51 protein-coding genes and 8 pseudogenes (1 of these 59 cut by a window edge) are annotated in these 54415 nt (G+C 68.0%); 31 read left to right on the forward strand and 28 right to left on the reverse strand.

The genetic code is table 11. The features are described 5' to 3' along the window. Positions 1-81: 81 nt before the first annotated feature. Positions 82-2517 (reverse strand): tetratricopeptide repeat protein, encoded by a 2436-nt coding sequence (locus ACFVWD_RS39360; RefSeq protein ID WP_389602794.1) that lies wholly within the window; start codon positions 2515-2517, stop codon positions 82-84. Positions 2518-2697: 180 nt separating this feature from the next. Here ACFVWD_RS39360 and ACFVWD_RS39365 point away from each other — a divergent pair, with 180 nt between their 5' ends. The 3 genes from ACFVWD_RS39365 to istB all read left to right on the forward strand — a co-directional run bounded on the left by ACFVWD_RS39365 (position 2698) and on the right by istB (position 4354). After that, positions 2698-2820 (forward strand): hypothetical protein, encoded by a 123-nt coding sequence (locus tag ACFVWD_RS39365; protein ID WP_388649259.1) that lies wholly within the window; start codon positions 2698-2700, stop codon positions 2818-2820. A gap of 335 nt (positions 2821-3155) precedes the next feature. After that, entirely contained in the window at positions 3156-3569 is a 414-nt protein-coding gene (locus ACFVWD_RS39370) for a hypothetical protein (protein ID WP_389602795.1), read from the forward strand. Continuing rightward, a complete protein-coding gene (istB, locus tag ACFVWD_RS39375; protein ID WP_389602796.1) occupies positions 3566-4354 on the forward strand; it encodes an IS21-like element helper ATPase IstB in 789 nt (262 codons plus the stop codon). Before ACFVWD_RS39370 ends, istB begins: the two co-directional genes overlap by 4 nt. 62 nt (positions 4355-4416) lie before the next feature. Here istB and ACFVWD_RS39380 read toward each other — a convergent pair whose 3' ends face one another. Continuing rightward, positions 4417-4848 carry a DUF5958 family protein gene (locus tag ACFVWD_RS39380; protein WP_389602797.1) on the reverse strand — a complete coding sequence of 144 codons (432 nt, stop codon included), beginning with the start codon at positions 4846-4848 and terminating at the stop codon, positions 4417-4419. 240 nt (positions 4849-5088) lie between these two features. Here ACFVWD_RS39380 and ACFVWD_RS39385 point away from each other — a divergent pair. Beyond that, a pseudogene (locus ACFVWD_RS39385) lies at positions 5089-5226 on the forward strand (FAD-linked oxidase C-terminal domain-containing protein); the annotation flags it as partial. 38 nt (positions 5227-5264) lie between these two features. On the opposite strand, the gene ACFVWD_RS39390 reads toward ACFVWD_RS39385, so the two are convergent. Next, positions 5265-5660, reverse strand: a complete 396-nt coding sequence (locus tag ACFVWD_RS39390) for a hypothetical protein (protein WP_382021326.1) — start codon at positions 5658-5660, stop codon at positions 5265-5267. Between the two features lie 375 nt (positions 5661-6035). On the opposite strand from ACFVWD_RS39390, the gene ACFVWD_RS39395 reads away from it, so the two are divergent. Then, a complete protein-coding gene (locus ACFVWD_RS39395) occupies positions 6036-6365 on the forward strand; it encodes a hypothetical protein (protein WP_389602798.1) in 330 nt (109 codons plus the stop codon). A 103-nt stretch (positions 6366-6468) separates the two neighbouring features. Then, the gene (locus ACFVWD_RS39400; protein ID WP_389602799.1) at positions 6469-7002 is read left to right on the forward strand and encodes a hypothetical protein; all 534 of its coding nucleotides are present in this window, start codon (positions 6469-6471) and stop codon (positions 7000-7002) included. A 307-nt stretch (positions 7003-7309) separates the two neighbouring features. Here ACFVWD_RS39400 and ACFVWD_RS39405 read toward each other — a convergent pair whose 3' ends face one another. After that, complete coding sequence (locus ACFVWD_RS39405) at positions 7310-8506, reverse strand: tetratricopeptide repeat protein (RefSeq protein WP_389602800.1); 1197 nt, start codon at positions 8504-8506, stop codon at positions 7310-7312. 85 nt (positions 8507-8591) lie between these two features. Here ACFVWD_RS39405 and ACFVWD_RS39410 point away from each other — a divergent pair, with 85 nt between their 5' ends. Continuing rightward, positions 8592-8966, forward strand: a complete 375-nt coding sequence (locus ACFVWD_RS39410) for a hypothetical protein (protein ID WP_389602801.1) — start codon at positions 8592-8594, stop codon at positions 8964-8966. A 298-nt stretch (positions 8967-9264) separates the two neighbouring features. Here the strand turns inward: ACFVWD_RS39410 and ACFVWD_RS39415 are convergent, their stop codons facing one another. The 3 genes from ACFVWD_RS39415 to ACFVWD_RS39425 form a co-directional block, all read right to left on the reverse strand. After that, positions 9265-9648, reverse strand: a complete 384-nt coding sequence (locus tag ACFVWD_RS39415) for a DUF6009 family protein (RefSeq protein ID WP_389602802.1) — start codon at positions 9646-9648, stop codon at positions 9265-9267. 190 nt (positions 9649-9838) lie between these two features. Beyond that, positions 9839-11371, reverse strand: coding sequence for a phage/plasmid primase, P4 family (locus tag ACFVWD_RS39420; RefSeq protein ID WP_389602803.1), 1533 nt, complete (start codon positions 11369-11371; stop codon positions 9839-9841). Further along, positions 11368-12387 carry a bifunctional DNA primase/polymerase gene (locus ACFVWD_RS39425; RefSeq protein ID WP_389602804.1) on the reverse strand — a complete coding sequence of 340 codons (1020 nt, stop codon included), beginning with the start codon at positions 12385-12387 and terminating at the stop codon, positions 11368-11370. The genes ACFVWD_RS39420 and ACFVWD_RS39425 overlap by 4 nt, the downstream gene beginning before the upstream one ends. A gap of 774 nt (positions 12388-13161) precedes the next feature. On the opposite strand from ACFVWD_RS39425, the gene ACFVWD_RS39430 reads away from it, so the two are divergent. Continuing rightward, complete coding sequence (locus ACFVWD_RS39430; RefSeq protein WP_389602805.1) at positions 13162-13608, forward strand: hypothetical protein; 447 nt, start codon at positions 13162-13164, stop codon at positions 13606-13608. A 380-nt stretch (positions 13609-13988) separates the two neighbouring features. Then, positions 13989-14093: pseudogene (locus ACFVWD_RS39435) on the forward strand (IS5/IS1182 family transposase); the annotation flags it as partial. Between the two features lie 613 nt (positions 14094-14706). Here the strand turns inward: ACFVWD_RS39435 and ACFVWD_RS39440 are convergent. After that, complete coding sequence (locus tag ACFVWD_RS39440) at positions 14707-15594, reverse strand: SDR family oxidoreductase (protein WP_054227986.1); 888 nt, start codon at positions 15592-15594, stop codon at positions 14707-14709. A gap of 496 nt (positions 15595-16090) precedes the next feature. Here ACFVWD_RS39440 and ACFVWD_RS39445 point away from each other — a divergent pair, with 496 nt between their 5' ends. The 3 genes and pseudogenes from ACFVWD_RS39445 (at position 16091) to ACFVWD_RS39455 (ending at position 17812) form a co-directional block, all read left to right on the forward strand. After that, a complete protein-coding gene (locus tag ACFVWD_RS39445; RefSeq protein WP_389602806.1) occupies positions 16091-16372 on the forward strand; it encodes a nuclear transport factor 2 family protein in 282 nt (93 codons plus the stop codon). Next, a pseudogene (locus ACFVWD_RS39450) lies at positions 16362-17249 on the forward strand (IS5 family transposase). Before ACFVWD_RS39445 ends, ACFVWD_RS39450 begins: the two are co-directional and overlap by 11 nt. After that, complete coding sequence (locus ACFVWD_RS39455; protein ID WP_389602807.1) at positions 17246-17812, forward strand: SMI1/KNR4 family protein; 567 nt, start codon at positions 17246-17248, stop codon at positions 17810-17812. Before ACFVWD_RS39450 ends, ACFVWD_RS39455 begins: the two are co-directional and overlap by 4 nt. Before the next feature lie 334 nt (positions 17813-18146). Here ACFVWD_RS39455 and ACFVWD_RS39460 read toward each other — a convergent pair whose 3' ends face one another. The 5 genes from ACFVWD_RS39460 to ACFVWD_RS39480 all read right to left on the reverse strand — a co-directional run bounded on the left by ACFVWD_RS39460 (position 18147) and on the right by ACFVWD_RS39480 (position 23244). Then, positions 18147-19088, reverse strand: a complete 942-nt coding sequence (locus tag ACFVWD_RS39460) for an NADP-dependent oxidoreductase (RefSeq protein ID WP_389602808.1) — start codon at positions 19086-19088, stop codon at positions 18147-18149. A 462-nt stretch (positions 19089-19550) separates the two neighbouring features. Beyond that, a complete protein-coding gene (locus ACFVWD_RS39465; protein ID WP_389602809.1) occupies positions 19551-20450 on the reverse strand; it encodes a zinc-binding dehydrogenase in 900 nt (299 codons plus the stop codon). A gap of 449 nt (positions 20451-20899) precedes the next feature. Beyond that, entirely contained in the window at positions 20900-21547 is a 648-nt protein-coding gene (locus ACFVWD_RS39470; RefSeq protein ID WP_054227983.1) for a nitroreductase family protein, read from the reverse strand. Positions 21548-21607: 60 nt separating this feature from the next. Next, positions 21608-22432: an isocitrate lyase/phosphoenolpyruvate mutase family protein gene (locus ACFVWD_RS39475; protein WP_389602810.1), complete on the reverse strand. Its 825-nt coding sequence runs from the start codon at positions 22430-22432 to the stop codon at positions 21608-21610. Positions 22433-22722: 290 nt separating this feature from the next. Continuing rightward, positions 22723-23244, reverse strand: a complete 522-nt coding sequence (locus ACFVWD_RS39480; RefSeq protein ID WP_389602811.1) for a carboxymuconolactone decarboxylase family protein — start codon at positions 23242-23244, stop codon at positions 22723-22725. Positions 23245-23797: 553 nt separating this feature from the next. Between ACFVWD_RS39480 and ACFVWD_RS39485 the strand changes: the two genes are divergently transcribed. Further along, positions 23798-24181, forward strand: a complete 384-nt coding sequence (locus ACFVWD_RS39485; protein ID WP_389602812.1) for a hypothetical protein — start codon at positions 23798-23800, stop codon at positions 24179-24181. A 23-nt stretch (positions 24182-24204) separates the two neighbouring features. Continuing rightward, positions 24205-24822: a TetR/AcrR family transcriptional regulator gene (locus ACFVWD_RS39490; protein WP_389602813.1), complete on the forward strand. Its 618-nt coding sequence runs from the start codon at positions 24205-24207 to the stop codon at positions 24820-24822. A gap of 98 nt (positions 24823-24920) precedes the next feature. On the opposite strand, the gene ACFVWD_RS39495 is transcribed toward ACFVWD_RS39490, so the two are convergent. Both ACFVWD_RS39495 and ACFVWD_RS39500 read right to left on the reverse strand, forming a co-directional pair. After that, positions 24921-25097, reverse strand: coding sequence for a hypothetical protein (locus ACFVWD_RS39495; RefSeq protein WP_389602840.1), 177 nt, complete (start codon positions 25095-25097; stop codon positions 24921-24923). After that, positions 25013-25594: a PAS domain-containing protein gene (locus ACFVWD_RS39500; protein WP_389602814.1), complete on the reverse strand. Its 582-nt coding sequence runs from the start codon at positions 25592-25594 to the stop codon at positions 25013-25015. The genes ACFVWD_RS39495 and ACFVWD_RS39500 overlap by 85 nt, the downstream gene beginning before the upstream one ends. 396 nt (positions 25595-25990) lie before the next feature. On the opposite strand from ACFVWD_RS39500, the gene ACFVWD_RS39505 reads away from it, so the two are divergent. The 3 genes and pseudogenes from ACFVWD_RS39505 to ACFVWD_RS39515 all read left to right on the forward strand — a co-directional run bounded on the left by ACFVWD_RS39505 (position 25991) and on the right by ACFVWD_RS39515 (position 29309). After that, complete coding sequence (locus tag ACFVWD_RS39505; protein ID WP_355315354.1) at positions 25991-26662, forward strand: TetR/AcrR family transcriptional regulator; 672 nt, start codon at positions 25991-25993, stop codon at positions 26660-26662. Positions 26663-27499: 837 nt separating this feature from the next. After that, on the forward strand, positions 27500-27883 hold the full coding sequence (locus ACFVWD_RS39510; protein WP_389602815.1) for an MmcQ/YjbR family DNA-binding protein: 384 nt from the start codon (positions 27500-27502) through the stop codon (positions 27881-27883). Positions 27884-27891: 8 nt separating this feature from the next. Next, positions 27892-29309, forward strand: a pseudogene (locus ACFVWD_RS39515) (PLP-dependent aminotransferase family protein). 356 nt (positions 29310-29665) lie between these two features. Here ACFVWD_RS39515 and ACFVWD_RS39520 read toward each other — a convergent pair. Then, the gene (locus ACFVWD_RS39520; protein ID WP_389602816.1) at positions 29666-30925 is read right to left on the reverse strand and encodes an MFS transporter; all 1260 of its coding nucleotides are present in this window, start codon (positions 30923-30925) and stop codon (positions 29666-29668) included. A gap of 491 nt (positions 30926-31416) precedes the next feature. On the opposite strand from ACFVWD_RS39520, the pseudogene ACFVWD_RS39525 reads away from it, so the two are divergent. Continuing rightward, positions 31417-32327 (forward strand): annotated as a pseudogene (locus ACFVWD_RS39525) (NADP-dependent oxidoreductase). A gap of 45 nt (positions 32328-32372) precedes the next feature. Beyond that, positions 32373-33320, forward strand: a complete 948-nt coding sequence (locus ACFVWD_RS39530; RefSeq protein WP_389602817.1) for a GNAT family N-acetyltransferase — start codon at positions 32373-32375, stop codon at positions 33318-33320. Here the strand turns inward: ACFVWD_RS39530 and ACFVWD_RS39535 are convergent. From ACFVWD_RS39535 to ACFVWD_RS39545, 3 genes are read right to left on the reverse strand one after another with little or no spacing between them, the layout of a single operon-like run. Further along, positions 33251-33784 carry a hypothetical protein gene (locus ACFVWD_RS39535; RefSeq protein WP_389602818.1) on the reverse strand — a complete coding sequence of 178 codons (534 nt, stop codon included), beginning with the start codon at positions 33782-33784 and terminating at the stop codon, positions 33251-33253. The two genes, ACFVWD_RS39530 and ACFVWD_RS39535, sit on opposite strands and share 70 nt — an antisense overlap. A gap of 59 nt (positions 33785-33843) precedes the next feature. Continuing rightward, positions 33844-34416 carry a hypothetical protein gene (locus ACFVWD_RS39540; protein WP_389602819.1) on the reverse strand — a complete coding sequence of 191 codons (573 nt, stop codon included), beginning with the start codon at positions 34414-34416 and terminating at the stop codon, positions 33844-33846. Continuing rightward, positions 34416-36935, reverse strand: coding sequence for a type II toxin-antitoxin system prevent-host-death family antitoxin (locus tag ACFVWD_RS39545; RefSeq protein WP_389602838.1), 2520 nt, complete (start codon positions 36933-36935; stop codon positions 34416-34418). Before ACFVWD_RS39545 ends, ACFVWD_RS39540 begins: the two co-directional genes overlap by 1 nt. A gap of 830 nt (positions 36936-37765) precedes the next feature. Between ACFVWD_RS39545 and ACFVWD_RS39550 the strand changes: the two genes are divergently transcribed. Further along, positions 37766-38002 (forward strand): hypothetical protein, encoded by a 237-nt coding sequence (locus ACFVWD_RS39550; protein ID WP_389602820.1) that lies wholly within the window; start codon positions 37766-37768, stop codon positions 38000-38002. 250 nt (positions 38003-38252) lie between these two features. Here the strand turns inward: ACFVWD_RS39550 and ACFVWD_RS39555 are convergent, their stop codons facing one another. Both ACFVWD_RS39555 and ACFVWD_RS39560 read right to left on the reverse strand, forming a co-directional pair. Beyond that, on the reverse strand, positions 38253-38960 hold the full coding sequence (locus ACFVWD_RS39555; protein WP_389602821.1) for a hypothetical protein: 708 nt from the start codon (positions 38958-38960) through the stop codon (positions 38253-38255). Between the two features lie 67 nt (positions 38961-39027). Continuing rightward, on the reverse strand, positions 39028-39570 hold the full coding sequence (locus tag ACFVWD_RS39560) for a hypothetical protein (protein ID WP_389602822.1): 543 nt from the start codon (positions 39568-39570) through the stop codon (positions 39028-39030). Positions 39571-39683: 113 nt separating this feature from the next. Here ACFVWD_RS39560 and ACFVWD_RS39565 point away from each other — a divergent pair, with 113 nt between their 5' ends. Continuing rightward, the gene (locus tag ACFVWD_RS39565; RefSeq protein ID WP_389602823.1) at positions 39684-40094 is read left to right on the forward strand and encodes a hypothetical protein; all 411 of its coding nucleotides are present in this window, start codon (positions 39684-39686) and stop codon (positions 40092-40094) included. 396 nt (positions 40095-40490) lie between these two features. Here the strand turns inward: ACFVWD_RS39565 and ACFVWD_RS39570 are convergent, their stop codons facing one another. Further along, a complete protein-coding gene (locus tag ACFVWD_RS39570) occupies positions 40491-41159 on the reverse strand; it encodes a winged helix-turn-helix transcriptional regulator (protein ID WP_389602824.1) in 669 nt (222 codons plus the stop codon). Positions 41160-41240: 81 nt separating this feature from the next. Between ACFVWD_RS39570 and ACFVWD_RS39575 the strand changes: the two genes are divergently transcribed. Together ACFVWD_RS39575 and ACFVWD_RS39580 are read left to right on the forward strand one after the other, a co-directional pair. Continuing rightward, positions 41241-42809, forward strand: coding sequence for a DHA2 family efflux MFS transporter permease subunit (locus ACFVWD_RS39575; RefSeq protein WP_389602825.1), 1569 nt, complete (start codon positions 41241-41243; stop codon positions 42807-42809). Positions 42810-42823: 14 nt separating this feature from the next. Further along, entirely contained in the window at positions 42824-43615 is a 792-nt protein-coding gene (locus ACFVWD_RS39580) for a class I SAM-dependent methyltransferase (protein WP_389602826.1), read from the forward strand. A 150-nt stretch (positions 43616-43765) separates the two neighbouring features. Here ACFVWD_RS39580 and ACFVWD_RS39585 read toward each other — a convergent pair whose 3' ends face one another. Together ACFVWD_RS39585 and ACFVWD_RS39590 are read right to left on the reverse strand one after the other, a co-directional pair. Beyond that, positions 43766-44116 (reverse strand): hypothetical protein, encoded by a 351-nt coding sequence (locus ACFVWD_RS39585; RefSeq protein ID WP_389602827.1) that lies wholly within the window; start codon positions 44114-44116, stop codon positions 43766-43768. Between the two features lie 161 nt (positions 44117-44277). Then, entirely contained in the window at positions 44278-44841 is a 564-nt protein-coding gene (locus ACFVWD_RS39590; RefSeq protein WP_389602828.1) for a dihydrofolate reductase family protein, read from the reverse strand. Between ACFVWD_RS39590 and ACFVWD_RS39595 the strand changes: the two are divergent. From ACFVWD_RS39595 to ACFVWD_RS39605, 3 genes and pseudogenes are all read left to right on the forward strand, one after another. After that, a pseudogene (locus tag ACFVWD_RS39595) lies at positions 44840-45550 on the forward strand (ISAs1 family transposase); the annotation flags it as partial. The gene ACFVWD_RS39590 and the pseudogene ACFVWD_RS39595 overlap by 2 nt on opposite strands. A gap of 70 nt (positions 45551-45620) precedes the next feature. Continuing rightward, positions 45621-45968 (forward strand): annotated as a pseudogene (locus ACFVWD_RS39600) (SigE family RNA polymerase sigma factor); the annotation flags it as partial. A 456-nt stretch (positions 45969-46424) separates the two neighbouring features. Beyond that, positions 46425-47468 (forward strand): hypothetical protein, encoded by a 1044-nt coding sequence (locus tag ACFVWD_RS39605; RefSeq protein WP_389602839.1) that lies wholly within the window; start codon positions 46425-46427, stop codon positions 47466-47468. 16 nt (positions 47469-47484) lie between these two features. On the opposite strand, the pseudogene ACFVWD_RS39610 reads toward ACFVWD_RS39605, so the two are convergent. Beyond that, positions 47485-47793, reverse strand: a pseudogene (locus tag ACFVWD_RS39610) (kinase); the annotation flags it as partial. Positions 47794-48404: 611 nt separating this feature from the next. Here ACFVWD_RS39610 and ACFVWD_RS39615 point away from each other — a divergent pair. Both ACFVWD_RS39615 and ACFVWD_RS39620 read left to right on the forward strand, forming a co-directional pair. Continuing rightward, positions 48405-48797, forward strand: a complete 393-nt coding sequence (locus ACFVWD_RS39615; protein ID WP_389602829.1) for a hypothetical protein — start codon at positions 48405-48407, stop codon at positions 48795-48797. A gap of 301 nt (positions 48798-49098) precedes the next feature. Then, positions 49099-49503, forward strand: a complete 405-nt coding sequence (locus ACFVWD_RS39620; protein ID WP_389602830.1) for an SsgA family sporulation/cell division regulator — start codon at positions 49099-49101, stop codon at positions 49501-49503. Positions 49504-49641: 138 nt separating this feature from the next. On the opposite strand, the gene ACFVWD_RS39625 is transcribed toward ACFVWD_RS39620, so the two are convergent. Next, positions 49642-50346, reverse strand: a complete 705-nt coding sequence (locus ACFVWD_RS39625; RefSeq protein WP_389602831.1) for a TetR/AcrR family transcriptional regulator — start codon at positions 50344-50346, stop codon at positions 49642-49644. Positions 50347-50817: 471 nt separating this feature from the next. Here ACFVWD_RS39625 and ACFVWD_RS39630 point away from each other — a divergent pair, with 471 nt between their 5' ends. From ACFVWD_RS39630 to ACFVWD_RS39640, 3 genes are read left to right on the forward strand one after another with little or no spacing between them, the layout of a single operon-like run. Further along, positions 50818-52005 (forward strand): CE1758 family FMN-dependent luciferase-like monooxygenase, encoded by a 1188-nt coding sequence (locus ACFVWD_RS39630; RefSeq protein WP_389602832.1) that lies wholly within the window; start codon positions 50818-50820, stop codon positions 52003-52005. Beyond that, positions 52005-52487, forward strand: coding sequence for a MarR family winged helix-turn-helix transcriptional regulator (locus ACFVWD_RS39635; protein ID WP_382046232.1), 483 nt, complete (start codon positions 52005-52007; stop codon positions 52485-52487). The genes ACFVWD_RS39630 and ACFVWD_RS39635 overlap by 1 nt, the downstream gene beginning before the upstream one ends. Then, positions 52484-53212, forward strand: coding sequence for a CE1759 family FMN reductase (locus tag ACFVWD_RS39640; protein WP_389602833.1), 729 nt, complete (start codon positions 52484-52486; stop codon positions 53210-53212). The genes ACFVWD_RS39635 and ACFVWD_RS39640 overlap by 4 nt, the downstream gene beginning before the upstream one ends. Before the next feature lie 214 nt (positions 53213-53426). On the opposite strand, the gene tpg is transcribed toward ACFVWD_RS39640, so the two are convergent. Further along, entirely contained in the window at positions 53427-53984 is a 558-nt protein-coding gene (gene tpg / locus ACFVWD_RS39645) for a telomere-protecting terminal protein Tpg (RefSeq protein WP_389602834.1), read from the reverse strand. A 10-nt stretch (positions 53985-53994) separates the two neighbouring features. Continuing rightward, positions 53995-54415: the end of a telomere-associated protein Tap gene (tap, locus tag ACFVWD_RS39650; RefSeq protein ID WP_389602835.1), read on the reverse strand. It continues 1814 nt past the right edge of the window; 421 of the gene's 2235 nt are visible here — the last part of the coding sequence; its start codon lies beyond the right edge, outside the window — the gene reads right to left on this strand; the stop codon is at positions 53995-53997.

A 54415-nucleotide genomic window follows, 5' to 3' on the forward strand; every position in this document is an offset into this window, starting at 1 on the left:
TGGAAAGAGGCACTGAACCAGTTCTCACTCTTCTTCGAGGACCGGCTCAGCATCCAATGAAACCAGGCGACTTACACAAGATCACTGACACGCCCCGAATCGCCGCACCTCAGCGAGAGCAGCCCCGAGGTTGTTCAGTGCCTTGCCTTCGTTGTGACGGTCGCCGACCTCCCGGAGAAATGCGGCAGCATCGGTGTGGGCGTTGATCGCCTCGTCGAATCGCCGCATCTCTTGTAGGGCGAGTCCGAGGTTGTTCAGCGTCTTGCCTTCGTGGTGGAGGTTTCCGGTCTCGCGGAAGATGGCGGCGGCATCGGTGTGGGCGCTGATCGCCTCGTCCAACCGGCGGACCTCAGTGAGGACGGTCCCGAGGTTGGTCAGCGCGCCACCTTCCTGGTGGCGGTCGTCGGTCTCCCGGAAGACGGCGGCGGCCACAGTGTGGGCGCTGATCGCCTCGTCGAACCGGCGGACCTGTTGCAGGGCGAGTCCGAGGTTGTTCAGTGCCATGCCTTCGTGGTGGAGGTTTCCGGTCCTCCGCCACATGAGGGCGGCCACAGTGTGGGCGTTGATCGCCTCGTCGAACCGGCGGACCTCAGTGAGGACGGTCCCGAGGTTGTCCAGTGCGATGGCTTGGCTGTGGAGGTCGCGGGTTTCTATGTATAGGGCCACAGCCTCGGTGTGGGCGTTGATCGCCTCGTCGAACCGGCGGACCGCATGCAGGGCGGCCCCGAGGCTGGTCAGTGCCATGCCTTCGCGGTGGCGGTCGCCGGTCTCCCGGCAGACGCCAACGGCCTCGGCGGTGAGGCTGATCCAGTCGTCGAAGTGCCGCTGCCAGCTGAGGAACTGACCCAGGGCGAAGAAGAGATTGGTGCCGGCGGGGTGGCGGCGTGCGGGAGGCGCGGCGGCGGCGGCGACCAGGTTGAGGCGCTCCATCTCCAGCCATTGCAGTGCCTGGTCGCGGCCGGTGAACAGATCGGAGCGGGGTAGCCCCGCACGGGTTTCCATGTAGGTGCTGGCCGCTTCTGCGGTGGCAAGGTAGTGATCGAGTAGCCGTACGACCGCGGTGTCCCGGCCGTCCTCGTCACTGTGAGCGGGGGCCAGGGCATCGGCGAAGAGGCGGATGAGGTCGTGCATCGCCCACCGGTCACCCTGCCCTGCCGGGCGCATCCCCGCGCTGGCGGTGGCACCGTTCAGGAGGTGGGCGCGAGCCAGGCCGGCCAGCAGCCGCCTGGTCTGGAGTGGGGTTTGGCCGAGCAGGGCGGCGGCCGCGGTGGTGGAGATGTCTGTGCCCGGGGCTGCAGCCAGCAGCCGGAAGGTACGGAGCTGCGGGCCGGTCAGGTGCCGGTAGGACAGCTCGAACGAGGCCCGCACAGCCAGCGGGCGTCCTTCGTCATCGTCAGCCTCGTACTCCATCGCGTCCAGCCGGGTGCGCTCGTCCTCCAGCTCTGCGGCCTGGGCAGCAAGCGGCCGGTCCGGCTCGTCCCGCAGCAGCGCGCCGATGATCCGCAGCGCCAGCGGCAGGTACCCGCACAGTTCCACAAGCCGCAGCGCGTCAGCCGGCTGGGCAGTGGCGCGTCCATCATCCTCGCTCCCGGCGCGCAGTGTCCGGTCGAGGAGGTCGACGGCATCGTCAGGGGTCAGGGGATTGAGGTCGACGCGTTGGGCGGGAAGGACGGAAAGGGTGTGGCGCGAGGTGACCAGGGCCCGGTGAGGTGGACCTGGCAGCAGCGCGGCGATCTGGCCGGGGTTGCGGACGTTGTCCAGTACCGCCAGCAGCGGGCGCCCCTGCACGGCCAGGGCATCAAGCATCACGCGCCAGGCGTCCACCTTTCTCTCAACGGTGTCGGGCAGGTCCTTGGCCTTGACCCCCAGCGTGCGCAGGAACCGGTCGGCAGTTTCTCCTGCCCCGATGGGATCGTGGCCGTAGCCGCGCAGGTCGGCGAAGAGGATCCCGCCGGGGAACCACCCCCGGGCGTGGGCCTGATGGGCGGCCTGGAGGGCGAGTGCGGTCTTACCGACCCCGCCCATCCCCGCAACCGCTGAGACCACCACCGCCGCCGCTTCTCCGGCCCGTCCATCCCCGGGCTCCAGCCACCCCAACACCTTCTCGAGCTCCGCTGCACGGCCGGTGAACCCGGCCGGGGCCGGCGGTAGCGTCACCGGACCCCCAGGCGGCGCGGTCGTGCCGCTTCCGGTGCGGGGCCTGCCCCGGGAGGCATTCCTGTCCTGGCGGGCGTGCAGCAGGAGTTGCTGCCACCAGGCGGGCTTCCGCTCCGTATAGCCGCCGCCTGATGCCTTCGCTTTGGCCTGCAGGAAAGTGACCAGGGCCAGGAAGTAGCGGGTGTGGGCTTCGCCCGGCACGGCGGGCCCGGTCAGCCAGCCACTGATGGTCGAGTCAGCGATCGAGATGGGCGGGCTCTGATTCTGGCCCAGGTGGACCAGCTTCTGAAGCGTCGGACGGCCTGCCGCCTCGTACACCGTCGCCAGTTCTGCCCGGAACCGATCCGCATGCTCCCCCACCAGCGCCCCCGGTGACTTCCGGACCGCGAGCTATGTGGAAAAGCCGCGATATCCCAGGCTGACCAGGGTAGTTACCGCCATACCTCCCGGCAGCTACTTCGCCGGAAATACCCCGGAAGCTGCCCCATGGCGCCACCGCCCGGCCGCACCCCGCAGCCGGCACCTCCCCAGGAGACCGCCATGGCCACCACAACACCCCGCACCCGCACCCGCCGTATCGTCCTCGCGCTTCTGCGCGACCTCACGCTCGCTGCCGCTTCCGGCGGAGCCGGAGCCCTCATCACCTGGCTCCTCCAGCACTGACTTTCTGCGAGAAGCCATTCGGGGGGCTCAGTGTGACGCCGCCCCGAACGGCTCCCTCACCAGTCCGACCGCCAAAACCACCACTCGGAATCGAAGATGCCCAGACCAGCCGCCCGCCTTCTGCGCGGCTCGGGCTTCCTCCTGTTTCCGAAGCTCCCGCTCGGCCTGCTCCTGCTGGTAGCCCGACCCGAGATGGCTGCCGCGCTCCGGCGAAGCGGTGCTCTGGTGCAGGCACATCGAATCGCCACCAGCACGCAACTGCCGCGCGCAGCGCCCTGGCCCGGTCTGCGAGGCGGTCCGCACAGCGAAGCGGCGCGCTCGCGGTGGCTCACCGCGTGCTGTACGAGCTGCCCGTCCATGAAGCCTGGTGGACAGCGGCCCGCGCCGCCCACGGCGAGGCGGCCGGCACCCGAGCCCTGATCGAGGTGCTGCTGCTGGGCCGCCACATGGAGCACGAACACGTCGTCGCCGGGCTCGCCGCAGCCCATCGGGCCGGCGCCCTGACTGCGGACGCGGTCGCGCTGGAGGCCCGCAAGGCCGCCGAAGGCGAGAGCTTCACCGAGCCCGCGAAGCCCATTCAGACCCGACCCGTCCAGCCGCAGGACGAGACCGGCGGCACGGTCACCTTCCTGTCCGACTGGAAGCTGTCTCACCTCCCGCCCGACAACCGGCCGCTGCCGTCGGTGGCCCACTACGACCAGCTCCTGAAACGGCACGGCCGCACGGCCGGCGAGAAAGAGGGATCATGACACGCAAGCGCGGACTGACCGAAGAAGCCGCTACCGCCTCGATCGACCAGGCATGCCGGATGCTGAGACTGCCCTCCATCCGCCAGCAGTTCGCCGACCTCGCCGAAGGCGCCGCACGCGACCAGATGTCCTATCGAGCCTTCCTCGCCGAACTGCTGATGACCGAGTGCGACGACCGGGCCCGCCGACGCTCCGAACGCCGGATCAAGGCCGCCTCCTTCCCACGCGACAAGAGCCTGCGGGCGTTCGACTTCGACGCCAACCCCAATATCGACCCGGCCACCGTCAACACCCTCGCCACCTGCGAATGGGTCAAGAAGGGGGAACCTCTCTGCCTGATCGGCGACTCCGGCACCGGCAAGTCCCACCTGCTGATAGCCCTGGGCACCGAGGCCGCAATGCACGGCTTCCGCGCCCGCTACGTGCTGGCCACCAAACTCGTCAACGAGCTGGTCGAAGCCGCAGACGAGAAGCAGCTGTCCAAGACGATCGCCCGCTACGGCCGTGTCGATCTTTTGTGCATTGACGGACTCGGCTACATGGAACTGGACCGCAGGGGCGCTGAGCTGCTGTTTCAGGTTCTGACCGAGCGTGAGGAGAAGAACAGTGTCGCGATCGCTTCGAACGAGAGTTTCAGTGGCTGGACGAAGACGTTCACCGACCCCCGGCTCTGCGCGGCCATCGTCGACCGGCTGACCTTCAACGGCGCCATCATCCAGACCGGTACCGAGTCCTACCGCCTGGCTCACACCAAGGCCCAAACCGAACGAGCCCAGGTCAGCTGACCGCGCGCCACACGAGAGGGAGCGCCCGACAACCAGCCCAGCGAGAGCCGGAATAGCCAATGCTACGGATGCTCGGTTGCCGCTGGCAGGTTGTGCCATGCATGTCCGCAGGCGCCTTTGCAGTACGTCTCGCGGCGGCGAGTGTCAGCAACGGCGAACACGGAAACGAGGACGCGGAACGCCTTGACGTGTTCGGCGGAGGGGAGGCCCGCGAACCCGTAGCGGGGCGGGTCCATGCAGATCATTACCGAAGGGTTAGCCGTGGGCTTCACACCGGACCGCGCCACCCCCGCACGGCCGTCCGCAGCTGTAATGTGCGCCTGCATCGCATAGCCAGCGACTTCCTGCAGAACCTCCTGCTGGCGTGTCGGGGCGAGGCCGGAGAACCAGCCCACACCATCGTCCAACATGCGCAGCCCCTGGGCGATCTCGTTGACGACCCGCTCGGTCTCGCGCCGGAAGGTGCGGCCGTCGTCGCTGCTCGGTACGGTCATCGCTTGATGATTTCACGACGCCGGTTCCGGGCGAGGGCCGGTATCCGCACCCGAGACAGCGCGGGCGGGAACCGGGAACAGTCCGCTTCCGCGATCTGGCAGTGCCGCAGGACTCCCACTTCGCGGCTCGCCATGCGCCCCGCAGCACTTGAGTGACATCAAAAGTCGCTGACATCGATCACGAGGCCGGCCGCCAAACGACTCCCGAAGTCACGCCGAAACGACTCCCGAAGAAGCCGACACAGCCACACCGTGGGCCGCGACCACCGCCCCGCCTACGACCTCCAGCACTCCGAACCCTTCGCGCTGGCGCTGCGAGCCGCCAAGAACAGCCTCGACCCGCACCACATCCCCAACCCGGGTGTTCTGCCCGGCTGACAGGCCGGCACGCGGAAAGCGAGCGCCCCGACGCCTGATCAGGCGGAGGCGAAAGCCTCCTCGGGGACATCGTCGAGGACGAATCCGTTGTCGAGCCGGACGCGGACCGTGACGCGGAGCATCCGTCGCTGGTAGGCGACCCACTGCTCTTCCAAGGCCCCCACCTGCTCCTCCAGTTGCTTTCTGCTCGCCGACGGCATCTGGTGGCCGAAGTCGTCGAGGAGCGACTTGAGGCGCAGGTACTCACGGACCTCGTGGCTCTGCTGCCGGTGATGCTCGTCCACACGCTCGACGGTGCCCTCGATGCCTGCTGCCAGGGCCAGAGAGGCGGCGAAGGCACCCGTCTCCTCCGGGGGCTCCCCGGCTGGGGTCACCAACCCGGCCAACCGGAGATCCGCCGCCAGTCGCACCCGTTGGCCCACATTCAGCGTCATCAATCCTTCGTCTTCCTCGTCGGTCACCGGCGATCCGGTACACGTGGGGCGGGAGTCGGCTTACGCAGCCCCACCAGCGCGGGCTCTCGCGGCCGCACACTGGCGTCAACAAGCGTCCGCCTCTTCATCGGCGATGCCTTCGGTTGGTGCAGCACCAGGCCGCTGGCCTGCGTTTTGCGTACCTCCCGCGCTGAACGCACGAAGCAGTACAGCAGCATGCAGCTGACTAGTCACACCGGCCCGGTCGTGCAAGCTCTCCTATAGTCGTCTCCAGAGCGTCCAGGGCCGGCGCGAAATGCGGATGCTCAGCCCCATAGCCGACCAAACAGCCCGATGCGTCGAGGAATGCCCGTAGGTCCGTCAGAGAATCGACGCGTGGCCTGGATGATCCTGGTGGTGTGCACGCTCGCAGGCGCAACCGCGCTGACATGGATCGAGTTCAAACTGCGTCGCCAGCTGGACAACGACCGCCAGAAGGTCCGAGTGGACAGGCTGTTGTGGCTGGACAGGTTGTCGGTGACGATCCAGATCTCCCCGTGCTGGTTGGCGTCCTCGATCTGTTGCAGGAACTGTTGGTGGAAGACGCTGTCGCGGGAGGGCGCGGTCGTGGTCAGGGCCGGCGGGTCGCAGGCCGCCGTAGGCCCAGGCCTTTTCTGGTCCGCGGCTGTAGTCGAGTTCCGCTTTGATCCGGTGCCCGTCGGGTGACCAGGCGGGTGCGGGCGGGAAGGTCCGAGGGATCACCGGCCCCAGCCCGTCGCGCAGATCACCGTCGCGTCGTCGGGCGGATGGGTGTAGAGGCCGATGATCCTTGTCCTTTTGGGACGAAGTCCGGGTCTTTCGATCGCATCCAGGACCGAGGGCGGCGCCAGCGCACACCCTCGGCGAGCAGGATACGTCTGACGCCGCCGAAGGCCTCGATGCGGCACTCGCCGCCGCGGTTACCGCGCTCCACGAGCACGGCTCACAGGAGGCCTACGCGGCGCTCCACCAGCAGATTCCCGAGCTCGGGCCCTCCTTCTTCACCAAGTTCCTGTACTTCACCGGCAAGACACTGCCGCCCGCGCACGGCCCGGAACCACTCATCCTCGACCGTGTCCTGTCCCTACGCCTACGATCGCTCGCCGTGACCGTCGGCCGGGAGACCGGCCACGACCCCGACGGCTCGGTCGCGGCCTGGGTGTGGGCCGACTGGAACTGGTCACCCCACCGCTACGGCATCTATCTTTCCTTCATGCACGCCGCCGCCCGCCAAGTGGCCGGCACCGACAGCTGGCCATCCGATGCGGCCCCCGACCTACTCGAATGCGCACTGTTCAACTCCGCATGGGAGCACTCCAGCTGACGACCCACCAAATGGTCTGGGTGGCTCTGTCTACGAAAGGGGACGAACCGGTCGCGTCCGCCACGCGGCCAGCCGCCGGATACAACGGCCGGACCAACCGCCAAGCTGACTTGATCCACAGGTATTGACTATTCCTCGGTCGCTGGATGGTGCCACGTGACGGGTATTCGCAGCGAGTTGACGGCATGAACGGACACCCCACGAACAACCCACTCCAGCTACGGCCACCGGCCTGAGCTGTTGAAACCCAATCTCGATGCCGCTCCAGGTGGCGGTGGTGCCAGCCCCAGCTGGCAGGCATAGGCGGCTACTCCTCCTCCTCTTCCTCCTCCTCGCCTCCACCGCCGGCACCGCTGAATGCGGACAGGAGGCGGCTCAGCCGCCAGCTGCTCGCGTCGTCGCCGCGCGCGCCTCGTTCGGCGTCGGTTCCGTCCAACGCCTGCTGGACCTGCCGTGTGACAGGGTGCTCCGCGCCGAGGAGCTCTTCGAGGGTGCGCAGTTCATCAGCCAGTCGGGCTCGCCCGGCCTGGGTGCCGTCGACCACGTAGTCGCCCACCGCGATGAGGACGCGGGAGCTGACAGTCTCCGGGTGGGCGGGACCTAGCACGCGCTCCTGCATGCGGTGGATCCGCCGGAACGAGGGGAGGCCGGCTTCGATGCCGTCTGTCTCGCTGATCGCCAGGGCCAGGTTCAGCTCCGTCCGCAGGCTGTCCGGGGCGTCGGGTCCCAGCGCGTCGGACTGCGTGTGCAGGATGCGCTCGAAGACGGGACGGGCCGCGGCCGGGTCGCCGAGGTGCTGCCTGGCGATCGCCAGGTTGTGGTGGAGGGTCAGGACAAGCGGGTGGGCGTCACCCAGGGACTGCGTCGCGGTCCTGAGGAGTGTCGTCCACAGCTCCTGGGCCGTCTGTGGCTCAGCGATGGCGAGGGTGATGGCGTGCACGTTGCCCGCGTGCAGGGTGAGGGGGTGGTCCGGGCCCAGTACGCGGATGGCGTCCGCGTGGGCGGTCGCCGCCATGCTGCGTGCTTCGTCGCGGCCACCGGCGTACGCGCAGCCGGCTTCGGTCGTCCTGAGCCTGAGCGTCAGGGCGTGCTCGTCGCCGAAGGCCTCGGCGAAGGCGTCGCGGAGTTCGGGCAGTGCGCGCTGTGCCTCAACGATGCGTCCGGCGTTGAGGTCGGCGCGGACGATGCTGTGCCGGGCCGTCAGCGCGACGGGGTGGCGTTCGCCGAACTCCCGTTCCAGGTCGGGCAGGAGGCTGCGGATCCGGGTGGCCGATTCGGCCGCGTCCGTGTCGAGGCGTGCTCGTGCCAGGCGGGCCAGCAGGGCCGTTCGGCCGTTCGCCTGCCTGTCGCTGATCTCCCGGTACAGCCGCAGGGCCGCTTGCCGGTCGCCGCAACGTGCGGTCCAGTGCGCGAGCCGGAGCTCGGCCAGGTGGGTGAGCGCGTGGCCAGGGCCCACGACGGCGATGCATGCGCGCAGGATCTCCTCGGTCTTCGCCCGCGCCACACGCGGGTGGCCTGCCTCGCCTGCCCAGTAGGCGGCGATGTGGCGGCCAGGCCCACCGCGGAGCCCGGCACCCGGGGACTACACGATGAGCGGCCTGGTCCTCGACCTTCTGGCCTCCGACGCCCCGCAGTGGGTCGTGGCATTCGTCATCGTCCTGGCCGCTCTCGTGCTCCTGACCGGCGCGGCGGCCAAGCTGATCCGAGCAGCGCATCCGGGGAAGGCCGCCGACGCGGTCAAGATGCAGAAGAACCGTATCGAGCACCGCCAGTGGAACGCTAACCGCCGCGACCGCAGGCGGCTGGAGAGAGCCGCTCGCAGGACAGAACGGCGAGCCGAGCGCCGACTGCGCCGCAGCGCGCGTGCAGACGCGGAGACGACGACTCCGCCCACCGGCCCCGGTTGGACAGCGGTCTGCAGGGTCCCGCCCGGCACGAACCGGCATTCTCCACCAGCGGGCTGACAGACAGTCATGCGTGAGGCTGACGAACCCAGCGGCCCTGGCGCTCCGGGGCGGAGACCGGCAGCACGACCCCTGCCGTCGCGCTCACAGCGGCGGGCACAGCCAAAGTGACGGCCACTGGCAACACTCTTCCCCTGAGGCGATGACCAACGAGTTCTACGCCACCGCCAGCCGGGACAACTTGGAGATGGCTGGCCGGCGCGGCGAGCTGAATCCCGTCAGCCGGCAGCGCATCGCCGCGATCGCCAAAGGCGTTCCCGGGCTACTACGAGCTCGGGCAGGCAGCTGCCGCAGGTCGTCAGGAGCGGGAGCCGAATATGGCGGCCGGCCCGCTCTGCGAGCGTGGGGTCTTCTCTCCCACCTTTTTCGCCTCGATGGTGCGCGGGTCGACGGCTTCGCCGGGGGCGCCTTCGCGGTACAGGCCGCTGGGAAGGCTGTCGCGGTCGTGCGGGAGGAGGAAGAAGACGCGGCGCTTGTACAGGCCGCTGTCGGGGTCGGGTTCGGCCTGGTCGTCGAGGAGGGCGTAGCCGACCATGCGGCCGTCGCGTGCGTAGGGGGGCTTGGTGTTGCGGCGGCGGGTCTTGTCGAGGGCCTGGCGGACGTAGTCGAAGTTTTCGGGGTCTTCCAGCCACACGACGTGTTCTTCGTGTGTGAGATCGCCCTCGGTCAGTAGCGAGCTCATGGCTGCTGGCCCTCCTTCGTCTGCGGGGCCGGACGGCGGCCCGCCTCGTGGTGTGGTGAGCCGCCCGCTGCTGGACATGGCCCTGCGGCTCCATGGTAAGTCGAGCGGATGCGGGTGGGTAGGGACTGCTGGGCCTGCTGGTGGCCGGGGCTGGTGTGCGGCAGTTCGCCAAAGGGGCGTGGGAGTTGGTTCATGACGGGGTGTCCAGCAGGGCGAGGCCGGGGTAGTACTTGCGGCCGTTGGATTTGATCATGTCGGTGGGTGAGGCGAGGCCGACTTCCTGCCTGACGCGGGTGGCGAAGGCGCGGGTGCCGGCGGGGCGGATGCCTTCGCCGGCGCTGCACCAGGACGCGTAGGCGGTGTAGAGCAGTCCCTGTTCGACGCGCAGGTCGGGCCGGGCCTGGATGTCGCGGGTGCAGCATTCGGTGAGGAAGCGGCCAATGTGGTCCTCGGTGTTGGCGTACGCGCTGGTGGCGATACGGACGCGGTCGGGGCCCTCGAGGCTGTCCCGGGTGGTGAGGTAGCGGCGAGCGCCCTCAATGAGCCACTGCAGGATGCCGGGGCCCTCGTCACGGACGAGTTCGAGCGCCAGGTTGTCGATCTTGCGGTGGTCGGGGACGGTCCGCTCGAAAGGCAGCAGCCGGATGCGGCGCCAGAACGCGAAGCCCCCGTTGCTCACCTCGGGACGGTGGTTGCCCAGCAGCCACAGGTGATGGGTGGGCGCGAAGGAGAAGTAGTCCTGCCGCATCCGACGGGCCTTGATTTTCTCTCCGCCGGTCAGGAGCTTGACCCGCGCTTCGTCGAACTTGTCGTTGGGCTTGAGCTCGCTGCAGACGATGAGCCGCCGGCCGTGGAGTTCGGTGAGTTCGGTGGAGTGCTCGGAGAACGCGCCGCGGTCCATGAGGAAGCCGGGCGGGGCCGCGTCGGCGTAGTCGCCCAGGATCTGGATCATGACGTCGAGCAGGACGCTCTTGCCGTTCTTGCCGTGGCCGTGGAGGAAGGGCAGGACCTGGGCGCCGACGTCGCCGGTGATGGAGTAGCCGAGCAGCAGGTGCAGGAAGCCGATCATTTCCTGGCCTTCGGCGTCGTCGCCGAAGGTGTCGTGCAGGAAGCGGTGCCAGCGCGGGGTCTCGGTCTGTTGGGGGGCGACGCTGGTGGCCCGGGAGTGGAAGTCGCGGGTGGGGTCGGGCTTGCGCAGCAGCCCGGTGTTCAGGTCGACGACGCCGGCAGGGGTGCACAGGGCATAGGGGTCGCCGTCGAGGGTGTCGGGGTCGACGGACAGGTCCGGGGAGGCCTTGGCCTGGGTGAGGAGGGCCTTCATGCCGGTGGTCGACAGGGTGCGCTTCTTGTGGTGGTGGAGATCGCGGTCGCTGAAGAGTCCACGGGGGTCAGTGTCAGGCATGTCCTCGGCCATCTCGCCGGCGGCCCACAGGGCGGCCTTCTCGCCGCCGGTGCGCTTCCAGCGGTAGCCGTCCCAGGAGAACCAGCCCAGGCCTTCGACGTGGCGGAACTGATCGCGGTAGAGCTTGACGAACAGCTTGGCGTTGCCGCGGTCGGTGAGCGTTCCGGGCAGCGGGGCCGACAGCGCCCAGGACGGCGTGGCGAGGGGGGAGGTGTGGGCCTGGGCGGGCAGGGCGGCTGACTGCTGGCCTGTCTGTTCGAGGTCCAGCATCTGCTGGGCAGCGGCGGTGGCGTCGAAGCGCGGCGTCTCGGCGCTGCTCATGAACGTCCTTCGAGGTGGAGCGGGCGGGCGGACCCGGCTGCGAGGGCGTCGTCGATGATGCGTTCGTTGCGGGCACTCTGCCAGGGACGCGCGGTCTCGGCGGCCTCGCGCAGCAGGGCGCGCGCGGTGTGTTCGTCGAGGTGCCCGGCGGCCGCCAGTCCTCCGGCCGTGTAGGCGGCCTTGTTGAGCTTCTCGGTGAAGGCGGCGCCCTCCGGGGTTGCCGCGCACTTGGCGACCTCCTGCAGCAGCGGGTCCAGGACGCGGTGCGCGCGCACAGGGGTCCGGGGACGGCGGATTCGGGGAACCACGGGTCGGGAGGAAGTCAGCGGCCGCTGGATTGTGTGCCCGGTCCGCACGAGTTCTTCGCCTAGCCATTCGGGCAGCGGCGCAGGCAAGTGGGACGGTCCTTCCCGCAGGTAAGTGCCTTGAGTGGTGCGGGTGGTGGGGGCGACGATGTAACCGCCGTCGGCCCGGAGATCGACCTGCCAGGCCAGCGCGGTCTTCGTGCTGGATCCGGTCGAGGAGCGGAATCGGGTGGCCGGGTGGGGGTTTAGGTACCAGACGTGCAGGCCGCCGGATGGGGTGCGCACGCGCAGGGTGCTCTCGTCCTCCGCCGGGCTGGGCTGGCCGCGCAGTGCTGCCAGCAGGGCCAGGGTGTCGAAGCCGGAGGCCAGGCCCTGCAGGTTCACGGAGTCGTGGATGGGGATGCCGGGCAGGAGCCGGCTGCGGTCAGGGACCGGCGCGGAGTGCGCGTCGATGTCGATGACGATCAGGTCGGCTCCGCCGCACGCCACGCCGACGCCCCAGGAAGGCTGATCGGACCACCAGGCGTCGATGCGCGTCGTGCTGGTCGTCGCGGCGTGGAATCCGTGGCATGGGCGGCCGGCGGGAATGCAGGCGCACCCGGCCGGAGAGTGGTGCTTGTCCTTGCAGGCCGGGCAGTTGGCGGCGGGCGTCTTACGTCCGGGCGCAAGGGGGTGGACCGGCCAGCCCTGTTCGGCACACCAGCGGGCCACAGCGTGGGATGTGGCGGTCCGCGCACCAGCTGCGGGCGCTCTCATCACGTCGGGGCCGGGCACGAATCTGTCCTTCGGCGAGGGTCTTGTCCCTCGGTCCCTGACAGGCCCGGCCCGGGCGGGCCGCGTGCTGGCGGGAGGGACCAAAGGGACTGTAGGGACTGGCTTTCGGAAGAGAGTGTAGGACCTCCGGCCGCGGAGAGGCCGCAGCTCCCCGGCGTGGCGCTGTATCGGTTTTCGGGTCCCTACGGTCCCTTGAGTCTCTTGAGGTCGGGCAATACACGCACATGGTGCCCAGAATGCCCTTATTGCGAGTGCCTGGAGGGGGCGTAATTCGTCCCGGGGGGGGGGGGCAGCCCGGGACAGGCAGCCGCGACTCAGGGACTCAACGGACAACGACGGACGGGACGATTCGCCGAAGCGTGCACAGTGCTCATCTACCGGCATTCCGTCCTTACAACTGCTGCCCTCCGGGCAGAGCCTGAGCCTGGCAGCAAGGGTCTGACCCCTCGGCTCGGTCCCTGCACATTTACGCAGGTCAAGAGCAGAGTCCACCACCCGGCAGGGACTGTAGGGACCGAGAACTCCAATTATGAGCCACCTACGTATACGTACCTCAACAGATACGCCCGCGCGTACACGCACACATGACTTGTTCATAACTCCCAACTAGAGTCCCTTGGGTCCCTTAGGGGCGGCACTTGCCCCTGTGACCTGCACTTTTACGAGGGACCGATTGGCAGGGACTGAACGTGTAGAGACCCTGCTCACCAGGTGCGGGTCGTAGCTGCGCCCGGCGTAGCGGTGGGCCGGCACGGCTCTGCCTGCACCATTGCGACCGGGGCCGGCTTCCGGGAGCTGATGCCGCTCTGGCGGCGCCGGACCCGGCACGGTCGGGTGCTGTCGCTGGACGCCGACCTCGGCGGGCTGTCGCTGTACGACCTGGTCGCCGCCGACATCGACCTGCTCACCCACAGCACGGCGGGCGGCGGGGTGTTCGCGGACGAGCGGCTCAATGCCGTCCTGCGCGGATTCAACTCGACCGAGCGTGTGGTCGTCTTCGCCTACGCCGAGAACGACGGGACCACGTGGTCGGAAGCCGCCGCCGGTGCCACCGACCCGGAGGCCTTCGGAGAGAGGGTGCGCCGCAAGGTCAAACGGATCGCCGCCGAGCAGCGCCGCTGCCGTAACCTCCTGCAGACCGCGCCACTCGCATCCTGACCGACCGTCGAATCCCGGGCTCCCCCACCGGTAGGCGGATTGCGGGCCTATCGCAGGTTCCTGGCGGGAAGTGCTTGCCATCCCTCACCGGTGAGGCCCCTTCGGCCGCCGCCTCGGCACGCTCGTCTTCGCCGGCCTCGCCTACCTGGCGCACCGCCACCCGGCCCTGCGTGATCCGCTGCTGGTGGGCCTGACCGGCGTAGCGGTACTGACCGCCCTCGTCACGCCGATCGCCGCGCGGTGACGCGCGGATGCCGGGGTGGTCGATCCGTGATCGTGCTCCGCCGTGCCCTGGAGTCGGTGCCGTCGTCGGCCGCAAGGCTCCTGGGCCCGACGACTACAAACGATTGATCGCCTACACCCCCACAGGGGACGTGACCATCGAGTCTTCGCAACGACTGGGGCAGCATCGCTGGGCCGTGGAGCGGACAGAGTCCTGGCGGGCAGGATGTCGCCGCCTGCACCGCCGCTACGAACGCAAGCCCTAGCACTTTCTTCCAGCCCCCCAACAAGCCGATCCTGGCGGGCTGGCCCCCTGGTACCTGGTGGTATTCCTGGACTACCCCACGGACGTGCCGACGGAGGTCGAGGACTATCTCGCCAAGCAGCGGGGCATCCCGGACCGGCGTACCCCGAGCCGTCGCTCAGGCTCGCACGGACTACGGGCGGCGCCTGGCCACAACAAGCAGGTTCGGGCGCGGCCGGTCGACTGTCACGAGCCGAGGCTGACCTGAGCTCCGGCGTTTGTGATCTCAGCGACGATCAGCCGCTGCCGGCCATGCCCGAACAAGACCGTGGGGAACTGCGACTGGTTGCTTCCGCTGAACTCCCACCCCGCTCGGTGGCCGGGCAGCCCGGCGAGCAGGTCGAACTCCGGCTGCTCGAACCGCCTGGCAGAACGGCAACCCGTACATGGGGCCGTCGTTGCTTCTGGGACGCGGCAGCGGCTTCACAGTGAGGGCGAGGCGGCGTCGGACGCTGCGCAGCCACCGGCCCAGGGCCGAACGCCGGCCGTCCTCTCCTGGTCCCGGCGGCGGGAACGGGGGAAGCGGTGGCGTGGCCCTGCCATCCCCGATCATCACCACTGGCTTCCCGCTTCTAACCCAGGGCGGGATAGTCGCCAGCGGCGAGGTCCGCGATCAGGCTCGGGTGGGTGGGCTCCCAGCCGAACCGCCTCTGGGTCAGTGCACTCGAGGATGGCATGTCGAGCGCGAACAAGCGGCCTATGAGGCCGAAGCTACCAGGCGATACCGACTCGACCGGCACCGCGAGCACGCCGCCGATAGCCTCGGCCAGCGACCGCATTGTGTCGCCCTCGTCGGCTACCGCGTGTAGGACCGTGCCGGGTGCAGCGTCCTCGAGTGCGATGCGGAACAGCCGGGCGGCGTCGAGCCGGTTGACCGCTGGCCAGCGCTGCGTGCCATCGCCGACGTACGCTGACACGCCCGTTTTCTGCGCGGCGGCGATGAGCACCGAGCAGAAGCCGTATTGCGACGCGCGCTGATGCACGGAGCGCGGCAGCCGTACGACAGAGGAGCGGACGCCCTGGTCGGCCAAGGCCAGCACCATCTGTGAATTGAGGCCGCGGCCACCGACGGGACCGTTGGTGGTGTCGGGGTCCTCCTCGGTGGAGGTGTGGCCCGGCACCATCGGCGTGAGGCCGGCATGCACGAACGGCTTGCCGCTGCCTGCGAGTGCGGCCGCGAAGGTCTGCAGGGCTTGTGTCTCCGCGTCGATGCACGGCCCCAAGTTGCTCCAGTCGTTCCCAAAGGCCAGGTTGATGACGCCTTCTGCCTGGGCGACGCCAGCACGGAGGCTGTCCAGGTCGGTGAGGTCGCCACGGAGCGGCGTCCCGCCCGCGACGGAAACGGCCGCGGCTGCGGCATCGGAACGGACGAGGCCGAGGACCTCGTGACCAGCAGCGATGAGTTCGGGAACTACGACTGAGCCGATGCTGCCGCTGGCTCCTGTAACGAACACGCGCATGGGAGGCTCCAGATGACTGCTGCGACGCTGCGTCGCAGGAAAGGAACTGACGGCCGAGCCGCTCGGGTCGGCAACGCTCACCTCTGAAATTCCCCCGACGAGGCGACAGCATCTCATCGACCCCACTCAGCATTCTAACAATGCATACATGCCGTTATGCTGCATTGCGCGCTGTACAGGTGCTGCTCCGATGTGCATAGGCCCACTGCCAACGTGCTGCCCTATAACAGTAGGAACCCCAGGTGGTTCGGGGAAAACGGGTACATTCGGAATGACGTGTGGCGGTAGTGGCCGACCATGCGCGTGGAGATAGAGAACGCTGCAGCTGGCTTCTCAGCTGCGAAGGTCTCCTTGCCGGACTCGTTTACCCGCTGGCTCGAGGGGATCATTACCTCGTCGGCAGTCCCCAGCCGCTACGACGATTTAGCGCGCATTTCCGCAGAACGAGAATCCACCTCACCAAAGAAATCGAACCATTCAGATGGGACCAGGGAAGATGAATGACGTCAAGCCGTCTTCCGAGGATCTGGCGATCCTTGAGCAGCTGAACAATGACTACGTCCAGTCGGATCAGCACAACGACGTCAAGCGCATCAGTGAGTTCCTCGCCGAGGACTTTATCGTGCAGACTCCGGGCGTCACGCGGAACCGTGCCGAGTTCTTGGAGTACATAGCTAAGCCACGTCCTTTCAAGGATCTTTCGGTACATGACGTCAAGATCCGAATCCTCAGACCGTGTTTGAGATCTTGCGTGCCGAGCGGTCAGGATGATCGTTGAGTCTGATGTGGCTGGTGGGGGCTATCCGTCGGATCTGACGGATGAACAGTGGGAGTTGGTCGAGCCGTTGCTTCCGCCTGCGCGGGTGGGGCCGAAGGGCGGGCGGCGGGAGGAGCATTCGCGACGGCGGATCATCGATGCGATCTTCTACGTGGTGCGGACTGGGTGCGCCTGGCGGCAGTTGCCGAAGGACTTCGCTCCCTGGCCCACGGTGTACTGGTACTTCTCGTGGTGGCACGACGACGGCACGGTCGGACGGATCCATGACGCTCTGCGCAATCAGGTTCGTGAGGCCGACGGCCGCGCCGCCGAGCCGAGCGCCGGGCTGATCGACTCGCAGTCGATCCGTACCGCCGACACCGTCCCGGCCGCTACCAGGTGATTCGACGCAGGCAAGAAGGTGAAGGGCCGCAAGCGGTTCATCGTCACCGACACCCTCGGCCTGCTCCTGGCGGTCCACGTTGTGGCGGCGAACGTCCAGGACCGCGATGGTGCCAGGCACCCGCTGTTGTGGACTCGCCTCGACCACCCCGGCGTCCGGAAGATCTGGGCTGACCAGGGCTTCGCCGGCCGCCTGGTCGACTGGACCGCGCACACTCTCGGCCGCGAGTTGGAGATCGTCCGGAAGGACCCCGATCAGCGCGGTTTCCAGGTCCAGTCGAAGCGGTGGGCGGTGGAGCGCACCTTCTCGTGGCTCACCGCCCACCGACGTCTGGCCCGGGATTACGAGACCAGCCCGGCCCGATCGGAGACCATGATCCGATGGGCAATGATCGGCATCATGGTCCGCCGACTCACCCGCGGCCGTCCCGCCACGCGGCCGGGCCACAAGCCATTGATCCAGGTGAGGCCGGACGAGGGTACGGTTCGGGCGTGACCAGTGACGCTGCCACCCCGAGCGGGACTTGGAACGGTGCCTCGGTGCGCTCTCGTGTTGCCGCGATGGCTCGGGAAGATCCCGAGCATCGCCGCTTCGGCGCCTCTCGCCACCGGTACCGGCTTCACCCGCCCCTGGCGGAGGAGGCGATCCGCTCGTTCGAGCAGCTGCACCGCGTCGCCCTTCCCGCCTCCTACCGAGGCTTCCTGAGCTCGGTCGCCAGCGGTGGAGCGGGACCGGACTACGGACTCCTGGGCCTGGCAGAGGACGTAGACGATGAAGAGGCCCTGCACGACCTTCGGGCAGAGTGTTTGCACGTGGGCTTCCTGGCCACCCCGTTCCCGCACCCCACGGACTGGCCGGGGCCGGGCAGGGGAGGCGACGCTGACTACTCGGTCACGGGGACGCTGGTCCTCGGCGAGATCGGCTGCGGTACCTTCTCCCGCCTGGTCATCACAGGGAGCAATGCCGGACAAGTGTGGCTCGACGACCGCTCCTGGGGTGGTCTGACCCCAGGACCAGACTTCGGCGCCTGGTACACCGCATGGCTGGCATCCCAGTAGATCTCAAACGCGGTCTCAGTGACGTTGCGCTAATCCATGGCCGCAGCATGTACACCGTGCTCGCTGATGGAACTGAGCAAGAAGCCCTGTACACGGACACGTATCAGAAGCGTGGGGGGACCTGGGTCTGCGTGTCAGCCTGGGCGATCGCGCCGGGCACCTGATCGCCGCCGGGCAGTGGCAGCCACCTCAGCTCACGGCATCGATGAGATGAAGAGCACCCGCGACAGCTGGTAGCGCGGTCCGAACCTGACGCAATTCGGGGTGCCGTCGCCGGGGCTGTCCCGCGCCGACACCCCGTCACCTCGGCTTGCGTGAGATGTCGTCCGCGGCTTCACTGCATGCGGATGATCGTCTTTCCGTTGACTTTCTGGGCCGGGTTGAAGGCAGCGATAGCGTCGTCGAGGTTCGCGACCTGGCCGATATGCGTCCGCAGACGTCCTTCCCGTACCCGCCGGGCGATCTCGCCCAGCTGGGCGCGGTCGGAGACGACAACGAAGTCGACCGCCAGGCCGTCGGCCGGCCGCACCTCCGGCGGGCCGGTGACGGTGACGAATGTTCCTCCACCTCGCACCAGCCGGGCCGATCGAGCGCCGATGTCGCCGCCGAATACGTCGAAGACGAAGTCGACTCCGCCGACGTCTTCCAGCGTGTCGTTGTCGAGATCGACGAACTCGTGCGCGCCGAAGTCGAGTGCGCTCTGGTGGTGGGCGGCGCGTCCGGTGCCGATGACGTGCGCACCGGCCTCTCGCGCGAGCTGAGCCACCATCGATCCGACCGCGCCGGCGGCGCCGTGCACGAGCACGCTCTGCCCCACCGAGAGGTGCCCGTGCTCGAACAGTCCCTGCCAGGCAGTCAGGCCCGTCATCGCGACGCTCGCGCCGACCGTGAAGTCGATGTCGCCGGGCAGCGGCGCGAGGTTGCGCGCCTCGACGACGACGTACTGCGCGAGGGTGCCGTCGCGGGTCCAGTCCGTGACGCCGAACACGCGCTGCCCGACCGACAGCCCTGCCGTTCCATAGCTGAGAGAGGTGACCACGCCGGCCACCTCGTGTCCGGGGATCGAGGGCGTCCGATTCCGGCCGAGGCGATCGACCCAGGTCGAGGGCCACTCCAGCTCGTCCCCGGTGAAACCCGACGCATGAACTTCGACGACGACGTCGCCGTAGTTCGCGCCGTCAAGGCTGGCGAGGCGCGCCGTCTCCGGATCGGGTCGTTCAGCCAGCGTCATCCCGGCGGTTCCGGTGTCGGGGTCAGTGACCACGATCGCTTTCATTTGTGTTTCCTCCTTCTGTACAAGCTCTGTCCGTTCCCGTCGCGAGGTGGACGGGAACGGTGTCCGTGCCGGGCGCCACAACGTGTTCGGCCGGTTGGGCAGGGTCGTCGCGGCCGTGGCGCAGACCCTGCAGGGTCACGTTCGCGTCGATGGGAAAGCCCGGCTGCCACTGCAGGCAGTGGTTGGGAGGCCGCTCGCCTCGCTGGTCCGATCTCGTGATGAGTTTCGCCGGTATCGCCACCCACTCAGTCGCGTGCGTAGCTGCTCCGGCCCGCCGCTGCTCACTACTGCCCGGCGCTAGTGGGCAGCGGGCGCAGGGACGGCTCCGTTTCGGTCGACGCGGCCGACAGATGGGACGCGTCCAAGTCCCGTCACTGCATGGCCACGCCGATGCGCAGTCTCGCGGCTCGTGCCCCGCGCGCACCGTGGCCCACCATCGGGATCGGTCGGTGGCAGGGCGCGTCATGCTGGCATGAGCACGATCTTCTTACCGCTGGCCCGTCCGGCAACCACTCGGGTGAATGCGGCCGGTCCTTCGCTGAGCGGCAGGGGTTCTGGTGCGAGTTTCAAGGTTCCAGCCGCGGCCTGCTCGGCCAGCTGGGCAAGCTGCGCGGCGTTGGGCTCGATGTAGAGGTCCCAACTCGTGATGCCTCGTTCCTCCGGAGGCGCGTCCGAGGTCAGGGAGCACAGCCGGCCGCCGTCACGCACCAAAGGCAGGGCTGCGGCCGCCGTGCCGGCGGCGATGATGAGGGCAGCGTCGAACCCGCCGCGTACCTCGGTCGACCAGTGCGGATCGTGGTAGTCGACGACCTCCATCGCTCCTAGACCGAGCAGACGCTCTGCAGCGGTAGCAGACGCGGTCGCGGTTACCTCGATGCCCTGGGCCGCGGCGAGTTGGACGGCCAGGGCTCCGGTGCCCCCGCCTCCGTTGGTGATCAGGAGCCGCTGTCCTCGGCTGAGGTCCAGCTTCTCCAAAGCCTGCAGCGCGGTGAGCCCGTTGACAGGCAGTGCCGCTGCGTGTGCCGCGTCCAGGCCTGGTGGGCAGGCCGCCGCGTGATCCGCGTTGATCAGAACGCGTTCGGCCCAGAAGCCGCTTCCTCCGGGCAGCGGGGCTTCGTGCGCGAGCACCCGGTCGCCCACAGCAAACTGGGTGACACCCGCACCGACGGCCAGCACCTTGCCTGCGCCCTCCACTCCCAGCGCCGCCGGGGGGCGCAGCCCCACGTCCCAACGAGCGTCGATTTCCAGTTCGTCCCACGGTCCGACCCCGGCGGCCTCAACCGCGACCAGGATCTGGCCCGGCTCGGGAGATGACGGTTCGGGCAGTTCCAGCAGGGCGACTTCCGTCTCAGCCCTGGACACTCCGCACGCCTTCATAGTGGATCTTTGTCCTCTCACTCGGTCCGGCCGACCAGGAGGTACGGGCCGGGAACCCAAATCCGGCATAGGTGCCGAATAGGGGTATTCCGCACGCCTTCACAGTAGATCTTTGTCCTCGCGCTCAGTTCGACCGACTGGTTCCAGGTCCCCAGCGCTTCGGGCAGCAGCGTTGCCGCCGGCGCCAGGTTCCGCGCCGCTTCGTGCTGCGCCGTTCGACGACCTCACGGTGCGGGTCGGGAGAAGCCGTTGCCGGCAAGCCGGAGGTCCGCCGACGCCGTTGGATCATTCGGATCACCGACGACCGGGGGCGCCGACCGGTGACCGGCGGCGCTGGCCGCCGGTCTGGCTCTCCGGGGTGGGTCGGCCTCGAGGACCAGCGGCGTCCGCAGCCTGCGGACTTCGGCCCCGGTCGTTCCCGGTGCCGTCGTTGGTCAGACGAACGTGAACAGCTGGTCGGTTTCGAAGCGTGAAATCGGGCTGTTGTATACCTTCGCGGGGTCGGGGTAGCCGAGGGCCAGCAGCACGGTCGTGGTGTGTCCGGTTTCGCGGATCTTGAACGCCTTGTCGACACTGGTCGGGTCGAACCCTTCGAGGGGCATGGCTTCGACGCCGAGCTCAGCAGCCGCCATCATGGTCAGACCCATCGCGAGGTAGGTCTGCTTTTCCATCCAGTGGTTCAGGTCCTTGTAGCCGTAGTTGCGCAGGTTGAGGAAGTCGCGGGTCATGGACTCCCACCGCGCCTGCTTTGCCGGGTCGGGGAACCGGCCGTCGGCCCGCTCCTTGTCGAACACGGCCTGGAGGTGGCCTCCGGGAAGATCCGCCCTGGTGGTGAGTATGACGGTGTGTGAGGCGTTCAGGATCTTCTCGCTGTTGTCCTGGAATCGTTCGCCGAGGTTGGCCGCCAGCCGCTCCTTGCCTTCGGGCGTGGCGAGGACGTAGAAGTGGTTGGGCTGCACGTTCGTCGACGACGGCGTCGAGCGCAGGAATCCCAGCAGTTGCTGGAGTGTCTCCTCGGGGATCGTCTTGCTGGGGTCGAAGTACCTGGTGAGGTGCTTGTTCATGAGCTTGCCGAGATCCATGTCATCCTGCCTTTGTCTTGTGATCACGAGATGAAGAGTCAGTGATTCGTGCTGATCGGGTTAGTTCTTGCCGCGGGCCAGCAGTTCGTTGATGCGGGCGAAGTTCATGCCCGTCGTCGCCGAGGCGAGGTCGCCGGCGAGGAGTGCCTTCGCGGCCTCTTCGACCGCTCCCATCGCGTGGGCGTAGAGCAACGGACCCAAGCTGATGCGCTTGACTCCTGCCTGCTGCAGTTCAGCGACGGTGAGCACTTTGTCCGACGGAGACACCAGGACGTTGACCGGTGTCGGGGCGACAGCGGTGACGATCGCAACGAGTGCGTCGCGGTCGGGTGGGAACGGCGCGTAGACCACATCTGCGCCCACCTCAGCGAAGGCCGTCAGACGCCGAATGGTGTCGTCGAGATCCGGTCGCCCCTGGATGAAGTTGTCGGTGCGGCCGGTAACGACGATGCGTCCCTTCGAAGCGTCAACGGCGCTACGTACGCGACTGACTGCTTCGTCGAAGTCGCGGATCGGCATATCGGGATCGCCCGAGGTGTCCTCCACCCCGATCCCGGCCAGGCCGGACTCCACGGCGGCCTCAACGGTCGCGGCGACGTCCTCAGGCGTGTCGCCGTATCCGTCCTCGAAGTCTCCGTTGACGGGCAGCCCCGTGAGGCGGCCGAGCAGCCGTGCATGCTCAAGGTGCTCTTCGCGGGTGACTTGGTGACGCCCGTCGAGGCGGCCGAGCGTGGCGGCGATCGCCGCAGACGATGTCGCGATCGCCTCGAAGCCGGCATCGGCCAGCATCAGCGCCGAGAGGCCGTCCCAGGCGTTGGGCATGACGAGGCCACCGTCGCGGGTGTGCAGCGCCATGAATTGCTCATAGAGTTCGGAGCCCGGCATGTCGAGCCTTCCTGAATGATCGTTGACTCAGGGGGGTGCCGGCTGCGTGCCTGAGCCGCGTCGAGGGTTCCAAAGAACAACCGGCGGGTGGGGTGTTGCCGGCGGCCGCGTGGCGCTTCCTGACGCCGCCCGGCCTCAACAGACGCGATGACGCGGGCCGTGGGCGATTCTGCGGACTCGACGAGGCGGGTCCGGCGTGTGCCCTCGTCCACCGGAGTTCCCATGTATCCCGCAGCACGGTGGTGGGTCTCTCCGCGGGCCGCCGGGGGGCGGCAGTTCGGGGCGCGGGTTCACTGGGGCACGGTCGTATCGACCGAGTCAACGGCGGGGATGTCGAGGTCGGTCTGGTTGACGTTGTTGATGAAGTTGGTGAGCAGGAACTGCACCGCGACCGCGACGATGGCGAGGATCTGCGCGTCGGTGTATCCGGCGCCCCGTACCTCCGCGAGGTCGGTGTCGCTGACCTGCCCGCGGCTCTCGACCACCTGCTGGGCGAAGCGAGCGGCCGCGGCACGTTTGGGATCGCCCGAGCTCCCGACGCGGGCGAGCTTGATGTCGTCGTCCGACATGCCACCGAATTCGGTCGCGACGTGGGTGTGCATCGCCAAGCAGTAACCGCAGCCGTTGGCCTGCGACACGGCCAGCGCGATGCTGTGCCGCGTCCTTCCGTCGAGAACCCGGCTCAGGGTGCCTTGCAGAGTCGTGACGACCTCAAGAACGGCCGGATTGGACGCGAGGGTCTTGAACATGTTCGGGACGAAGCCGAGCTGCGCACCAACGTTGCCGAGTATCTGCTGTGCGCTGGCAGGCACATCCTCTGGAGCGGGAACGTTCAGTCGTGACACGGCGAATCGACCTCCGATCGGGGTGTGAATAGTCGACGAGCCCGAGCCGGGCTCGCAGTGCTTCGGAGCTCCGCCGCAGGCTCTTCCTGCGCCGGCCGCAACCTCGACGGTCGCGTCGGTTGCGCCCGGTGGCCTGCGTTGAGAGGGGTGACTCCGTGGGTGCCGAGTTGCGGATCTCTTCATCGCCTCGGACACCACATAGAAAGGACTATACAGACCAGAAACGTCTTCGCAACCCCGCTCCCGGAAGGGAAGGGTCCGCCAGGTTTGCTGCGGGCGGGTCGAGATCGGGCCTCGTCATTAAATGTGCAGGTCACCAAGCTGCAGGTGAGCTTCGTTGTGAGCGACTGTGCCAGTTGGACCGCGCGGGCTCGTGTCGGCCTGACTCGATCCGGATCGATTGACTGAGTGGACTATTTAGTCCAAGTTAGATTGAGGGCTCGGCAGGAACGACGACAAGACCTGCCGGCTCTGCCTGCACCTCCATCTCGCATCCGTCCACGATGAGGTACTGGTTGACATGGCTGTCGCAGCACAGGTCATCGACGCCAGGGTGTCGCGCCGCCTCGGCGCCTACCTCGATGCGTCACGACCCCGGGCTGCACCGCGCCGGCCCTCTCCGTCACTGCGTCAGGACGGAACCCTGCAGGAGGTTTTCGCCGAGGAGGCCCGGCAAGCCCCGGACCCCGGGGCGCCGCGGCGGGCGGTCGCGGAACTGGGCGATGTCGGCCAGGTCCGGTCCTGGCTTACAGGCCGCGACGTCATGGATACCTGCCTGAAGAATCACAAGGGCGTCATCCCTCGCTGGTCAGCCTTTATACTCGTATTGGTGCCACAACTGATCCGCCTGGAGATCGAGGCCACCGCGCTTGTGATGCGCTCCACGGCTGAGCAGCACGAGTGAGTAACGTGCCTGAGGGAGACACCGTGTCCGCAACCAGCGATGTTCGCCGCACGCCACGCGGCCTGGAGACCCGTTCACGGATCGTTGATTCGGCGGCCAAGCTGTCTTATGTCAGGGGCGTCAACGCCACCACGCTCGATGACGTCCGGCTGGCGAGCGGAACGAGCAAGTCGCAGTTGTACAACCACTTCGAGGACAAACGCGCGCTGATCCACGCCGTGATCGACGTGCAGTCGAAGTTCGTCCTCGCCCGCGAGGAACAGCACCTGCGCGGTGTGAAGACCCTCGCCGGTCTGCGCCGCTGGCGCGACGCCCTGGTCCACGCCAACTCACTGCAGGACGGCTCGTATGGGTGCGCGCTGGGAGCGATGTCGATTGAGCTGTCCGACAACGATGAGCAGTCCCGCCAAGCGCTCAACGCATCATTCGATGCCTGGCAACGGATGCTCGTCGAGACACTGACCCGGCTCCGCGTCCTCGGCGTACTCTCCGAGGACGCCGACCCACAACGCTTGGGCACTGGTCTGCTGGCCGCTCTGCAGGGAGGTTACGTGCTTGCACAGAACGCGCACAGCTCCGAGCCGATGGCCGTCGCGCTGGACATGGCGCTGGACCACATCGCGTTCTTCGCTCGCAACTGAGCCCACCTTCGCGGTTCGAGGAGCGCGTTCGGCTCCGCCGCCACCTTTCTGGAGCAGCTACCTGTACGACCTTGCCCGGCGCACGGACGCATCGAGTCTCATGCGCGCCGGATGACCAGCACAGCCACGTCGTCCAGGTGGTCCACCGCGACAGCAGTGTCGAGGACGCGGTCAGCGGTCTCCTCGGCATTCAGCCCGTCGTGGAGGGCCGCGCCAGCCAGTGTTCCGGCTCGTTCCAGTCCGGCCTCCAATGTGAGGCCCGGTCCTTCGACCACGCATGGAGGCCTCCGGGAACAGCGCCGCCAAGGCGGGTGCACCACCCAGCCACTCCAGCTCGCGCTCCTGGGGTGAAAACATGCACAGACCGAGGTTGGCGGCCTTGGCTGCCAGACGGAACGGGATCAGCAGGGCGCCCAAGTCTTCCCGCGTTCAATGAGTGCACCCGTCGTGCCTCGACAAGGCAGACGACAGATGCTGTACCTGGCCCGGGGAACTCCAGCATCAGCATCGCAACCGTCTTCGTCGTGGCGGCGTGGGCCACGAGACTCTTGACCGCAGTCAGCTGGCTTGCGGGCAACAGATCACCGAAGCCCCGACCCACGCACTGCTCCACGGACCTGCCCAGTGTCCTGGCCATTGCCGCGTTGAGGCTGCGGATCGCTCCGTCCAGGGTCAAAAGAGCCGACGGTGTAGCCATCTGAAGAAGTTCGTCCGAGGCGTCCATTTGCCGCTCACCCTCATCGTCGAGCGATATGACCTCGTTGTCCTTCATCAACTATCTGCCGCAGAGCAGGCCTCGTCCACGCGGCCGGTCACTCTGGGGCGGCACCGGCCGACTGCGTGTATCGACCAGCGCCGACGATCGTCCTCCCGGTGATCCGTTCGGTCGGATCGAAGGCGACGGCGGCGTCATCGCGGGTCGGGACGTTGCCGATGGTCACGTGCGCCTGGTCAATGGGGAGGGGACAAACAGAGGGGCGGGGACCGCTTCGGCCTCACAGGCGGCGCCGGGGGCCTGGATCGTCCCGTGGTAATGCCGGTCCGGAACCCAGGCGCACTCGGCCGGGTGCGGCTCCGGCCGGTCCCGCCGCCCGGGAGGCGCACAGAAAAAAGGACCTTGAGGTCCCTTTCCAATCCTGCTAGCCTACGCAGCGGTAATCTGGCCTATGTGGCGGAACAGGCGCGCGACAGAAACGACTCCCGGCTGACTGAGCGCGGGCGGGCGACTCGGGAGCGCATTTTGAGGGCTGCCGCCGACATGATGTACGTCAGGGGCGTGTCTGCCACGACCCTCGACGAGGTCAGGGCGGCCAGCGGAACGAGCAAATCCCAGCTCTACCGCCATTACCCCGACAAGGATGCACTGGTGCGGGACGTTGTCGCCTTGCAAGCTGCTGAACTGCTCAAACGTCAGCACCAGCTACTTCAGCGGCTCAACTCCCTCCGCGGGCTGGAGCGCTGGCGGGACGTGCTGATCGAACACAACGCGCTCCGAAACGGGGCGTACGGCTGCCCGCTCGGATCCCTTGCAAGCGAGTTGGCCGATCAGGACGAAGAGGCACGCGAGGCGCTCGCCCGGCACTTCGACAGCTGGGAGGGACTACTCGAGGCCGGGCTCGAGCGAATGAAGGACTCGGGAGTCCTCAGGGCCGACGCAGATGCCAAAGAGCTGGCCACCGGCCTCATGGCCGCCCTTCAGGGTGGCTACCTCCTTGCGCAGACAGCCCAGGACGTCAAACCCATGAGGATCGCCCTGGACATGGCGATCGGCCACGTCAAGGCCTATACCGTGCCTGCCGAGGACACCAGTCCACCGGCGGAAGGCCCTTCAGGGCACTAAGCCGTCTGCGGCAGAGCGGCACCAAGAAATCCTGGTGCCGCACCGCAGGCGGTCGCGTCGCAGTCTCCGGCACCGGACCTTCACCGCCTCCCGACATCCATAGCCGGGCCGGACGGGGGTTTGCCGGCAGAAGGAGGCGTCCGTCCTCACATTCCGTGCCCGGCGTAGCCCCTTCTGCGCCTGTGCGTAGCCCAGCCTCAAGTCAAAAGCGGAGGCCCTCTCGCAAGGGAGGACTATTTGGTCCTGAAAAATGGCCGACTTGCGGTACGTTTGGAGAGAGCGGTCTCCTGCGGACAGCTGAGCGGTCAAGCCTCACAAGGATCTCCAGGGCGGTAAGCACCATGCACGTGGACGTCCAGTGCTCAATGGTCGGTCCCGTCCGGCTACGCAAACAGGGGGTCGAGGCCGGAGCCGACCAGCCGGGGCAGCGCGCTGTCCTGGCTGCGCTGTTGCTCAGGCCAGGCAAACCGGTGAGCGCCTCGAAACCGGCGGAGCACATGCCCGGCGGCGACGCCCCTCCGGCCGCCGCCGGTTACGTTCGCCCGTACGTCTACCGCCCCAGGCAGGCACTGAGGGAGCAGAGCAACAGTTCCGTGAGCCTGATAGACGGGGGCTCCCGCGGCAGAGCCAACGGGACGCTCTAGACCTGAACAGGTTTACGGAGGTGACGGCAAGAGCGTGGAAGGCCCGCAGCGCCGACGGCCTGGCATCCGTGGCGGGCCTTCTCGCCCAGGACCTCGAGAGCGCCAACGCCGCGCCGTCAGGCGGTCGCCGGAACCCACCTTGGGGCCTTGGCCGGTCGGCCGGGGCACTCGATTGATAGAGGAGTTGATCACCATGGACGGACAAAAGCTGCAGAAGATCGCCGGCGACTGCACCGTGGAACTGCCCGGCGCCGACCTGGAGCATCGTTTCGGCCCCGACTGGGACCTCTACAAGGTGCGGGGCAAGGTCTTCATGCTCATGACCGACATGCCGGGGCACCCTGTCGTGATCCTGAAAGCTGATCCGGACGACGCCGCAGCCCTACGTGAACGGCACACAGACATCACCCCCGGCTATCACATGAACAAGAGGCACTGGATCACGGTGGAAGGCGGGGGCACCGTCGACGAGAAGCTGGTGAAGGAACTCGTGATCGACTCCTACCGTCTCGTGGTCGGCGGACTTCCCAAATCCGAGCAGCCTGTGGATCCGCACACCTACGGCCACCTGGCCTGACCTCCGCCATGCCCGTCGAGCCCCTCGCCGCCCGCGGTACGACCAGTCCAGCGCGGCTACGGCAGGCCTTTGAGAGTGATCTGATTCGAGCTGGACGGGGTGTGCGCCGCGCGCTGGCCGCAGCCATGCGCGACGCTGTCCGCAGCGGCCGCCTGGCACCCGGCACACGGCTGCCCTCCTCCCGCCAACTCGCCGCCGACCTCGGGCTTGCCCGCAACACCGTGGCTGACGCCTATGGCGACCTCGTCGCCGAGGGATGGCTTACCGCCCGCAGAGGCTCGGGCACACTCGTGGCAGACAGAACGATCACTCGACCGGTCTCGGTCCGCTCGTCCGCCCAGCCGCCCGGTGAGCCTTGCTACGACCTGATCCCAGGCAACCCCGACCTCACCGCTTTTCCTCGTGCAGCCTGGCTGAGGGCCACACGCCGCGCCCTGGCCGCGGCTCCCGACGACGCGTTCGGCTACGGTGACCCCCGCGGCCGGCCGGAGCTACGGGCCGCACTCGCAGACCATCTCGCACGAGCCCGGGGCGTATACACGAGTCCGGAGCACATACTGATCTGCGCCGGCATCTCCCACGGCCTGCAGATCCTGAGCAAAGTCCTGGCCGGCCGTGGGGCAAGGAATGTCGCCGTCGAGTCCTACGGCCCAGACAGGCACCGCGGCCTGCTGGCGGCTGCCGGGCTGGAGACCCTCTCGCTTCCCCTGGATACTCACGGGACCTACCCGGTCCCGCCTGACGGCACCGATACGGTCCTGCTCACGCCGGCTCACCAATTCCCTGTGGGCACGACACTGCAGCGCGATCGCCGGACGGCAGTCGTGGACTGGGCCAGACGGACAGGCGGGCTGGTCCTGGAGGATGACTACGACGGTGAGTTCCGGTTCGACCACCAGTCTGTCGGAGCGCTCCAGGGACTCGCTCCAGACTGCGTGGTCTATCTGGGTACCGCCAGCCAGACCCTTGCTCCTGGCCTGCGGCTGGCCTGGATGGCGCTGCCTCCCACGCTCGCTGAGGAAGCTGTGGCGGCCAAGGGACAGACCGACTCGTCCGAGGTATTGAGCCAGCTGGCCATGGCGGAATTCATCACCTCCGGCGCTTACAGCCGTCACGTACGTGCTGCCCGTCGGCGCTACCGCGATCGGCGGGACTCTCTGGTCACAGCCCTGGCCCAGCACGCCCCGAAGGTGCGCGTCACAGGGACAGCGGCTGGCCTGCATACCGTGCTCAGTCTGCCACCCGGGACCGAGCAGCGCGTCCTTCAGTCGGCGACCCGGCAGGGACTCAAAGTGGCTGGCCTGTCTCGATACCGCCATGCACGGTCCCTGCACGTCATGGCCGATGCCCTCGTCGTGGGATACGGGGGCCCTCCGACGCTGTGTGGCCTCAGGCACTCTCCGCGCTCATGCGGATCCTTTCCTGACGCGCCCCGAAGTGGCCGGGCACTCGAACGCGTCTCTTTCTAGGTGCGACGTCTCACGTCACAGCTGCCTGGGGTGCGCCGTCAGGAATGCACTCACAGATTGGGCTGGCCGGCGTGTTGCGCAGGCTTCGAGACAGTCACGCGCTTCCTCCCGAGGCGCCGATCGACCAGCTCGCGACCGGGCAGGTATATCGAGAGCCTGTCCGCCCGCTGATTCCACTCCGGACCGAGCCACGGATGGGGATGTGATCCTCGCCGAGGCCCGTTCGGGCCGATGAAGCAGCACGTGCGATCCGCGGGGCGACAGGCAGGCGTGGACGAGTACTGGCGGCGGCCTTGTTCGGCGTCAAGTGCCGTCAGGGTGACGGCGAGATTTGCCGTGAGCACTCATCGTGCTGACTGGTCGTGTCGGTGTGCGGATTGCGTGCCGCGATGACGGTGAACAGGGTGGCGACGAGGGCAAAAGCGCCGTAGCCGAGCGCGATCTTCGGCAGCGAAAACGCGTTGGCCAGTTGGCCGGTGATGAGGCTGGGAATGGTCGCGCCGCTGTAGCTGAGGAGATACACCACGGCGAAGATCGGTGCCCGGTCTGCCAGGCTGCTGCCAGACAGCAGGCTGCGGGTGGTGCCACTGATGGCGATGCCCTGACCGGCCCCGGCGACGATAGTTGCGGCGATGAACAATGGAAGTGCACCGGTGGCGATCGCTGTGATGATGCCGATCCAGCCGGCGAAGAAGGCCGCCATGCCGATGCGTTGAGCTCCCGCCGGTGCGAATCGGCCACTGAGGGGAGCGCCCAGGGCACTGGGGGCCATGTAAGCGGCGAACACCAGGCCCAGGACGAGTGAACTGTGCGTGCGAAGCTGGTCTTCGACCAGCGCGGGCACGAAGGCTTGGTAGAACGCCCCGGTAGCCCAGGTGGACAAGAGGACTGCAGCCGTGACGGCGAGCAGATGCCTGACCCGGACCGGTACGCGGACAGTGGGCTTCAGTGATCGCCACGCGCCGGGGACGGGGGCTACGGTGTCCGGGCTGATGGCGATGAGCACGGTGGACAGCAGGAGCAGGCCTACGGAAATGAGGTAGATGAGGTCGCGTGGCCAGGGGCCGAACTGGACCAGGGCACCGGAGGTGATGGCGCCTATGGCAAGGCCGAGCATGACTGTCTGGCTGGACGCGACGGAGGCCAGCCAGGCCGGCTTTGCGGGTGCGGTGTCAACGATGTACGCGGTGAGGCTGCTGCTGGCCAACCCGGCACCCAGACCCATCAGGAGCCGGCCGGCGATCAGGACGCCTATGTGGTGCACGTTCAACAGCACCACGCAGCCCAGCACGAGCAGGCCGAGGCTGGCGAGGGCCGTGGGCCGCCGGCCCACATGGTTGGACAGCCGTCCCAGTACCAGCAGCGTGCTGATGGTGGCGGCGGAGTAGGCGACGACTGTCATCGAGATGCCCGCGTTGGTGAACCCGTCCTGGGCCCGGTAGACGTTGAACAGGGGGATCGTCGAGCCCACCGCGGCAAACGCGGCCGCCAGGGAGAGCACCGCGGACAGGAATGCAAGCCGGAATGTTCTGCCCTGACGATCCTGATTCGGCGCTGGGGCCACATTGTGCATCGAGCAGTGTCCTTTTCTCGTTCTGAATCAGGCAGCGCACCGGCTTCTGTCGTGGGCGGTGACAGCCGGCCCCGCGACTGCTGGCTCCTGCGAGCTCCGTCTTCGCGTCACGGCTGTGGTTCGCCCCGTAGGTTCGCCTGGCCCGTCGATCATGCAGTATCGGGACTGTTTAGTCCAGACTGAGGCACGCGTCACGCTCCGACAAACACGCCCCTTGCCCTGCGCTCGCCAGCGCTTCCGCGCCAGGCTCGATTAATGTGGCCTTTGGACTGAGTAAACGGTGATCGGGTGCGTCTGTACGCGGGACTACCTGCCATCACCCCGTAGTGCTTCCGCCCTCCCATCTTTGGACTCTGACGTCCACTTTGGGGTTAGGGTGAAGGTAGTGACTCGAGGGCCGAGCCGAGATCGCAGCAGCCCGTTGGATTGGCCGGCTCTGGTTGGACGGACCGTGCCGCGCAGGCAGGGAACCGGAGACAGGGAGGCGTCTCGTGAAGGCGATTGTGGTGACGGATCAGGCAGCAGGAACGGCCGGGATGACGCTGACCGAGCGTCCGGAGCCAAAGGCCGCGGGCAACGACGGCTCGTTGAGGTTCACGCGTCGGGTTTCACCCCAGGTGAGCTGGAGTGGCCCTCGACCTGGGTCGATCGTCTCGGCCGTGACCGGACGCCATCGATCCCCGGCCATGAGGTGGCCGGGGTGGTCAGCGCTCTCGGCTATGGCACGAGGGGGCTGTCGGTCGGACAGCGGGTGTTCGGACTGGCGGACTGGACGCGTGACGGCACTCTCGCGCAGTACATGGCCATCGAGGCACGTAACCTCGCGCCGCTGCCGGGCGATGTCGACTTCACGGTGGGTGCGAGTCTGCCGATCTCTGGCCTGACGGCCTGGCAGGGACTGTTCGTGCACGGCCGCTTCCAAGAGGGGCAGAGCGTTCTCGTGCACGGCGCAGCCGGCGGCGTCGGCTCGATGGTGACGCAGCTCGCCCGCCAGGCCGGCGCCTACGTCATCGGAACCGGACGCGCCGCCGACCGGCAGGCCGCGATGGAATTCGGGGCGCAGGAGTTCGTCGACCTCGGCAACGACGCACTGGAAGACGTCGGCGGCGTCGACCTGGTCTTCGACGTGATCGGTGGCGATATCGGGAAGCGGTCGGCGGGGCTGGTGCGAGCAGGCGGGATGCTGGTGACCATCGCCGGCCCGACCGAGACGCAGCCTAGGGACGGCCTGGCGGTCGACTTCGTCGTCGAAGCCGACCGCGCACAGCTGGCTGAGATCGTCCAGCGAGTCCGGGACGGACGTCTGCGCACGAACATTGGCCAGGTCGTCACTCTCGACGACGCCGTTTCCTCTTTCAACCCGGCCGAGCGGGTCAAAGGCAAGACCATCGTTCGCCCATGAGGCCACCGCACATGCCCGGACACAACCAGCAAAGGACCACCCCGCATGACCAGCCCAACCGAGCCGAACCGCTCGACCGTCGGCGACGTCGAGAGGGCAGACCCAGGCCCCCCCGCTCAGGATCAGGCCGTCGTCATCGACGATGCCAGCGATAATCCCCCTGCTCCCGCGTTCGACGTCGTCAACGACGAGAAGACCGGTGTCTACGAGGCCAAGGCCGGGGACACAGAGGTGGCAGGACTGACCTACAAGGCCGCCGGCGAGAACCGACTCGTGCTGCTGGCCACCTCAGTGTTCCCCGAGTTCCGCAACCAGGGGATCGCCACCGAGCTGATCCGACGCGTCCTGGACGAAGTGCGCGCGCAAGGAAAGACGGTCACCATCACGTGCCCGATCGTGCGCACCTTCATCGAGCGCAACCCGGCGTACGCCGACCTCATCGACCCCGAGCACCCGGGAGCCAAGAGAGTCACACCGGTCCTAGACCAGCCCTTCAGGCTTCCCCGGGGAGAAGGTATGACAGTGACGACGAGCGTCGAGGCCGAGGCAGCTGCCCGGGAAGAGAACAACGCGACGCTCATCGCCGCATTGGACAAGACAGGTCTCGGCGAGGTGGAGTCGAGCTGGGAGCTTGATGTCATCAATGACACGGAGCGCAGCCGATGGTTCGCGGCTATCGGAGCCGAAGCGATCGCGGAACTCTCGTACCGGTTCGTTGGCGGCCGCGTCGTGCTGTTGACGACCTGGGTCGACCCCGCCTACCGCCACCACCGGGTCGCCACAGAGCTCATCGCGCGCGTGTTGGACGAGATTCGCCCAACCGGAAAGAAGATCACCGTCATCTGCCCGGTCGTGGGTGAGTTCATCGCCCGCAACCCGCAATACCGCGATCTCATCGACAAGGTCCATCCGGGTTCCGGCGCCTACCCCAGCACAGACCCGCAGGCGGGGCGGACGACCAGCAACAGACCGCTGCGTTCGAGAACGACCTGACATAGCCGCCCGGCATCCGTACGCGGTTCGACCCGTCCAGCGTGCATGGACCCGGCCGCACGCGTGCACACACCCTGGTGCTGCATGCGCGCCACTTCGGCTGTCACCGCCAGCGCCTCGGCGCGGTGGTCGGCCTCCGGGTCGGTACCGATCCGGATCAGGAAGGGCACCGTCGGCGCCACTGCGGCCCTCATGTCGTTGGCGCACAGGACGATGAGCATGCCGAGGGAACCGCGGACGGCGTCGCCCGAGCGCAGCCGCTCCATGTTCTCCCGAACGCTGACGCCCTCGGGGAAGCGGTCCCAGGGCACCTCCTCAAGCAGCAACCCGTCCTTGACCTCCGTACGAATGCCCGCCACCACCGCACGGACGTCGAGGGGCCCTCCCGCCTGATCGAGCCGATCCCCGTCCACGAACGCCCGCAGCACCGCCTGGTACGCCAGGCCGCTGTCCCACGAACTCATCAGCAACCTCCACCCTCATGCCCGGACCACCCGGCTCGGCGACCGCCCACTCGGGTGTGTTACCTGAGTTCAACGGAGTAGCTGCTGCCAGAGAATTCCCATCCGTCGGTGCCTTCGCCGATGTCGGCGACGATGACGTCCTCGATGAAGCGGTCCTCGAAGTCGTCGTCGCGCAGGTCGCCGGCCAGCCAGAGCGCTTCGATGTCGCTCCAGTCGCCGCGGCTTCCGTCGATCCGCAGGGGCGCGGCGCGGCGGTTGCCGCGTTCGCGTTCGTCGGCGCCGGTTTTGACGAGGCCGCTGATCTCGAACTGGCCGTCCTTGACCAGGTCAGGGATGGGGTCGGCGGGGACGATGGCGACGTTCTCGTACGCGGTGTGGATGAGGTCGCGGTAGCTGCGGCGGACGTTGTACTCGGGATCCGACAGCCACTTGAACAGGGTGTCCGGTTTGACGTCGAGGCCGGCGCTCTCCAGGGCCTCATAGCCGCGTCTGGTCCCGGTGAGCTGGCTGAGCTGGGCGTGCCAGTGCTTGGCGCTGTAGGAGGACAGCCGGTGGCGGGGCGTGACCTGGGCGCGCAGAAGGTCGTTGAGCGCGGCGCCGAGAGAGCTGCCGCGGCCTGTGGGGCCAGCCATCAGTCGTCACCTTCGGGGATGAACTCGCCGGGCTGGATGAACTTGGCCTTCACCTGACCGAAGCCGGTCCCGAGCCGGTACGTGCCGGGCGGGGTCTCGTCGGGGGTCCAGAAGATCGCGGCGTCGACGTTGCGCAGCGCAACGAGGGTGTGGCCTTCCTGGACGGCCTTGAAGGCGTTGAGCCAGTGCCGGACGGAGGCCTCGGCGACCATGCTCATGCGCCAGTCCGGCCGCCAGAACGGGGACCGCTGTGAAGGGCGCTTGGGCCACAGCAGGCGCAGTGCGATCGACAGGCGGGTCTTGTAGTTCTTGTACGGTTCGCCCCCAGCCTGGATGAGCTCGGTGCGGGCCTCGCGGGCCGCGGCGTAGAACGGCTTGAACAGCGACTCGTTCGCCTTCCCCGTCCACGAGTCGTGGATGGTCACGGGAGCGGTGAGGTGTCCCTCGCGGTGCAGGCGCTCCAGCTGCTTGATGTGCGGGGTGGTCACCCACACGCGGCCGTCGTCGTCGGGCCGGTCGATGAGCCGCCCCAGCGGGTGCGGCATGCCCGGGTAGTCCCAGTCCGGAATGTCGATCTGGTAGATCCCGGCCTTGGTCTTGTCGAACGCGTCTAGGGGCCCGGTGTGCAGGAGCTTGTTCGGGGCGAGGGGGACGGCCGAGCAGGCGGAGGGGAAGGAGCCGTTGCGGTCGATCAGGCACAGCACGCCGTCCCCGAAGGACGCGGGCACGTCGAACTGGTCGCGGCGCACCCGCTTGCCGTTGTCCCGGGTGTGGGCAACGCGGGTGCTGGTGACATCGGGGTGGACCCAGCGGGGCTCGCCGTCCATGTCCTCACTGATCAACGGCCAGGGGCCGTCCTCCCGGTCCTCAAGGCGGATGACCGGGACCGGGTGCATCTTCGAACGCGTCACGGAGTCCTTGAGGATCCTCAACGCCGGGAACACCGCAGTCTCCGGCTCGTCCTCCTCGTCGCCCGGGACCAGGCCGTCATCGTCGTCCCGCGCCGCGTCTTCGTCGTCCGCGTCCGCGACGGCGCCACCGCCGGCGGCAGGCCGGGCGGGTTCCGGGGCAGCAGGGCGCGCGGCGGCGTCCGTCGGTGCGGGTGCGGGCGCGTTGTAGGCGTGCAAGGCGGCCGCGAGACGACGGCCCTCGGCGGTGTCCGGCATCTGCGGCGGCGCGGCAGCAGCCTGCGCCAGGGACGCCGCGAGCTCGTCGATCGCCTCCTGTTCACCGGCTGCCAGCGCGGTGCGCAGCGCGGCCAGCAGGTGCGTGAGAGCGGACGGCAGTCCCTTCTGGGCGCCGGAAGTGTAGGGCAGCGCGGCGTCGGCCAGCTCCCGCTCCTCCGGCGTGGTGTGCAGCCTCCAGTCTTCGCTGCCGGTCCCGGCAACGGGCACGGCCTCTGCGTCGCCGAAGCGGGCATGCAACAGGTCGGGGCGCAGGTACGCGGAGCCGATCACGCCGAAGTCACGTTCCGCCACCGTGACTTGGACCCTGCCGGGGTCCGTGGTCGCGGTGAGCGTCAGCAGGACATCGGCGTCCAGGAGTCCGAGCAGCGTGGGGTCGTCACTGTCGACGACGGCGAGTACCGGCACGTGCAGGGTGCGTGCGAGGGTGGAGAGGATCTGGGAGGCGTCGGGGAGCCGGTCCCCGGACAGCGGCAGGCGAGCACTGTGGGCGGCCTGGAGGCGGTCCACGACCACGAGGGCCAGGCCTTCCATGTGGGGAGCGGTCTCCGCGATGTCCTCGGCGGTCAGGCTGCTGCCGTCATCGATGAGCAGGACGTCGCCGGCCTGCACCAGTTGACGGGCAACGTCCTGCTCGTACTCGGTGAGGCGTCCCTGCTTCAGACGCGGGTAGTCGCCCCCGGTCTCCGCGGACAGGATGCGGCGGAAGACGTCGTCCCGGTTCGGTCCGGACGCCGCGTACAGGACCGTGCGGTGGTCGACGAGCGCGGTTGTGCGGGCTGCGGCCAGCCCCAGGAGGCTTCCGCCGACGTCCGGGCGGGCCGCCACCAGGGTCAGCCGGCCCGGCTGCAGACCGCCGGTCGCGGCGTCGAGACCGGGCAGCCCGAATGTCGGGCCGCTGGCGGGGTCGGCGGTGAGCACGGAACCGATGGCGTCGCCCAGTGTCGCGAGCCTGCGCGGCGCGCTTTCCCGGTCCTGCTGTCCTTGGCTGTTCACCGCACCTCCTGCGGGCGCCACGCTGGAGGGCGCGGCCGGGTCGGACGAGAGGGCACTTGCGTCGGTATCGACCGGGAGCAGCACTGCGACGGGCGTGGTGTTCCTGCGGAGCACCTGCGGTTGGCCTTGAGCCGCCCGCGAGATCAGGTCACCGAATTCCTTCTGCGCCGCGCTCAGCACCCAGGAGGGGAAGGCGTCGGCTTTCCGCGCTGCCGGGAACCGGTCGAGCGAGGCGAGCAGAGCACGGTCCTCCCGCTTGTGGATCAGCGTCGTGACCCCGTCGTCCTCAGCGCGCTTGACCAAGGCGTACAGGTCCCTGCGGGCGTCGCTCGCGTTCATCGCGTGCTCTGCCTGTGGTGACTGACTCACTCACCCTCCCGGCACTCAACTCCCCTTCAGAATATCACGAGTCACTCATTGAATGAGTCAAAGTCACACACTAAGTAAGGCCATCTCACTCACTTGTGAGTTTTTCGGTGTGGATTGACGGCTTGGGTGTTCACGGGCGGCAGCCTCGCGCGGCCGGACAACTGTGACTTTGATCGGTAGTTGGCAGCTTTGAGAGATGGCTGGCGAGCCTGCACCGGACAATCACTTGATCTGCGACTTCACGGCTTGCGGCAGCCGTTCCGGATCCCCAGCTCGCCAACTGCCGTGCAATGGGTCCGCCAACTGTGAATCAACGCGAGCAGCCAACCAGTGGTCCCGGCACGGAGGCTCGCTGTCCCGTCTCCAGGTCTGGTCCCCGTCTCAAGTGATCTGGTCCGATTCGCTCTGGGTCTCCGACGATCTGGCCCTTCGGGGCCGCTTCATTCGTTCCCGGTGAACATGGCGGAGCTCCGGAGCGACGTCATACAGGTTGACCAGCCTCCCTCAAGCCCGCAGGTTGCATGCTGACGATGTCGCCTGGAACTTCTCGAGGTGGCAACGCGACGTGGGCGCCCTGGGCATGACCTCTCATCGATCCCGACACCAAGAGTCACGACGTTGCTACTTTCTGTCATGAGATGATTCGCGCACGTCGGCAGCGAGCCGGCCAGTGAGGAGACGCCCTGCCCGAGACCACGCCCAACTCAACGGGCCCAGCCAAAACGCAGATGTCACCCGAGTTGATGGCAAGCCTCGGGCTGACTCCCACTGCCGAGGCAACAGCGCCCAAAGAACCGACAGTGGCCACCCTCGCTCTCACTTACGTGGACGGACGGCTCGTCATCACGCCGAACGGAGGGCCGGCACTCCCCGCGAGCCTCACCATCGTGGATGAGTCCGGGCAGCCGGTCGCGGCCTACACCGCGGCTCCTCTGACCACAGCCAGGTCCCTGAACTCAGGAGACGTATTCGCCCTGGACGCCGGCAGGGTCGTCATCCAGTGGAACGGGTCGAAGGCTGGCATCCTCGAGAAGTGAGCCGTGAGGGAAAGCAGTTCCCTCAGGATGGTGGGACCCAGCACTCCAAACCTGTATCCCGGCTGAATCGACAGCATCCCGCGGCCAGCGGGCGAACCTAGCTGGTCCCTGGGACCAGGTCATTTGCGACGGGACACTCTCCAACTACCACTCAGCGTCACAACAACATGACCAAGGCCGGAGCCACCAACCGGCCCCGGCCCTGACTCACCGCGTCCCCAGAGCACGCACACCCGCCGAACAGGCAGACTCAGCCGCGCACTGCCGGCTCCTGCTCGCTGGACGCCTCCTTGTATGCGAGGTACCCGACGGCGGAGTACGCCCTGCCCAGCACCCCCGCGAGTTCCCCAGCCGTGACGGACACGTCGGTGTACCGCTGGATCGCTTCGTCGAGCGTCTCGTCCCGCAGGAGTTCCTTGTCCCGAAGGCCTTCCACGGAGGTCCCGAGCAAGGTCAGAGCTGTCCTCATCTCCCCCGCCACGCGGGTGAGGAAACTGTAGATGCGGTAGGCCTCCACCGGGTACTTGATCCCCCGGTACTTGAGGCCGGTGACGAGCTCGGCAAGGGAGCGGACCGCGGCCGCCGGCCCCTGCTCGCCGCCCGGCACCTCCTCATACGCCGAGTGCTCGGTGACGGGGCGGGCCTTGCCGAGCGCGTCTGCGAGTTGCTCCGCCGCGAGGGATGAGTCGGTGTAGCGCTGCAGCACCTCGCCAAGCGGCTCACCCCGGTAGTCGGTCATCAGACGGTCCTGCTCCCGGAGGCCCTCCACGAAGGTCCTGAGCAGGATGAGGGCTGTCGTCATCTCGCCCGCGGCGCGGGCGAGATGACTGTCGATGAAGGAGGCCTCCGCAGGATGTTCGATCTTCCTCCCCCGGTACTGGAGGACGGTGACGAACTCGGCGAGGAACCGGGCTGCACTTTCCGCGTGCCGGATGACGTCTTCGGTGTTCTCGCTCATACAGATCCGGTTCTCCTTGCTGGGCTGAAGAGGCGCGGGCAGCTCGTGAGGAGCGGTCCTGTACGGATCACGCCGCGCTCATCCGACGAGACGGCGATGGCCGCCGCACCCCCGCCCCCATATGCGCGAGCGGGGGCACGGAAGCGGTCCAGCGCGTCGCCCAGGAGCGCCGCACGGTCCGCTGCGGGCATCCGCTCGACTCCCGCGAGCAGCAGTCGGGCATCGCCACCGTGAGCGCGGGCGTACTCAACGAGGAACGAGAACGCCTGGGCGGGCCCGGCGACAGGGCCTTCTTCTTCGGGTACGCGTGCAGGCGGCAGGCGGCGCCCGCGGTCACCGCGAGCACGATCGGGTCCTCCTCGAGGAGCTTCGCCGTGAGGGACTGCCGGCACGGCGCGCATCGCTCAATGCTGGCGCCGATCAGCGCGGCCGCGGTCCGCAGGTCCGGCACGGTCTCGACTCCCCACCGGCCGGGGTCAGGCTGGAGGTCCGTGGCCGACGGGCCGCTGGCGTGCACGTGAAGGCTTCCCGCGTTGGCGGCCGCGTAGGCGACGCCGGAACGGCAGCTCCTGTCTCTCGCCCGGCTCTTACGGCCGTGGCTCTTGGTCATACAGCTCTCGCATTTCCCGCGCCCCGGCCCCATGACCCGATGCGCGTGACGAAGAGCAGCATGCGGAAGGCTCAACGGCCCTGTGGCCGCCGGAAGACGTACGCCTCACACTGATGCTCACAGACCGGACCCTCGTGCGCGGGGTCCGCGGGCACCTTCGCCGTGGTGCACCCCGGTCATGGGCCAGGAAGCGGGCTTGGGCCGGTGCGCCGGCCACTGCTGCGCAGCGTACCGGTTTTGGAGAGCTGGCCTGGGACCACGCACGCGAGCAGGTCCCGGGCGGGACCGAGGAGGAGGTCGCCGATGCTGCCGCCGCCTTGCTGCGGCGGGCCCACGACGGTCCTGCCGCGGAGAAGGGCCGCCCGGCCAAACGCTCACGGCGCGACCGACGGGTCGCCGACTCCCGCCGTCTGGCCCGGGACTACGAGACCCTGCCCGCCACCAGCGAGGCCATGAACCGGTGGTCGATGGTCACGCGGATGAGCCGGCGTCTGGCACGGTCACGGGCCGCCGTCCGGCGCTGAATGCCCCCGACGCCTCCAAGAGGAGCCACTGTAGGTTCACATTTGGAATGTCCCGTTCCGTCGAGGCGGACCTGGGTTTTCCCTATCGTCTCATTTGAGGGACATGGCACTCCTGTCTCACGATCTTGTCCCTTGAGGTCCGCTACCGCCGCGTATGCCATGTCGCTGGGCCGGCGCTCATCCGTGAGCGATCGGGAGTGCGGCGAGGCGGTCCCAAGTGATGGATCGGCCCAGCTGCCCACGGTCACGTCGACGAGGCGCACGCGTCGACGTGCAGGGTGACCGCAGCCGTGGCCTACGACTCAGGCAGGTGCAATACGCCTGTGTGTCGCGGGATGTGGCGTCGGATCCGGACATCGACGTGCGCGATCATGGCCGACAGGTCGGCGTCGCTGCTCATTGGCGGTGCTCGTCTTGAGTGCGCGTTCGGTCCTGCGCGACTGGGTGAAAACGGGTGAGCAGGTCGCGTCGGCCGCGGACGGACAAGCCGAGTTGGCTGGCGAGTTCGAGATTGATCACGCCGGTGAGTAGCCCGAGGACGGCACGGGGTGGTCCGTCCAGGACGAGGTCCGGGTCGGCGGCACGGCCGAGCCGCGTGTGAATCTCGCCGCCCCGTAGCTCGATAACAGCCGACTCACCGGACGCGACGACTTGGATGATCGCAGGTGGACCGTCAGGATCCGCATCGGTGGTGAACCACGTCGGGGCGTAGGCCAGCCACTGCGCCTGGAACGCGTCGTCCGGCCGCTCGGCGGTCATGAACCGCAGCCCCCACAGCCCGAGTGACTTCAACACCGGCTCCAGCGCCAGCCCGTCCTCGCTCAGGGTGTAGAGGACCGTGGCGACCGGTGGTGGCGCGTCCTCGCGAGTGATCAGTCCGGCTTCCTCGAGCTCCTTGAGGCGGGTCGACAGCAGGTTCGTCGCAACACCCGGCAGCCCCTTCTTCAGATCCGTGAACCGACACGGGCCTTGCAATAGCAGCTCCCGGACGATCAGCAGCGTCCAGCGGTCCCCCACGACATCGAGAGCACGGGCGATCGAACAGTACTGGCCATAGCTCCGCATGCACCCAGCGTAACTCGCACGTGGTTTAGTTTCCAAATCTAGTGGTTGAAAAAATCTACCAGTCGCGCCTAATCTTCAACCATGACTCGTGCACCGTCGAAACCGCTCGTGCTCGTCGCATTGCTGACGGCCTCGTTCGTGATCAACCTGGACACCACTCTGGTCAACGTGGCGCTACCGACGCTGACGCGTGAACTGGGCGCCTCCACCGCGCAGTTGCAGTGGGTCGTGGACGCCTACAACCTCGTATTCGCCGCCCTGCTGCTGACCTCGGGAAGCCTGTCCGACCGCTTCGGCCGCAAGGGCATGCTCATGGCCGGTCTGGTGGTGTTCGGCGTGGCCAGCTTCGTCGGCGGGTACGCCACCTCCCCGGCGGAGCTGATCGCGGCCCGGGCCGTGATGGGTCTGGGGGCCGCAATGACGTTCCCGGCCACGCTCTCCCTGCTCACCGGCGTCTTCACCAGCCGTAGAGAGCGGGCGTTGTCCATCGGTCTGTGGGGTGCGACGGCCGGTATGGCCATCGCGCTGGGGCCGATCGCGGGCGGCTTCCTGCTGGAGCACTACAGCTGGTCGAGCATCTTCTACACTCTCGGCCCGGTGTCACTGGCCGTCATCGCCCTGGTCGCGCTGTTCGTCCCCAGGGCTCGGAATCCCGTCCCGCACCGCCTGGACTTCCTGGGCCTCGTCCTGTCCGGCGGATTCATGGGGCTCCTCGTCTACACCATCATCGAGGCCCCGAACCGTGGCTGGGCATCGGCGGCGTCGCTCGCCGGGTTCGCCGGCGCCGCGCTCCTGCTGATCGGGTTCATCGCCGGCGAGCGCCGCACCGGCCAACCGATGCTCGACGTACGGCTGTTCAAGGACATGCGCTTCAGTGCCGCCAGCGCCGCGGTCACGATCGCGTTCTTCACTCTCTTCGGGTTCATCTTCCTGATGACGCAGTTCTTCCAGTTCGTCCGGACGTACAGCCCCCTGTCCACCGGCGTCCATCTGCTACCGGTCGCGGTCTCCGTCGCCGTCGGATCGACCCTCGGGACGCGGCTGGCGGTCCGTGTCGGCACCAAGGCGATCGTCATGGCCGGGCTGGCCCTGCAGGCGATCTTCTACTTCTGGGTCGCCGGCGACATATCCCCGACCCTCAGCTACGGGATCATCGCCGTCCAGATGGTCGTCTACGGCCTGGGCATGGGCCTGACCTCCGCGCCCGCGACCGAGTCCATCATGGGAGCGGTCGCAGCCGATCAGGCCGGCGTGGGGTCCGCCGTCAATGACTCGACCCGCCTTCTCGGCGGAACCCTCGGCGTCGCGGTCATCGGCAGCGTGTACGCCTCGCTCTACGGCACTCGACTCGACGCCACCCTTCCCGCGGCACTGCCCCACGCGCTGACGGATCTCGCCCATCAGTCCGTCGGGGCGGCGTTCGGCGTCGCCGGCCAACTCGCCGCCCAGGGCCGGCCCGCCCTGGCCGACGACGTACGTCAGGCCGCGACCGGCGCCTTCGACCACGGTCTCAGTGTCGGATGCGTCGTGGCCGGAGTCGTCGCGGTCGCTGGTGCGCTGCTCGCCGCCCTCTTCCTGCCCGCTCACCCTCCGCAACAACCCGAACCGGCGTACCAGCCAGCCCAGTTGGCCGACATCACCAGCGACTGAAAGGACCCGGTGCCATGACCTACGGAGAAACCGCCGTCAACCAGACCATCGACCGACTCCTGAGCGACCATCGCGATCTCGATGCCTCAGCCGACGGAGCCCTGGACAACCTCGACCAGTTCCACATCGGCGGCGCCGACGCAGTCGAACGGCTCATCCCCACCCTCGCCCTTGCACACGGTGATGTCGTCCTGGATGTCGGCTCCGGATTCGGCGGACCCGCACGCCAGATCGCCCGCCGCACCGGCAACCACGTCGTCGGCCTCGACATCACCCCGGCCTACGCAGACGCCGCACGCGACCTCACCGCAAGGGCCGGACTGAGCGACATCGTCCAGTTCCACGCGGGGGACATCGCCAGCCTCCAGCCCGATCCTGCCTTCGATGCCGCGCTCACCATGCACGTCCAGATGAACGTGCGGGACAAGATCACCTGGTTCCGTCACATCGCCGAACGCCTCGCCCCCGGCGCGCGACTGGCCGTCTGGGAAGTCTGCCAACCACACCAGGCCGCCCTGCCCTGGCCCATGCCCTGGTCACTCGACGGCACCGACAGCTTCGTCGTGTCCGCCGAGACACTGCTCGCCTGCGTCGAGGGGGCGGGCTTCGCCACCACCGAATGGACGAACGAGTCGACATGGGTCCAGGAATGGATCGCCAAGACCTTCGCGAACGGCCTGCCCGCAGGACCCGCACTACCGATGCTCCTCGACGACGGCTACACCCGCGTCATCAACTACACCACCGCGCTCGCCAACGGCTCCCTTGAAGTCTGGCGCGGCTGTTTCACCAAGGACGCCCGCTAAAGCCTCTTCCAGCTGCCCGTGGGCGGGGAGCTGGAACAGGCTTTAGCACTACTACGGGCGAACGATCAGATAGAAGTTCGTCTCAGCGCCGTGTCCTTTGGGCCGGACAAAGGCCACCGTCAATGAGAAAGGGACACGCGAAATGCGAACCTACAGCCACCCGCGCTCCGCCAGGCGCCGGGCTTTCGACCGCAACCCCTCGACCTTCGCCGGCGTCGCCCCAAGGCCCAGCTCCACCGCGATCTCCTTGGCCCGAAGCGGCCCGTGACCCGTGGACCGCTGATAGTCCGGCGCCAGAGCCGTCACCGGCAGCTCTTCCCGCCAGGGCGGCACTGTCGAGCCCGGCACCGGCGCGAGCGACAGTGCCGCTTCCTCCTTTGCCTCTGTCGTGGTCACGGCAGTGGACTCCGCCGCAGAGACTGCCAGGGCCTCGACCAGTTCCTCCCGCGCGATCACCCGCCGGTCGAGCTCGATCTCCGCGGCCTCCAACACCTCAGCCAACCGCGCGACTTATTCTCCGCTTCATATCGGCTGCACTTATGAAGTGGCCATGAGACTTGCAGTTCAGGGGCTTCACTCGTTTGGGTGGCTCGGGCGGTAGTCCGGGTCACCCAGGGGGTGTCACCCGCGGAGCATATGGCCCGTGACTCCCGGACGGGCGCTCAGCGCCTCGTCTCGTACCTGGTCAGGATCACGCCGCCGGGAAACGTCCGCGTCTCCACCAGGTTCAGGTTCACCCAGTTGTCCAGCGCGGTGAAGAACGGCGTGCCGCCACCCACCAGGACCGGCGCGGTGGCCAGCACGTACTCGTCAATCAGCCCGGCCCGCATGGCCGCCCCGGCGAGCGTCGCGCCGCCGATGTCCATCGGGCCGCCGTCCTCGGCCTTGAGCCGGGTGATCTCGGCGACCGCGTCGCCGGTGACCAGGCGGGTGTTCCAGTCGACCTTGTCGATCGTCGAGGAGAACACCACCTTCGACATGTCCCTCCAGCGGCGCGCGAACTCGATCTCCGCCGGGGTGGCGCCCGGCTGCTGGTCGCCGGTCGGCCAGTAGGAGCTCATCGTCTGCCACAGCTTGCGCCCGTACAGCGACAGGTCGGTCGCCTGCAACTGGTCGGACCAAAACTGGAACAACTCGTCGCTCGGCACGCTCCAGCCGATGTCGTCGCCGGGCGCGGCGATGTAGCCGTCCAGGGTCAGGTTCATGCCGTAGATCAGTTTCCGCATGGCGCCAGCCTTCCGTGAGTCGGTCTCACGCGTACAGACCGGCGCGGCGCGGGAAACTCATCGGTGCGTGATCCGCGGTGCCCGCCGCCCCGACGGCACCCAGGTCCACCTCCTCGCTGTGATGACCCGAACCGGCCTGGTCACCGCCCAACGCGAGGTCGGTTCCAAGACCAACGAGATCACCGTCTTCCGGCCGATGCTCGCCGAACTCGACCTGGCCGACACCGTGGTCACCTACGACGCCCTGCACTCCGAGACAGCCCACGCCCGCTTCCTGGTGGAGAAGAAAGCTCACTACATCGCCGTGATCAAACGGAACCAGCCGCTGCTGCACCAGCAAATGAAGCAGTTGCCCTGGCGGGACGTTCCGCTGCTGGGCAAGACCCGCGCCACCACACACGGCCGCGACGAGATCCGCCGCGTCAAGACCGCCACGGTCGCCTGCGGCCTCGCCTTCCCCCACACCGCTCAGGCCGTGCAGATCGTGCGCCGCCGCCGGACGGTCACCACCGGCAAGGTCACCTTGGAACGCGTCTGCGCCGTCACGGACCTGACGGCGCAGCAGGCTGATGCTCCCGAGATCGCGCACCGCGTGCGCGAACACTGGGGCATCGAGAACAAGATCCATCACGTGCGCGACACCGCCTTCGCCCGGGACGCCTCGCGCGTGCGGACCGGGACCGCGCCCCGGGCCATGGCGGCACTGCGTGACCTGGCCATCGGCGCCCTCCACCTCACCGGCTGCGGCAACATGGCCGCCGGCCTGCGCAAGCACGGTCGGCATCACGAACAAACAACTCGCGGACGCCTACTTACGGCGCGTGGTGATCAACACGCGCACGGAGTGGTGGCGGTCCGGCAAGCTGAAGGCAGTACTCACCGAGCGTCTCCCAGACTCGTCGGTTGAAGACTCCACCGAGCAACACGCCAACCGCGCGATGCTGATGGACGGCCTGAAGGAGCTGGCACCCAAGCAGCGCAGCGTCGTCGTGCTTCGATACTGGGAGCAGATGTCCACGGAAGAGACGGCCGTCGCCCTCGGCATAGCGCCCGGAACCGTCAAGAGCACACTGCACCGGGCGCTCGCCCAGCTCTGCCAGGAGCTGCAGCACCGTGACCCCGACTCGCCTTCAACAACAGCCGGCACTGCGAACCCGCCCACCGGCCACCAGCCACGATCCCTGCGCCGGACGCATCGCATCGCCTCTGCACACGGACACGGGGGTAGTCATGCCACCCGCACAGCGGTCCGTTCACTCCAGGCCGGTGGAGCGGGAGGCGGCGCAGGACCGGTCGCGGGCCCAGCGCTTGAGGTCGCCGACGCGGCAGAGGAGTTCGGCCGGGCAGCTTGTCTGCCAGACGTCGCGCGTGGCCCCGTCATCGCGCGCGTGAAGACACCCGAGGCGCCGATCCCCTCGCCGTCCCCTGGCCGGCCTGCCCCACCCACCAACCTGGACCTGTCCGCCGACAACCAACAGCGCCATTCCACCGTCTTTTAGTACGACAAAGGCTGGGGGGCGAGGATGAACTGGCCCAGGCTCATGGGCGTCACGGCGGCTGGTCTCGCGCTGTGCGGGTGCGCCATGTCGGCGTGTACACCCGGAGCGAGGCAGAGTCCGGGCGTGTCCGCGACCAGGGCGGACAAGACCCCGGACAACGCCGCGAGCACGTCTACCGCCACGCACCGCAAGCCCGTGCTGATCCTGAACGGCCAGCTCGACGCCCGCCCTGGGGAACTGGTCGACATACGAATCGACGGCATCAGCCGCACCCAGGGACGCGACGGGGTGACCGCCGACTCGCGCGCGTTCGCTGCACCCGCACGGATGCGATGGCAGGACGGGGTCTACTGGACCGTGGCGACCCTCGCGATGACGGACAGGCCCGGCTGGTACCCGCTGTCGGTCACCGTCGCAGGCCACACCGTGGCCCGCGACAAGGTTCAGGTCGTGCGCTCCGAGCGCCCGTCGTTCACCGTGCTGGCGTCGTCGAGGGTGACCCGCCCCGGGGAGTCGGTGTCGCTGCACTTCGACGACCTGTACCCAGGTGAGCGGGGCACCGATTTCACCGTACGGTCCGCAGCTCTGCCCAGGCCCGTGCGTCTCGTCCACGACACCACATACGACTTCTACAACCCTCGGGCCTTTTCCGCCCAGCCGGAGCTCAAACCCGACCTTGCGGATGGCCCATACACCTTCGAGCTGTACGGTCCGCACGGCCACGCCATCACCGCAAGGGGCCTGACGGTCCGAGCGTCCCGTCCAGGCGAACCCGACTACCTCGGCAAAGCGTACGGCCCCGACTTCTACGACCCACACACCGGCGGTCCCGACAGCGGTCACGGACACGACTTCAAGGTCCGCCCCGGAGGGCGGGTCTCGGTCGTATGGCACGACAAGGAACCGGATGCAGGCGAGGACACACGGCTGACCGCCACCTCACCCGCGTTCACCCACGTACTCCACCTCAACCGCGACTCCAGCAAGAGCGCCGACGGCGATGACCCCCGCTACTTCAACACGGCCACCGTCCGTACCGACATCAAGCCGGGCCGCTACCCCGTGACGGTTGTCGCCCACCACGGCCGCGTGAAGAAGATCGGCTACTTGATGGTGACGGCCCGGTAGGTCGCAAGCTTGAGGCCGAGGGCATCGGGTGGAGGCTGCGCAAGTGCTGGGCGAGCATGTCGCCGTAGCGGTCGGCGTAGTGGATGCCTTCGACGACGACGTGGTACCCGGCATCCAGGGCGTAGCGGGCCGTGAGCCCAATCAAGCCGATATTCGCGGCTCCTGACCGGTCCCGCTCGCGCAGCACGATGCGGCGAAGGTTGTCCTGGCCGACCAGGGCCGGGCCGCAGCCGAACTTCTCGCGCAGGTCGGCCGCGACGGACGACTTTCCCGAGGCGCTGGTGCCGCGCAGGATCACGAGCCGGGTTTCTTCGCTGCCCACCATCACGGCGGCCACGCTACCGACGGCCAGTGACACCGCCTGGGGCGTTTCGTTGAAGCCGGACCGTCACACCTCACGCCAGCGGCGCGCCGGGCTCTTCCGGGCCGGACGCACCGCCGTCTCATATACGTAGTGTGCGTGGCGTGCTCAGCCAGAACGTCCCGCGCGGCGAAGTCGTCCTGAAGCCGTGCCACCAAGCGGTCTCCGCTGCCGCCTGCCACATGGAGTTCGCACCCAGAGGTGGCGCGTCGGCCGCGGGAGAGCCGGGCGGTGATGTCGGACGACATCCCCTATGCGCAGGTCGCGGCGCAGGCGGCGCCTGATCCCGGCGTCGGCGCCCCGGGGTCCCGGGTGCCCGTTCCTGCAGGTCAGAACCGGCGCCCGCCGCCTCGGCCGCCGTCACGTCATTCGTGCCAGTCGACCACTCCGACGTGCTGTGATGAGCCTCACCGCAAACATGAGGGCCCCCTCGAGTACGCTGGGGCAACGCCGAACATGAGGGTCCCCTCCGAATGATCCTCGCAGTTCAGCACCCGGCCGATCCGGATTCCCCGGATCACGGACAGGACGGCCGCCCGGTCAACGGAGTCGCGGCACATCACAAGGAGATAACCATGAACAAGTGGATCAAGCGCGTCTCGACCGCTGTCGCTTCTACGGCGCTGGCAGGCGGAGCCCTTCTCGGAGTCAGCAGCACGGCGTCAGCGGCGACGGCCTCGGCGCCCGGGGAGCACACACAGTCCGCGAGCACCGCCTTCACCACCAGCGGCAACCGCGCGGACGGATACCAGAGCGCTCACCACGAGGCACAGGACGACAGCTGGGGCGCACCCCGCGGCTGGTACACGAACGACGACCGACAGGGCCACTACGGGCAAGAGCGCTGGAACGGTAACCACGTGTACGTCTGGGACGGGTACCGCTGGGACGAGGCAACGACGTGGCACCGCGTCAGCGCCGAGCGCTGGTACCTGGACCAGGTCGCGTGGTACGCGGACCAGCGCTGATGCGGCCGCAGGCCGGCACGGTCGGTTTGACCGGCCGCAACGACGCGGCTTTGGGCTGTGCCGTTGCGACTCGTCAAACCGACCGCCCGCCGAGCCGACATCGAGCGCGAGCCGGTGAAATCGCCCCCCGGCCGAACGGGAACAACACGCGGGAGCCGTGTGTGCTGCTCCCGCCCTCCGGCGCTATTGGTCGCGCTGGCGCTACCGCCGCGCCCCGCGTCTCGAAGCACACGGGGAGCCATCGCAGTGCCGGGCGAGCGGGAACACGTGAAAGTGAGGGACAGTGAGATCGGTCAGAACCGTGGCACACGAGCTGCCCGTGCGGCTCGTCTTGTCGCACGACCTGTCGGTATCGATACGTGCAGAACTGGGGTACGAGGCGGATGATCCCTATGCCGTGCGTGCCCTCTTCCACACCCTGGACCAGAGCGGAACAGTCGAGTGGCTCCTCAGTCGCGACATGTTGGCTCAGGCTCTGAGCGAGCACACCGGGCACGCAGACGTGCACATGTGGCCGACCAATGACTCGGGACGCGATGTGGTGCGCATGGTTCTCAGTTCGCCTGCAGGATCGGCCCTGCTCGAGTTCCCCGCGCAGGGCGTGGAATCCTTCCTGCGCGAAACGTGGTCCGCAGTGCCGCCGGGGACCGAATCCAGCCGGTTCGACCTGGACGCCGAACTGGCACAGCTGCTGGCGGGAAGCTGAACGCCTCCCCTGGATGGTGACTCCCCCGTGGGACTGAGGGCCCGGATGCCGACCGCGGCACCGGGCCCGCCGCATGTCCCGCTGTGTGCCGTGCACCCGACGTCTTATGCCCGGTTGCCCGACATCGTCAGCCGCGGCTCATGCCTTCTCGCGGCACTCGCGGCACTCCTCCTCGGGGCACTCGAGAGTGGTGAGGGTCTGGTCGACCTGCTGGTGGGTCAGCGGGGGTTCGGGCAGCTCGTGGGCGCCCTCGGTGCGGAAGGCGTCGAGCAGCAGGTGGAGGTGGCGGCGCCAGGCGTTGGGGGCGACGGCACGGGTGGCCTGGATGATCCCCACTTGGGACCAGATCACGAAGACGACGTCCTCCGGAGTGACATCGTCACGCAGGACGCCCTGCTCCTGGGCGTTGCGGAAGATCTGAGCGAGCAGTTCCTTCGTGCGCTCGAACATTCCCCTGCCGAGCGCGTGGACGGGCAGGCGGGCCGAGACCAGGTCGTTGAAGGCGCGGTCACAGGCCTGCAGTTCACAGAGCTTTTCCAGGTAGGAGCAGAACCCCTCCCAGGCGTCCTCCATGGCCGCGGCCTCTTCGGATGCGGCCAGCAGATCCGTGAACTTCGCGGTGAAGAGCTCTTCGACCAGGTCGAGCCGGCGGGGGAAGTGCCGGTAGACCGTGCCGATCGCGACGCCCGCCTCGCGGGCAACACCCTCCAGGGAAGCGTCCAGCCCCTGCTCGGCGAAAGCCTTGCGGGCAGCGGCCACGATCGCGTCCCTGTTGCGCTGCGCATCGCGGCGCAGCGGTTTGGCCGGCGCCTGAGGCGCGGACAGGACGTGCTGGTGACTCATACATCCAGACTAACATGAGGGACCCCTCAAATTAGATTGTGATCGTGCTCACGGTACGGACGGAACGTGGCCAGAAGCACGCACGCACGGCGCGCCGAAGACGACGAGACTCCGGCTCAGACCGCCAGGACCAGCTGGGTGATGGCCCGCCGGGTTCTCCGTCCGGCACCGGCCGACCAGTGAAAGCGTCCGCCGGCAGCTGTCACGGAACGCCTTGTCCACGAACTGCTGGTGGTCGAGGCCGCACTGTCGGTGTGCGCAGCCTTCGTCCGTCTCGCCGCCTTCCCTCTCCCTGGGGTCGCCGCTCCACTACCGATCCGGGCCGTCCCGCCCGGTGGCTGCCGTCGGCGTCCGAGTCGTCGTACGAGCTATGACAGGGATCACAGCGCCACTGGTCGGCCTCAGGGGAATGCATGCTCAGTCATGTTGTTTGATTTGCATGCGAAGTCATGTATCAGCAGGGAGCACAGCATGCAGTTCGGCATCTTCGGGGTCGGTGACATCTCACCCGACCCGACTACGGGGCGTACCCAGAGCGAGGCGGAGCGGATCGGCAACCTGATCAAGATCGCCCGGCGGGCCGACGAGGTGGGCTTCGACGTCTTCGCCCTGGGCGAGCACCACAATCCACCGTTCGTGATGTCCTCGCCACCGGCGCTGCTCGCCCACATCGCGGCGCTGACGGAACGGATCATCCTGAGCACCGCGGTGACCCTGATCACGACCAATGACCCGGTGAAGATCGCCGAGGACTACGCGATGGTGCAGCACGTCGCCAAGGGGCGGCTCGACCTGATGCTCGGACGCGGGAACACCGTGCCCGTGTATCCGTGGTTCGGCAAGGACATCCGCCAGGGTGTCCCCCTCGCCCTGGAGAACTACAACCTGCTCCACCGGCTGTGGCGCGAGGACGTGGTCGACTGGGAAGGACAGTTCCGCACCCCGCTGCAGGGCTTCACCTCCACCCCGCGCCCGCTGGACGACGTCCCGCCGTTCGTGTGGCACGGCTCGATCCGCAGCCCTGAGACCGCCGAACAGGCGGCGTACTACGGCAACGGGTTCTTCGCCAACCACATCCTGGCCCCGAACTTCCACTTCAAGCCGATCGTCGAGCTCTACCGGCGACGGTACGAGCACTACGACCACGGCACCGCCGAGCAGGCCATCGTCGGACTGGGCGGCCAGGCGTTCGTCGCCAAGCGCTCCCAGGACGCGGTCAACACCTATCGGCCCTACTTCGAGAACTATCCGGTCTTCCGCGGCTCGAAGCTGGAGGACTACATGGCGGGCACGCCGCTGACCGTCGGCAGCCCCCAGGAAGTGATCGAGAAGGTCCTCACCTTCCAGGAGGGCTTCGGGGATTACCAGCGCCAGCTCTTCTCGGTCGACGCCCTCGGCCTGCCGGTCGACATGGCGCTGGAGCAGGTCGAACTGCTGGGTACCGAGGTGGTGCCGGTGCTGCGCAAGGAGATGGCGGCCCGCCGTAAGCCCGGTGTCCCGGACGCCCCGACGCACGCTTCCCTCATCAAGGCGAAGTACGGCGACGCCGAGCCGCGTCAGCCGCGCCCGAACCCGAACCGAGGCGACAACCTGTCGGGCACCTCGCCGTACCAGGACAGCGACCCGGCCGTCGAAGCCAGCTTCCCGGCGGCGTTCTGATGGCCGGCGTCAGCCGACTGGCGAACGAGGCCTGGGAGGCGATGTTCCGGGCCCAGGCGACCCTCGCGCGAGAGTTCGAGTACGAGGGCGACTGGGGTGGCTTCCCGCCGCGCGAGTACGGCGTGCTCTACGCGCTGGCCGGAGCGAGGGACGGCTTGCGGATCACCGACCTGATCGACGACGCTCTGCTCACCCAGGCGGGGGTGTCCCGGCTCGTCGCCCGCCTGGAGAAACGAGGGCTCGTCGAACGGCGGCCCGATCCCGACGACGCCCGCGCCTGCCGCATCGTTCTCACCGCCGAAGGCCGTGAAGTGCAACGGCGCCTCGGCCGCGCACATGCTCGGCATGTCACGGCCGCGATGACCCGGGCCCTGACCCGCGAACAACTGGAGACGCTGCGTGAGCTCGGCCGCGCACTGGTCGCCGCGGCCCCGGCCTCTGCCGCCCACCGCACGAAGGCACCCACGAGGGACACCGCATGAACGACCTCGCCCCCGCCGCGACCTCGGTGACGATCACCGTCGTCAACGCCGGTGTCAGCGATCCGTCCTCGACCCGGCTGCTCGCCGACCGCATAGCACAGAAGACGGTCGACACCCTCGGGGCGTCGGGCACGACAGCCACCGTGCGCTCGCTCGACCTCGGCCCTCTCGCCACGGACATCGCGCAGAGCATCGTCTCCGGCATGCTGAACCCGAAGGTGCAGTCGGCCATGGAACTGCTCGCCCGGGCCGACGCGGTCATCGCCGCCACCCCGGTCTACAAGGCGGGGATCAGCGGCCTGTTCAAGTCGTTCGCGGACCTGATCGACAACGACCTGCTCATCGCCAAACCGGTCGTTCTCGCCGCGACGGGCGGAAGCGCACGACACGCCATGGTCGTCGACGACCAGCTCCGGCCGCTATTCGGGTTCCTGCGCACCATCCCGGTGCCCACCTCCCTGTACGCCGCACCCGAGGACTGGGCGTCGACCGACCTCGGCAAGCGCATCGCCCGAGCCGCACAAGAGCTCTCCGTCATGCTGCGCAGCGGAGCCGGTCGGCAGATCGCCGACAGCAACTGGAGTGACTACGACCACCAGTTCGGCGGCAACGCCACACGAGCGCAACGGTCCCTGGACGACGTCGACTTCACCACCGATCTCATGCGACTCGCCAGCGGCGGAAGCGCACGCCCTCAAGGTGGTGACCGGGCCGATGTACGTTGACGCACCCGCCCCGGAAAGGGGACAGGCGGGATCCGAGCGAGCAGCCCGACGCGCGACGGTGGTGGTCATAGGAGGCGGACAGTCGGGGCTCTCGGCCGGCTACCACCTCAAGCGGCGCGGCTTCGCCAGCGCCCTGACCGCCTCCGTCGGCTCCGACAACGACCGGACCTTCGTGGTCCCGCAACCTGCCCCGGACTTTCCAGGTGACAGTGGGTCAGAGGTCGAACTCCAGGTGCTCGATGTCGGTAAGGCGGACCTCCTCCAGCTGGCCGGCGCGGCGGCCGCTGTCCTGGAAGTACACCTCCTTGAGCGCTTCGGCGGCGATCTGCTGGAGCTGCTGGTCGCTGGCGCCTTGCTCCTGGGCGCCGAAGAGGCGGGCAGCGTACTGGGGTGGCAGCGCGACCGTCAGGTGCCGCAGCCGGTCTTCGTCAGTCGTGCCGATCGGCGCGGTGTAGCCGATCCGGGCGCGGGTGTCGATGACAATGCCGCCGGTGCTCGCCGCCCTCTGCCGCGCCTTCGCTCGGATCTGCGGCTGCCACCGCTTCATCACCTCGTTCTCCAGACGGGCGGCGAGGTCCGGGCGGGGCTTTTTGATCTGGTCTTTGACGTACCGCTCGACCGTGCGCTGGGAGATACGCAGCATCTGGGCGACGGCCCAGGTGCCCTTGAGCTGCTTGACCAGGTACCGCATCTGCGCGGGCGCGCTCTTGGGCGCCGGACGCGTGAACGCCTTCTGCACCGCGGCGTCCAGGCCGTCCCCGAACATGCTCATCACGCTCTACCTACTCCCCGTTGTCGGCGTCGGTGACGGTGCCGTCCTTGATGTACCGGGCGAGGTTGAGTTCCGGGGCGTCAAACTGCTCGCGGACGCCCTCGCCCCACAGCACGCTCTGGGTGCCCTCCCACTTCACCAGGCCGGGGTTCACGCCGAGCTTGAAGCCGCCCGGCAGCGGCTTGCCGTCCCGGTAGGGCAGGAAGTCCAGGGGGCTCTCGCCGTCGGCCGCGTACACGACGCAGTCCGAGAGGATCGCCACCGGGTACTGCCCCGTGAACGCCGCGTGCTTGACGAGCTTGCGGTGCAGGTTGATCCGCGTGCGGGAGATGACCGCCGCGCGGATGTCCGGCCGCCACGTCGGGCGGGACAGCGCCCGCCACGGCTGGCCGGGCTTCCAGCCCTCGCCACGGGGCCGCTCACGCAGCTTG

This window comes from Streptomyces sp. NPDC058086 (assembly GCF_042885015.1).
In the GTDB taxonomy this organism is placed as follows: Bacteria; Actinomycetota; Actinomycetes; order Streptomycetales; family Streptomycetaceae; genus Streptomyces.

What these genes read in the sequence shown, in the direction of transcription:
- ACFVWD_RS39615 (WP_389602829.1), top strand. Translation starts at nt 48,405, where the DNA reads ATGAACAAGTGGATCAAGCGCGTCTCGACCGCTGTCGCTTCTACGGCG.
- ACFVWD_RS39420 (WP_389602803.1), bottom strand. Translation starts at nt 11,371, where the DNA reads ATGAGCAGCGCCGAGACGCCGCGCTTCGACGCCACCGCCGCTGCCCAG.
- ACFVWD_RS39520 (WP_389602816.1), bottom strand. Translation starts at nt 30,925, where the DNA reads ATGCACAATGTGGCCCCAGCGCCGAATCAGGATCGTCAGGGCAGAACA.
- ACFVWD_RS39635 (WP_382046232.1), top strand. Translation starts at nt 52,005, where the DNA reads ATGGCCGGCGTCAGCCGACTGGCGAACGAGGCCTGGGAGGCGATGTTC.
- ACFVWD_RS39560 (WP_389602822.1), bottom strand. Translation starts at nt 39,570, where the DNA reads ATGACCAAGAGCCACGGCCGTAAGAGCCGGGCGAGAGACAGGAGCTGC.
- ACFVWD_RS39460 (WP_389602808.1), bottom strand. Translation starts at nt 19,088, where the DNA reads ATGAAAGCGATCGTGGTCACTGACCCCGACACCGGAACCGCCGGGATG.
- ACFVWD_RS39380 (WP_389602797.1), bottom strand. Translation starts at nt 4,848, where the DNA reads ATGACCGTACCGAGCAGCGACGACGGCCGCACCTTCCGGCGCGAGACC.
- ACFVWD_RS39630 (WP_389602832.1), top strand. Translation starts at nt 50,818, where the DNA reads ATGCAGTTCGGCATCTTCGGGGTCGGTGACATCTCACCCGACCCGACT.
- ACFVWD_RS39510 (WP_389602815.1), top strand. Translation starts at nt 27,500, where the DNA reads ATGGACGGACAAAAGCTGCAGAAGATCGCCGGCGACTGCACCGTGGAA.
- ACFVWD_RS39580 (WP_389602826.1), top strand. Translation starts at nt 42,824, where the DNA reads ATGACCTACGGAGAAACCGCCGTCAACCAGACCATCGACCGACTCCTG.
- tpg (WP_389602834.1), bottom strand. Translation starts at nt 53,984, where the DNA reads ATGAGCATGTTCGGGGACGGCCTGGACGCCGCGGTGCAGAAGGCGTTC.
- ACFVWD_RS39470 (WP_054227983.1), bottom strand. Translation starts at nt 21,547, where the DNA reads ATGGATCTCGGCAAGCTCATGAACAAGCACCTCACCAGGTACTTCGAC.
- ACFVWD_RS39410 (WP_389602801.1), top strand. Translation starts at nt 8,592, where the DNA reads ATGAGCGGCCTGGTCCTCGACCTTCTGGCCTCCGACGCCCCGCAGTGG.
- ACFVWD_RS39485 (WP_389602812.1), top strand. Translation starts at nt 23,798, where the DNA reads ATGGCTGTCGCAGCACAGGTCATCGACGCCAGGGTGTCGCGCCGCCTC.
- ACFVWD_RS39555 (WP_389602821.1), bottom strand. Translation starts at nt 38,960, where the DNA reads ATGAGCGAGAACACCGAAGACGTCATCCGGCACGCGGAAAGTGCAGCC.
- ACFVWD_RS39570 (WP_389602824.1), bottom strand. Translation starts at nt 41,159, where the DNA reads ATGCGGAGCTATGGCCAGTACTGTTCGATCGCCCGTGCTCTCGATGTC.
- ACFVWD_RS39445 (WP_389602806.1), top strand. Translation starts at nt 16,091, where the DNA reads ATGAATGACGTCAAGCCGTCTTCCGAGGATCTGGCGATCCTTGAGCAG.
- ACFVWD_RS39390 (WP_382021326.1), bottom strand. Translation starts at nt 5,660, where the DNA reads ATGACGCTGAATGTGGGCCAACGGGTGCGACTGGCGGCGGATCTCCGG.
- ACFVWD_RS39475 (WP_389602810.1), bottom strand. Translation starts at nt 22,432, where the DNA reads ATGCCGGGCTCCGAACTCTATGAGCAATTCATGGCGCTGCACACCCGC.
- ACFVWD_RS39440 (WP_054227986.1), bottom strand. Translation starts at nt 15,594, where the DNA reads ATGCGCGTGTTCGTTACAGGAGCCAGCGGCAGCATCGGCTCAGTCGTA.
- ACFVWD_RS39640 (WP_389602833.1), top strand. Translation starts at nt 52,484, where the DNA reads ATGAACGACCTCGCCCCCGCCGCGACCTCGGTGACGATCACCGTCGTC.
- ACFVWD_RS39535 (WP_389602818.1), bottom strand. Translation starts at nt 33,784, where the DNA reads ATGAGTTCGTGGGACAGCGGCCTGGCGTACCAGGCGGTGCTGCGGGCG.
- ACFVWD_RS39565 (WP_389602823.1), top strand. Translation starts at nt 39,684, where the DNA reads ATGCTCACAGACCGGACCCTCGTGCGCGGGGTCCGCGGGCACCTTCGC.
- ACFVWD_RS39530 (WP_389602817.1), top strand. Translation starts at nt 32,373, where the DNA reads ATGACCAGCCCAACCGAGCCGAACCGCTCGACCGTCGGCGACGTCGAG.
- ACFVWD_RS39625 (WP_389602831.1), bottom strand. Translation starts at nt 50,346, where the DNA reads ATGAGTCACCAGCACGTCCTGTCCGCGCCTCAGGCGCCGGCCAAACCG.
- istB (WP_389602796.1), top strand. Translation starts at nt 3,566, where the DNA reads ATGACACGCAAGCGCGGACTGACCGAAGAAGCCGCTACCGCCTCGATC.
- ACFVWD_RS39540 (WP_389602819.1), bottom strand. Translation starts at nt 34,416, where the DNA reads ATGGCTGGCCCCACAGGCCGCGGCAGCTCTCTCGGCGCCGCGCTCAAC.
- ACFVWD_RS39415 (WP_389602802.1), bottom strand. Translation starts at nt 9,648, where the DNA reads ATGAGCTCGCTACTGACCGAGGGCGATCTCACACACGAAGAACACGTC.
- ACFVWD_RS39590 (WP_389602828.1), bottom strand. Translation starts at nt 44,841, where the DNA reads ATGCGGAAACTGATCTACGGCATGAACCTGACCCTGGACGGCTACATC.
- ACFVWD_RS39605 (WP_389602839.1), top strand. Translation starts at nt 46,425, where the DNA reads ATGTCGGCGTGTACACCCGGAGCGAGGCAGAGTCCGGGCGTGTCCGCG.
- ACFVWD_RS39575 (WP_389602825.1), top strand. Translation starts at nt 41,241, where the DNA reads ATGACTCGTGCACCGTCGAAACCGCTCGTGCTCGTCGCATTGCTGACG.
- ACFVWD_RS39545 (WP_389602838.1), bottom strand. Translation starts at nt 36,935, where the DNA reads ATGAACGCGAGCGACGCCCGCAGGGACCTGTACGCCTTGGTCAAGCGC.
- ACFVWD_RS39365 (WP_388649259.1), top strand. Translation starts at nt 2,698, where the DNA reads ATGGCCACCACAACACCCCGCACCCGCACCCGCCGTATCGTCCTCGCG.
- ACFVWD_RS39500 (WP_389602814.1), bottom strand. Translation starts at nt 25,594, where the DNA reads ATGAAGGACAACGAGGTCATATCGCTCGACGATGAGGGTGAGCGGCAA.